The following is a 57,671-nucleotide window of genomic DNA, read 5'->3' as shown; positions in this document are numbered from 1 at the left end:
TGCCTTTGGACTTGCTTTGTTGGTTGGACTAGTGATTTACTTTACTTATGGCTATCGTCATTCTACACTTTCTGAACAAAAATAAAAGCTGGGATTTCCCAGCTTTTTTGTTTTATTCTTTTATGTAGGTAAATCCTTCCCCAAGGATTTCATGAGCCTCAGTGATGGTGATAAAGGCTTGAGGGTCGATTTTGTGAATCATATCCTTCATTTTAACGATTTCATTTCGACCGACGATACAATAAATGATTTTCAAATCTTTCTTACTGTAATAGCCTTGACCAGAGATATAGGTCACGCCACGTCCTAGTTCTTCATTGATTTTATCAGCCAATTGCTCAGGATACTGAGTGATAATCATAAATCCTTTACCAGCATAGCCTCCTTCACCGATCAAGTCGATAACACGAGCGATGATAAAGTCAAACAAGAGAGTATAGGTAACGAGACGAAGATCTTGGAAGATAATTAAAATCAACATTAGGATAAAAAAGTCAATCCCAAAGAGCAATTTACCAATTGAGATATTGGTGTATTTATTGAGAATACGGGCAACAATATCTGAACCACCAGTCGTCCCACCAGCATTAAAAATAACTCCTAAACCGACTCCCAGTAAAACACCAGAAACTAGCGAAACGATAATGAGATCCCCTTGCAAGTCGATGTGCAAAGGAATACGCTCAAAAATTGCTAGCCAAATAGAGAGAGAAATAGAACCCAGAAGGCTGGAGTAGAGGGTCTTAGGTCCAAATATTTTCCAAGCTAGGATAAATAAAGGGATATTAATCAAGAGATTCATCAATGAGACAGGGATTTTAAAAAGATAGTAGGTAATCAAGGTGATACCTGTCGCCCCTCCCTCAAATAGATGATAAGGAACAACAAAGTAGGTGAGACCAAAGGCATAGATAGCTGCTCCAAATATAATTGTAATAATCGGTTGAACTTTTCGAATCATAGCTGTTCCTCGCTTTTCTATAGATAGATTATACCAAAAATTCAGTTTTTTTAATTGGATTACTTATGATTTTTTATCATTTTTTTGATATAATAAGAGTGAAAAATCCCAATCCTATTGAGAAGAATAGAAAGATTGAACTTATGACACAAGTAAAAATTGTAACGGACTCTTCTGTTACTATCGAACCAGAAGTAGTTAAAGAATTAAATATCACTATTGTCCCCTTATCAGTTATGATTGATGGCGTACTCTACTCAGATGCTGATCTAAAAGAGGGGGAATTCCTTCATCTCATGCAACAAAGCAAGAATCTCCCTAAAACGAGTCAACCTCCAGTGGGAGTTTTTGCTGAGGTTTTTGAAGAACTAGGTAAAGACGGTAGTCAGATTCTCGCGATTCACATGTCCCATGCCTTGTCAGGAACTGTTGAAGCTGCTCGTCAAGGAGCGAGTCTCTCAACTGCTGATGTGACGGTTATTGATAGTTCTTTTACAGACCAAGCTATGAAGTTTCAAGTAGTTGAAGCAGCTAAACTTGCCCAAGAAGGGAAAGATTTAGAAACCATCCTAGCTCATGTAGAAGACGTTAAGAATCATACGGAACTCTATATCGGTGTTTCAACATTAGAAAATCTAGTTAAGGGCGGACGTATCGGACGAGTGACAGGATTATTAAGCTCTCTTTTGAACATCCGAGTTGTGATGCAGATGAAGAATCATGAACTCCAGCCTATCGTTAAGGGACGAGGTGCTAAGACATTCAAAAAATGGCTTGATGAATTGACTGAGACGCTCTCGCATCAATCAGTGGCTGAGATTGGAATTTCATATGCAGGTACAAATGAATGGGCAAATGAGATGAAGAACTTGTTGCAAACTTATGTAGAAAAACCAATCTCTGTATTGGAAACAGGGTCTATTATTCAAACACATACGGGAGAAAATGCCTGGGCTATTCTAATTCGTTACAATTCCTAAAAAAATAGAGAAAAATCGTTAGAAATAGTGTTTTTGACTTGACCTATAGCCAATTTTAGGATATGATTATATTTGTTAATTAGAAATTATTTGGAGGATTTATTAACATGGCAAACAAACAAGATTTGATCGCTAAAGTAGCAGAAGCTACAGAATTGACTAAGAAAGATTCAGCAGCAGCAGTTGATGCTGTATTCGCAGCAGTAACTGAATATCTTGCAGCTGGTGAAAAAGTTCAATTGATCGGTTTTGGTAACTTTGAAGTTCGTGAGCGTGCTGCACGTAAAGGTCGTAACCCACAAACTGGTAAAGAAATCAAAATCGCAGCTTCTAAAGTTCCAGCATTTAAAGCTGGTAAAGCTCTTAAAGACGCTGTTAAATAATGACACTTTAAAAAGCCTATTGTATCAAGCTTTCTAGCTTGGTCAATAGGCTTTTTTCTTGTTAGGAATCGATGATTTTAGTATGTATTATAAAAGAAAAAGGTTCCCATGGATGAGAACCTTCTTTTCATTAGTTTTTAGAAGCTGCTTGGAATTCAGGGTTTTTCCATGCTTCATTAATAATTGCTTGCAATTCTTTTGCAGATGCTTGCATTTTTTGTGTTTCAGCGTCGTTCAATGGGATGTTTACTGGACGAACGATACCGTGTGCACCAACGATAGCTGGTTGACCGATAAAGACGTTCTCAACACCGTATTGTCCTTCTTGGAATACTGAAAGTGGAAGTACTGCATTTTCATCGTCAAGGATAGCACGAGTGATACGAGCAAGGGCAACTGCGATACCGTAGTATGTAGCGCCTTTCTTGTTGATGATTGAGTAGGCAGCATCACGAACTGAGATGAAAAGTTCAACAAGGTCAGCTTCATTCAAGTCACGGTTAGCTTGCAACCAGTGTTCCAATTTAACACCGGCAACGTTAGCGTGAGACCAAACAGCGAATTCTGAGTCACCGTGTTCACCCATGATGTAGGCATGGACTGAACGAGCGTCAACACCGATTGTTTCAGCAAGTGCTTGACGGAAACGAGCTGAGTCAAGAGAAGTACCAGAACCGATAACGCGTTCTTTAGGGAATCCAGAGAATTTCCAAGTTGAGTAAGTCAAAACGTCAACTGGGTTAGCTGCTACAAGGAAGATACCATCGAAACCAGAAGCAACAACTTGCTCAACGATTGATTTGTTGATTGCAAGGTTTTTACCTACAAGGTCAAGACGAGTTTCACCTGGTTTTTGAGGAGCACCAGCAGTGATAACTACAAGGTCAGCATCAGCACAGTCTTCGTATTTTGCAGCGTAGATTTTTTTAGGTGAAGTGAAGGCAAGGGCATGGCTAAGGTCTTCTGCGTCACCAACCGCTTTTTCAAACAATTGAGGAATTTCAATGATTCCAAGCTCTTGTGCAATTCCTTGGGTAACAAGCGCGAAAGCATAAGATGAACCTACGGCACCGTCACCGACAAGGATCACTTTTTTGTGTTGTTTAGTAGAAGTCATTTTCTAAACATCTCCTTCAATTTTTTTAGGGAATTCCCCAGATATTTTCATTCTATCACTTTTAAAAAGCTTTGTCACGGAAATGCCTTCTTGTTCTTGATGTAAACGTTTTAGTGATTTCCAAAGACTGAAATGATCTACACTTTATGGTATAATATATCTAGTTACTAATTGTGAAATGAGGCATTTATTAATGCAGGATAAAAACTTAGTGAATGTTAATCTGACAAAGGAGATGAAGACCAGCTTTATCGACTACGCCATGAGTGTTATCGTAGCGCGTGCTCTTCCTGATGTTCGAGATGGCTTAAAACCAGTTCACCGTCGTATTCTTTATGGAATGAATGAACTAGGTGTTACTCCAGACAAACCCCATAAAAAATCAGCCCGTATTACAGGGGATGTCATGGGTAAATACCACCCCCACGGAGACTCCTCTATTTATGAAGCTATGGTTCGTATGGCCCAGTGGTGGAGCTATCGTTACATGCTCGTTGATGGGCATGGAAACTTTGGTTCTATGGACGGGGACGGTGCTGCCGCCCAGCGTTATACTGAGGCACGTATGAGCAAGATTGCTCTGGAAATGCTTCGCGATATCAATAAAAACACGGTTGATTTCGTAGACAACTACGACGCCAATGAGCGTGAACCCTTGGTCTTGCCAGCTCGTTTTCCAAACCTTTTGGTCAATGGGGCAACTGGGATTGCTGTAGGGATGGCTACCAACATTCCTCCTCACAACCTAGGTGAAACCATTGATGCAGTGAAGTTGGTTATGGATAATCCTGAAGTGACGACTAAGGACTTGATGGAAGTCTTGCCTGGTCCAGATTTTCCGACTGGCGCTCTTGTTATGGGGAAATCAGGGATTCATAAGGCTTATGAGACTGGTAAAGGTTCCATTGTCCTTCGTTCTCGTACAGAGATTGAAACCACTAAGACGGGGCGTGAGCGCATCGTTGTAACAGAATTCCCTTATATGGTTAATAAAACCAAGGTACATGAGCATATTGTTCGCTTGGTTCAGGAAAAACGAATTGAGGGCATTACAGCAGTCCGTGATGAATCCAACCGCGAAGGGGTTCGTTTTGTGATCGAAGTGAAACGCGATGCCTCTGCAAATGTTATCCTCAACAATCTCTTCAAAATGACCCAGATGCAAACCAACTTTGGTTTCAATATGCTGGCGATTCAAAATGGCGTACCAAAAATCTTGTCCCTTCGTCAAATTTTGGATGCTTATATCGAGCACCAAAAAGAAGTGGTTGTTCGCCGTACTCGTTTTGACAAGGAAAAAGCAGAAGCGCGTGCGCACATCTTAGAAGGTCTTTTAATCGCGCTAGATCATATCGACGAAGTGATTCGTATTATCCGTGCAAGTGAAACAGATGCCGAGGCACAAGCTGAGTTGATGAGCAAGTTTAAGCTTTCAGAGCGTCAAAGTCAGGCAATCCTTGATATGCGTCTCCGTCGTTTGACAGGATTGGAACGTGATAAGATTCAGTCTGAATATGATGAATTGATTGCCTTAATTGCTGATTTGGCAGATATTCTTGCCAAACCAGAACGTGTGGCGCAAATCATCAAAGACGAGTTGGATGAAGTCAAACGCAAGTTTGGTGACAAACGTCGTACCGAATTGATGGTCGGAGAAGTCTTGACACTTGAGGACGAAGACTTGATTGAGGAGACGGATGTCTTGATTACCCTTTCGAACAAGGGCTACATCAAACGCCTGGACCAAGGTGAGTTCACGGCCCAAAAACGTGGTGGCCGTGGGGTACAAGGTACTGGGGTTAAGGATGATGACTTTGTGCGTGAGTTGGTTTCAACTAGCACCCATGATCATCTGCTCTTCTTTACTAATAAAGGACGTGTCTATCGCCTTAAAGGTTATGAAATCCCAGAATATGGTCGTACAGCCAAGGGCTTGCCAGTTGTCAATCTTTTGAAGTTGGACGAAGGCGAAAGCATTCAGACCATCATCAATGTTGATTCTGAACGTAGTGATGATGCTTATCTCTTCTTCACAACTCGTCACGGTGTTGTGAAGAGAACCAGTGTCAAAGAATTTGCAAATATTCGTCAAAATGGACTTAAGGCCTTGAATCTCAAGGATGAGGATGAGTTGATCAATGTCTTGCTGACAGAAGAAGATACGGATATTATCATTGGTACCAAGTATGGTTATGCTGTTCGCTTTAATCAATCAGCTGTTCGTGGCATGAGTCGTATCGCGACAGGTGTTCGAGGAGTCAATCTTCGTGATGGAGACACAGTAGTTGGTGCTAGCGTGATTACAAATCAAGACGAAGTTCTTATCATCACTGAAAAAGGATATGGTAAACGTACACTTGCTACGGAATATCCTACCAAAGGCCGTGGTGGTAAAGGGATGAAGACAGCCAATGTTGCTGAGAAGAATGGTCCTCTGGCAGGTCTCCTCACTGTTAAGGGGGATGAAGACCTGATGATTATCACAGATACAGGTGTCATGATCCGTACAAATGTTGCCAATATTTCACAAACTGGACGCTCAACTATGGGAGTTAAGGTGATGCGTCTAGATCAGGATGCTAAGATTGTGACCTTTACAACGGTTGCTGCGGCAGAAAAAGAAGAAGTTGGGACTGAAATTGAAACAGAAGGTGAAGCATAATGTCTCATAAAAAAACGAAAAATAAGAAGAATAAGCGTAGAAATCTATTTATCAATATTTTAGCAGGTTTCTTAATTCTTTTATCGCTAGCTTTAATTTTTAATTCAAAGATTCGAGATCTCTTTTTAGTTTGGAATACCAATAAATACCAAGTCAATCAAGTCACTAAGGAAAATATAGATGAAAATCTAAAAACCGAAGGGAATTTTGATTTTGACTCTGTTAAGTCTATTTCATCTGAAGCTGTATTGGCTTCACAATGGGATGCTCAGAAACTTCCCGTTATTGGAGGTATTGCTATTCCTGAAGTAGAAATCAACCTGCCTATTTTTAAAGGATTGGATAATGTAAACTTGTTCTACGGAGCAGGGACCATGAAACGCGATCAAAAAATGGGAGAAGGCAACTATTCTCTAGCCAGTCACCATGTCTTTACTGCTGAAAATGCGAGCCAGATGCTCTTCTCGCCATTGGTCAATGCCAAAGCAGGTATGAAGATTTATCTGACGGATAAGGACAAGGTTTATACCTACGAGATTACGGAAGTTAAACGTGTCACACCAGACCGAGTGGATGAAGTCGAAGACCGTGATGGAGTGAAAGAAATCACCTTGGTAACCTGTGTAGACTACGATGAAACCGAACGAATTATTGTGAAAGGTATTTTTAAAGAATCAAAAGCTTATTCGGATACATCTGAAGATATTTTGAAAGCCTTCAATAAACCATATAAACAACGTTATTAACAAATACAAGAACCAGTGAAGAAGAAAGTCACTGGTTCTTTATTATTGTCCGGAAGGTGTTGGAAGAAGTAAGCTCGAATTTTACTAAAGGATGTTCAAACTTGCATCACAAATCTTTGAAAAACAAAAATAAAATTGTTTAACAAGTGAAAATTATGTTATAATACTAATATCTAAAATACTAGGAGTTTTTTATGAGTTCTTCAGAATTTATTTCGAAGATAGATTATTATTGCCACAAGAAAGAAAGTCTTTTCAACCAAAGTAAGTTCAAGTATGCGATTCGTTCTATGTTTGCAGGTGCTTTTTTTAACTTTTAGTACGGCTGCAGGTGCAGTTGGGGCTGACTTGATTAATAAGATCGCTCCAGGTAGTGGACGTTTCCTCTTCCCATTCGTTTTTGCTTGGGGATTGGCCTACATTGTTTTCTTGAATGCTGAGCTGGTAACTTCAAATATGATGTTTTTAACAGCTGGTAGTTTCTTGAAGAAAATCTCTTGGAGAAAAACAGCTGAGATTTTACTTTACTGTACCTTGTTCAACCTCATCGGAGCTTTGATAGCAGGTTGGGGCTTTGCCCACTCAGCAGCCTATGCAAATCTAACACATGATAGCTTCATTTCAGGGGTTGTAGAGATGAAGTTAGGCCGTTCAAATGAATTAGTCTTACTTGAAGGTATTTTAGCCAATATCTTTGTAAACATTGCCATTCTTTCATTTGTTTTGGTGAAAGATGGTGGAGCCAAACTTTGGCTTGTTTTGTCAGCAATTTACATGTTTGTATTCTTAACAAACGAACACATTGCTGCGAACTTTGCTTCTTTTGCGATTGTTAAGTTCAGTGTTGCAGCAGATTCAATTGCTAACTTTGACATACCTAATATTCTTCGTCACTGGGGTGTAACCTTTGTCGGAAACTTTATCGGAGGAGGTCTCTTGATGGGCTTACCATACGCCTTCCTCAATAAAAATGAAGATACTTATGTCGATTAAAGAAATGAGCACGAGTTAAACGTGCTTTTTTGTTTGATGTGTAGGACTAGTCATAGTTGTTCCTTATATCAAAATATAGAAAAACGGTATTGGAAAAGACTAGCTCAAGATGATACAATATCCCTAATGAAGCTATTTGGAGGTCGTCTTATGACTCGTGATTTTAAATTTGAAACTCTACAATTACATGCTGGGCAAGTAGTTGATCCAGCAACTAAGTCTCGTGCAGTACCTATTTATCAAACAACATCCTTCGTTTTTGATGACACGCAGGAAGGTGCTGATTTGTTTGCCTTGAGAAAACCAGGCAATATCTATACTCGTATCACAAATCCTACAACAGCAGCATTTGAAGAAAGAATCGCTGCTCTTGAAGGTGGTGTTGGAGCACTAGCAACAGCATCAGGAATGGCTGCTGTAACCTACACTATTTTGGCGCTTGCTCACGCAGGTGACCATGTGGTAGCGGCGTCAACTATTTACGGCGGGACCTTTAACCTCTTGAAGGAAACCCTTCCTCGTTATGGGATCACAACTACCTTTGTGGATGTGGATAATTTGGAGGAAGTTGAAGCAGCTATCGGTGACAATACCAAACTTGTCTTGATTGAAACCTTGGGGAATCCCTTGATTAACATTCCTGACTTGGAAAAATTGGCTGAGATTGCGCATAAACACCAGATTCCTCTCGTTTCTGACAATACTTTTGCCACACCATATTTGATTAACGTTTTCTCTCACGGTGTAGATATTTCCATTCACTCAGCAACTAAGTTTATCGGTGGACATGGTACGACTATTGGCGGTGTCATCGTGGACAGTGGTCGTTTTGATTGGGAAGCATCAGGGAAATTCCCTCAATTTGTTGAGGAAGATCCTAGCTACCATAATTTGAGCTATACTCGGGATGTTGGTGCAGCAGCCTTTATTATCGCTGTTCGTGTTCAATTGCTTCGTGATACAGGCGCAGCCTTGTCGCCATTTAATGCCTTTCTCTTGCTCCAAGGACTTGAAACTCTTTCACTTCGTGTGGAACGTCATGTGCAAAATGCAGAGAAAATTGTTGATTTCCTTGTCAACCATCCTAAGGTTGAAAAAGTTAACTATCCAAAGCTTGCTGACAGTCCATATCATGCCTTGGCTGAGAAATATTTGCCAAAAGGCGTGGGTTCAATCTTTACCTTCCATGTTAAAGGTGGAGAGGCAGAAGCTCGCAAGGTCATTGATAATTTGGAAATCTTCTCTGACCTTGCAAACGTAGCAGATGCCAAATCGCTTGTTGTCCATCCAGCGACAACCACTCACGGTCAGTTGTCAGAAAAAGATCTAGAAGCAGCAGGTGTCACACCAAACCAAATCCGCTTGTCTATCGGTCTTGAAAATGTAGAGGATTTGATTGAAGATTTGCGTTTGGCCTTGGAAAAAATTTAAAGTAACAGATATAAACAGTGGGTTTCGACTCGCTGTTTTTGATTTTCCCTCAGGCATGATATAATGGTTACAGAAGTCTAGAAAGAGGAAAGATATGAACGAAATCAAATGTCCCAACTGTGGGGAAGTTTTTACGGTAAATGAGAGTCAGTATGCTGAACTTTTGTCCCAAGTGAGAACGACAGAGTTTGATAAGGAACTACACAATCGCATGAAGCAGGAGCTTGCTCTAGCTGAGCAAAAGGCTATGAATGAGCAACAGTCTATACTAGCTCAAAAAGACCAAGAAATTGCGCAATTACAGAGTCAAATCCAAAACTTTGATACAGAAAAAGAATTGGCTAAGAAAGAGGTTGAACAGACAAGTCATGAGGCCTTATTGGCAAAGGATAAGGAAGTACAGACCTTGGAAAACCAATTGGCTACCTTGCGTTTAGAACATGAAAATCAACTGCAAAAGACCCTTTCTGACTTAGAAAAAGAACGGGATCAAATTAAAAATCAGCTCCTATTGCAAGAAAAGGAAAATGAGTTATCTTTGGCTTCTGTTAAGCAAAATTACGAAGCCCAGCTCAAGGCTGCTAGTGAACAAGTCGAATTTTACAAGAATTTCAAAGCTCAACAATCCACAAAAGCTATCGGGGAAAGTCTGGAACAGTATGCGGAAAGTGAGTTTAACAAGGTCCGTAGTTTTGCCTTTCCAAATGCCTACTTTGAGAAGGATAATAAGGTTTCTGCGCGAGGGTCTAAGGGGGACTTTATCTTCCGTGAATGTGATGAAAATGGAGTGGAAATTATTTCCATCATGTTTGAAATGAAAAATGAAGCGGACGGAACAGAGAGGAAGCACAAGAATTCGGACTTCTACAAGGAGTTGGATAAAGACCGTCGGGAAAAGAACTGCGAGTATGCGGTTTTAGTGACTATGCTTGAGGCGGATAATGACTACTTCAACACCGGTATCGTGGATGTCAGCCACGAATATGAAAAGATGTATGTGGTTCGTCCCCAGTTCTTTATCCAGTTGATTGGTCTCTTACGAAATGCGGCTCTTAATTCTTTGAAATACAAGCAAGAGTTAGCGCTTGTTCGTGAGCAGAATATCGATATCACCCATTTTGAAGAAGACTTGGATGCCTTTAAAGTAGCCTTTGCTAAGAACTATAATTCAGCTTCGACCAACTTTGGCAAAGCTATTGATGAAATCGACAAGGCCATCAAACGCATGGAAGAAGTTAAGAAATTCCTGACCACATCCGAAAACCAACTCCGCTTAGCTAACAACAAGCTTGAAGATGTTTCCGTTAAAAAATTGACTCGTAAAAATCCAACCATGAAAGCAAAGTTTGAAGCCTTGAAGGGGGAGTGAGAAAGCAACACATGAACGGTATTATCAACTTAAAAAAAGAAGCGGGCATGACTTCGCATGATGCGGTTTTTAAGCTGCGTAAGATTTTGGGAACCAAGAAAATTGGTCATGGTGGGACCTTGGATCCAGATGTGGTGGGTGTTTTGCCCATTGCGGTTGGCAAGGCGACCCGCATGGTCGAATTTATGCAGGATGAGGGCAAGGTCTACGAGGGAGAGATTACTCTGGGCTATTCAACGACGACCGAGGATGCTAGTGGAGAAGTGGTCGCAGAAACCCCTGTTTTGTCACCCTTGGATGAAAAGCTTGTCGATGAAGCGATTGCCAGTCTGACTGGGCCTATTACTCAGATTCCGCCTATGTACTCGGCTGTCAAGGTCAATGGTCGCAAGCTCTATGAGTATGCGCGTGCAGGTCAGGAAGTGGAGCGTCCAGAACGTCAGGTAACCATTTATCATTTTGAGCGGACAAGTCCCATTTCTTATGATGGGTATCTTGCTCGCTTCACTTTTCGTGTAAAATGCAGTAAAGGGACTTACATCCGTACCTTATCTGTTGACTTGGGAGGAAAGCTTGGTTATGCGGCTCATATGTCTCAGTTAACACGGACTAGTGCTGCAGGTTTACAACTTGAAGATGCTCTTACCTTGGACGAAATTGCTGCAAAAGTGGAGGCTGGCCAACTGGACTTTCTCCATCCTCTTGAAATTGGAATAGGTGACCTTGTCAAAGTTTTCCTAACTCCAGAAGAGGCTACAGAAGTGCGCTTTGGTCGTTTTATCGAGCTAGACCAAACGGACCAAGAACTGGCTGCCTTTGAAGGAAATACATTGCTAGCCATTCTAGAAAAAAGGGGCAATCTCTACAAGCCAAGAAAGTTTTTTGGCTAGTCTAACTGGAGTGTGGGGATGGATTTGTTTCCCCTAGACTATCCAAATCAGACTATAAATTTTGCAAAAAATGTGATAGAATAGACGACGGATAAAAAAACGGAGGATAGCATGCAAAATAGACCAATCATTATCGGAGTGACAGGTGGTTCTGGTGGTGGTAAGACCAGTGTTTCAAGAGCCATTTTATCGCATTTTCCTGATGAAAAGATTTCCATGATTGAGCATGATTCATACTATAAGGATCAGTCTCACTTGACCTTTGAAGAGCGTGTCAAAACTAACTATGACCATCCTTTTGCCTTTGATACAGACTTGATGATCGAGCAGATTAAGGAATTGTTGGCAGGGCGCCCTGTGGACATTCCGACTTACGATTATACTGAACATACACGAAGCAGCAAGACCTATCGTCAGGAGCCTCAGGATGTCTTTATCGTTGAGGGGATTCTGGTCTTGGAGGACAAGCGTCTGCGCGATTTGATGGATATCAAGATTTTTGTGGATACAGATGATGATGTGCGCATTATTCGTCGTATCAAGCGTGATATGGAAGAGCGTGGCCGTAGTCTAGATAGCGTTATTGACCAGTACTTGGGTGTGGTCAAACCCATGTACCACCAGTTTATCGAGCCGACCAAGCGTTATGCCGATATCGTCATTCCTGAAGGGGTCAGCAATACCGTTGCTATAGACCTTTTGACGACAAAAATTGCAAAGATTTTGGAAGAAGCACGAAACAGTAAATAATTAGATGAGGAGGCCTTGCCTCCTTTTTCTATTTTTCCTTTAGTTTCAGTAGGAAAAAGGTGATTTTTAAGCATGTTTTTGGTATAATAATACCCATGGAAAAGCAAGAAAATGAATAGTAGGTGGATATGGAAAAGTATTTATCGGTAACAACTTTGACCAAGTATCTGAAAATGAAATTCGATAAAGACCCTTACTTGGAACGGGTCTATTTAACTGGTCAAGTTTCCAACTTTCGTAAACGACCTACTCACCAATATTTCTCCTTAAAAGATGATCATGCAGTCATTCAAGCGACCATCTGGTCTGGGATTTATCAAAAATTAGGTTTCGACCTGGAAGAAGGGATGAAAATCAATGTGATTGGGCGTGTTCAGGTTTATGAACCCAGTGGGAGCTACTCTATCATCATTGAAAAAGCAGAGCCTGATGGGGTTGGGGCGCTTGCGATTCAGTTTGAGCAACTCAAGAAAAAACTAACGGAGGAAGGCCTTTTTCAAGAACGTTTCAAGCAACCTCTTCCCCAGTTTGCTAAGCGTATCGGCGTAGTAACTAGTCGCAGTGGCGCCGTTATTCAGGATATTATCACAACCGTGACTAGACGATTCCCCGGTGTCGATATTCTTCTCTATCCGACCAAGGTACAAGGTGATGGAGCCGCGGAGGAAATTGCTCGAAATATTGCGCGTGCCAATCAACTTGACGATTTGGACTTGCTGATTATTGGTCGTGGTGGTGGTTCGATCGAGGATCTCTGGGCGTTTAACGAAGAGATTGTGGTACGGGCTATTTTTGAATCCCGTTTGCCAATTATTTCTAGTGTTGGACATGAGACGGATGTGACCTTGGCAGATTTTGTAGCGGATCGTCGGGCGGCGACACCAACAGCTGCAGCTGAACTGGCAACACCTGTCACTAAGTTGGATCTCTTGACCCATTTGCAAAATCAAGAAAAACGGATGACAACGGCTGTTCAGAATGTTCTGTCAAGAAAAAAAGATGCTTTGAAAAAGTGCAGTCAGTCTGTTATCTTTAGGCAACCAGAGCGCTTGTATGATGGCTATTTACAACGGTTGGATCAACTGCAACTGCGCTTAAAACAAAGTTTGCGAACACGGATTTCTGATAGCAAACAGATAGTTCAAGCAAGGACGCACCAACTGGTGCAATTATCACCTGTTACCAAAATCCAACGCTATCAGGACCGGCTTGGTCAATTAGACAAACTCTTACGTAGCCAAATGGCTCTGGTTTATGATGCCAAGGTTGCTGAAGTGAAGCGACTTTCAGAAGCCTTGCTGATGTTGGATACCAGTCGAATAGTGGCGCGTGGCTATGCTATTGTCAAAAAAGAAGAGACAGTTGTGGATTCGGTTGAGAAGTTGAAGAAAAAGGACCAAGTGACGCTTTTGATGCGAGATGGTCAAGTAGAATTAGAGGTTAAAGATGTCAAAACAAAAGAAATTTGAGGAAAATCTAGCAGAACTGGAGACCATTGTCCAAAGTTTGGAAAATGGTGAAATTGCTCTGGAAGATGCAATTGCTGCTTTTCAAAAGGGTATGGTCTTGTCAAAAGAGCTCCAAGCGACGCTGGACAAGGCTGAAAAGACCTTGGTCAAGGTCATGCAAGAAGACGGAACAGAAAGTGATTTTGAATGAAGAAGCAAGAAAAATTAGCTCTTGTGGAGTCGGCTTTGGAAGACTTTTATGGAGATCAGCAGTTTGCTTCTAGTTTACGAGAGTCTGTTCTCTACTCCATTCATGCTGGCGGCAAGTGTATTCGTCCTTTTCTCTTGTTAGAAGTTCTGGAATCCTTGCAAGTAGTTATCCAACCAGCACATGCTCAAGTGGCAGCGGCTTTGGAAATGATTCATACTGGAAGTTTGATTCACGATGACCTTCCAGCTATGGATGACGACGATTATCGTCGGGGACGCTTGACCAATCATAAGAAATTCGGCGAAGCAATGGCAATTTTGGCAGGAGATGCTTTGTTCTTAGATCCCTATGCCTTGATAGCGCAGGCAGATTTACCAAGTCAGAACAAGGTGGACTTGATAGCCAACTTATCCCTTGCGTCAGGTAGTTTGGGCATGGTGGCAGGGCAGGTTCTGGACATGGAGGGTGAACGTCAGCACTTGTCTTTGGAAGAACTCCAAACCATTCATGCCAATAAAACAGGGAAATTACTAGCCTATCCTTTCCAAGCAGCAGCTATCATAGCAGAATTAGCACCAGAAATCCAAGTAAAATTGAAAACGGTTGGTGAATTGATTGGCCTTGCCTTTCAAGTCAGGGACGATGTGTTAGATGTGACCGCTAGTTTTGAGGAAATCGGCAAGACACCACAAAAGGATTTGCAGGCAGAAAAGTCAACCTATCCAGCCTTGTTGGGCTTGGAAGAGGCCATTGCATTTTGTAACCAAACCTTGGATCAAGCTAATGCCAAGTTAGAAGAAATTGCCCAGCAAGTCAGCTTTGAAACAGAGCCGATTGTGAAAGTAGTAGAAAGTTTGAGAATCAATGGCTAAGGAAAGAGTGGATGTACTAGCTTATAAACAGGGTTTGTTTGAGACACGAGAACAAGCCAAGCGGGGTGTCATGGCTGGTCTTGTAGTTGCTGTCCTCAATGGAGAGCGCTTTGACAAGCCAGGAGAGAAAATCCCAGATGATACTGAGCTAAAACTCAAAGGTGAAAAACTCAAGTATGTCAGCCGTGGTGGCTTGAAACTGGAAAAGGCCTTGCAGGTCTTTGATTTGTCAGTGGATGGGGCGACCACGATTGATATTGGAGCTTCTACTGGAGGATTTACCGATGTTATGCTACAGAATGGAGCCGTACTTGTCTATGCGGTGGATGTTGGGACCAATCAGTTGGCTTGGAAATTGCGCCAGGATCCTAGGGTTGTCAGTATGGAGCAGTTTAATTTCCGTTATGCTGAAAAGACTGACTTTGAGGAGGAACCAAGTTTTGCCAGTATTGATGTAAGTTTCATTTCCCTTAGTCTGATCCTACCTGCCTTGCACCGTGTCTTGGCTAATCAAGGTCAGGTGGTAGCACTTGTCAAACCTCAGTTTGAGGCAGGCCGGGAGCAAATAGGGAAAAATGGGATCATTCGTGATGCCAAGGTTCACCAACATGTCCTTGAATCAGTCACTGCTATGGCGGTTGAGCAAGGTTTTTCTGTGCTTGGATTAGACTATTCACCAATCCAAGGAGGACATGGAAACATCGAATTTCTGGCATATTTGAAAAAGGAAGATGGAGCAAGTAACCAAGTTGCCCCTGAAATAGAAAAAGTTGTAGAGAGAGCACATAGAGAATTTAAAGATGAATAAAAAAGAAAGACTTGAAAAAATTAGAAGATTTGTAACAGATTACCAAATCGGAACACAGGAAGAAATCGTTGAGCACTTAAAGGAAGCAGGTATCTCTGCCACTCAAGCTACTGTATCGAGAGACATCAAAGAGCTTGGTATTGTTAAAATTCCTTTGAAAAACAACACTTATATCTATGAATTGCCAAAATCAATTGTGAAGAGTTTGCAGTTGGCTGAGAATAACATCGAAGGTTCTCAAGTAATGGGTAACATGCTTAACCTCAATGTCATTCCGGGAAATACAGTATTTGTGAAAGGTCAGCTGGTTGCAGCATTTTCTGATAAGATTTTTAGCTGTATCGCGGATGATAATTCAATCTTGATTGTGGCAAAAACAGAGGAAGCAGCTAAGGAAATATCTGAACAAGTAAAAAATTGGTAGGTTTATATGTTACTTGAAATTTCGATAAAAAACTTTGCCATTATAGAGGCGATTTCGCTCAATTTTGAAAAAGGCATGACAGTCTTAACTGGTGAAACAGGTGCTGGGAAATCGATCATCATCGATGCCATGAATCTCATGTTGGGGGCTCGTGCAACGACAGATGTTATTCGTCATGGCGCACCAAAGGCAGAGATTGAGGGGCTTTTCTCGGTTGAAAACAGCCGTGTTTTACAAGAACTCTTTGAAGAGCAAGGCTTGGAATTGGGGGATGAGATTATCATCCGTCGTGAAATTCTTCAAAATGGACGAAGTGTTAGTCGCGTGAATGGCCAGATGGTCAATCTTTCTGTCTTGCGTGCAATTGGCCAGCATCTTGTCGATATTCATGGTCAACATGACCAAGAAGAGTTAATGCGTCCGCAACTGCACATCCAGATGTTGGATGAATTTGGTGATGCAGCATTTTTGGAACTTAAACAAGCCTATCAGACAAGCTTTGACACCTATCGCAAAATGCGTAAACAAGTTCTGGAAGTCAAGAAAAACCAGCAGGAACACAAGTCTCGCATTGAGATGTTGGAATTTCAAATGGCAGAGATTGAAGCAGCAAACTTGCAGGCTGGTGAAGACTTGGCTCTCAACCAAGAAAGAGATAAACTTCTCAATCATAAAAATATTGCGGATACGCTAACCAATGCTTATAGTATGTTGGACAATGAGGAATTCTCCAGTCTTGCTAATGTCCGTTCGGCCATGAATGACATGGAAAGTGTCGAAGAATATGACCCTGAATACCGTGAAATTTCAAGTTCTCTATCAGAGACCTACTATGTTTTAGAAGATATTACAAAGCGTTTGGGAGATATTATTGAGGACTTGGATTTTGATGGCAATCGCCTCATGCAGGTTGAAAATCGCTTAGACCTTCTGAATACTATTACCCGTAAATACGGTGGGACTGTGGACGATGTCCTGCTTTATTTTGCCAAGATTACGGATGAGTACAATCTCTTGACGGGGAATAACCTTTCTTCCGAAGACATGGAAGCAGAGCTCAAAAAATTGGAAGTTAAGCTTGTCGACTTGGCAGGTCAGCTTGCATCTGCTCGCTATGACTTGGCCCAGCAGCTTGAGGCAGAGATTAAACAGGAACTGCAAGACCTCTATATGGAAAAGGCACAGTTCCAGGTTCGCTTTGGCAAGGGCAAATTCAGTCGTGAAGGGAATGAAATGGTCGAATTTTACATTTCAACCAACCCAGGTGAGGACTTTAAGCCTTTGGTCAAAGTTGCATCTGGTGGGGAATTATCCCGCCTCATGTTGGCTATCAAGTCTGCCTTTTCTCGCAAGGAAGGTAAGACCAGTATTGTCTTTGATGAGGTGGATACGGGAGTTTCAGGTCGTGTAGCCCAAGCTATCGCACAGAAGATCCATAAGATTGGCCAACATGGTCAGGTTTTAGCAATCTCTCACCTACCACAAGTAATTGCCATCGCGGATTATCAATTCTTTATTGAGAAGATTAGCGATGAGCACTCAACGGTGTCGACAGTTCGTCTCTTGACTTTAGAAGAACGAGTAGAGGAAGTTGCTAAGATGTTAGCAGGAGAGAATGTAACCGAAGCAGCCCTTACCCAAGCCAGAGAATTATTGCAAACGAGGGAGAAATAAATGACAGACTATTATGTAATTGGAGATGTCCATGGAAAAGCAGGTATGCTGGAAGACCTTCTCAAAACCTGGGATGGTCACACCCAGTTGCTCTTTCTAGGGGATTTGATTGACCGTGGTGAGGATAGTCGCCGTGTTCTAGAAATGGTAAAAGACTTGGTCGACAATCATGGAGCTATCTGTCTATCAGGAAACCACGAGTATATGTTTTTGACTTGGCTTGATGACCCAGAAGAAAGCTATGACCATTATCGTCGCAATGGTGGTGATACAACCATTAACTCTATTTTAGGTCGTCCCTTGGATGCACCAGTTGATGGCGTAGAAGATGCCAAACGGGTTGCGACAGAAGCAGCAGACTTGGTCGAATTTATTCGTCAAATGCCATTTGTGGTAGAGACAGACAAGTATATCTTTGTTCATGCGGGTATTGACTTGACCTTGGATGATTGGCATGAAACTACAGATTATAAAAAAGTCTGGCTCAGAAAGCCATTCCATGAAGCTGAAAATCATACTGGAAAAACCATTGTCTTTGGGCATACACCAGTTTATGGTTTGCTGAAGCAAGACCGAGGTACTGCTGAGCTTTGGATAACAGAAGATGGCAAGATTGGCATGGATGGAGGAGCTGTCTATGGTGGTGTCCTTCATGGGATTGTCTTTACTGACCAAGGAATGACAGAACACCACTTTATCGAAAATGATGGTTTTGTTGCCGAAGATTAGTACTCCTAGCAGGGTATGGTCTTGTCAAAATGTTAAAAACAATTTATAATTAATAGATACCCTGAAAGGAAGAGCATCATGAACTTAGAAGAATTAAAGAAACGACAGGAGAAGATCCGCAACTTCTCTATTATCGCCCATATTGACCACGGAAAGTCAACGCTTGCAGACCGCATTTTGGAAAAGACAGAGACGGTTTCAAGTCGTGAAATGCAAGCCCAGCTTTTGGATAGTATGGATCTTGAGCGTGAACGTGGAATTACCATTAAACTCAATGCCATTGAGCTCAATTACACTGCAAAAGATGGCGAGACCTATATTTTCCACTTGATTGACACACCTGGGCACGTGGACTTTACCTATGAAGTGTCGCGTTCGCTCGCTGCCTGTGAAGGAGCGATTTTGGTGGTAGATGCTGCCCAAGGAATTGAGGCACAAACTCTTGCCAACGTTTATCTAGCCTTGGACAATGATTTGGAAATTCTGCCAGTCATTAACAAGATTGACCTACCAGCAGCCGATCCAGAACGTGTGCGTACAGAGATTGAGGATGTCATCGGACTAGATGCCAGCGAAGCGGTCTTAGCATCAGCCAAAGCTGGTATTGGTATCGAAGAGATTCTTGAGCAAATTGTTGAAAAAGTACCAGCTCCAACTGGTGATGTTTCAGCTCCATTAAAAGCCTTAATTTTTGACTCAGTTTATGATGCTTACCGCGGGGTTATTCTCCAAGTTCGTGTTATGGACGGAGTGGTTAAACCTGGCGATAAGATTCAGCTCATGAGCAATAGCAAGACCTTTGATGTCACTGAGGTCGGAATTTTCACACCGAAAGCAGTCGGGCGTGATTTCCTAGCGACTGGTGACGTTGGTTATATTGCGGCTTCCATCAAGACGGTTCAAGATACGCGTGTTGGTGATACAGTGACCCTAGCAAGCAATCCAGCAGCAGAACCGCTAGATGGGTACAAGCAGATGAACCCTATGGTCTTTGCAGGACTTTACCCAATCGAGTCAAACAAGTACAATGACCTTCGTGAAGCCCTTGAAAAATTGCAACTCAACGATGCTAGCTTGCAGTTTGAACCAGAAACATCGCAGGCACTCGGATTTGGTTTCCGTTGTGGATTCCTTGGGCTTCTCCATATGGATGTTATCCAAGAGCGTTTAGAACGTGAGTTCAACATTGACCTCATCATGACAGCTCCATCTGTTATCTATAAGGTTAACCAAACTGACGGTGAGTCTATGGATGTGTCTAACCCGTCTGAGTTTCCTGATCCAACTAAGATCGCGACTATTGAAGAACCTTATGTCAAGGCTCAAATCATGGTACCGCAGGAGTTTGTCGGAGCAGTTATGGAATTGGCTCAACGTAAACGTGGAGACTTTGTGACCATGGATTATATTGATGACAATCGTGTCAATGTCATCTATCAAATTCCACTTGCTGAAATCGTCTTTGACTTCTTTGATAAGCTCAAGTCTTCAACACGTGGTTATGCAAGTTTTGACTATGAATTGTCAGAGTACCGCCCATCTAAGCTGGTCAAAATGGATATCCTTCTCAATGGTGATAAGGTGGATGCCCTCAGTTTTATCGTTCATAAGGACTTTGCCTACGAACGTGGGAAACTCATCGTTGATAAGCTCAAAAAAATCATCCCTCGTCAACAATTTGAAGTGCCGATTCAAGCAGCTATTGGGCACAAGATCGTGGCCCGTACTGATATCAAGGCCCTTCGTAAGAATGTACTTGCCAAGTGTTACGGAGGTGACGTTTCTCGTAAACGCAAACTCCTTGAAAAACAAAAAGCTGGTAAGAAACGCATGAAAGCTATCGGATCAGTAGAAGTCCCACAAGAAGCCTTCCTTAGCGTCTTGAGCATGGATGAAGAATAGAAAGTTGAAACAAAACTCTTGAAGATTTCTCAAGAGTTTTTGCTTTAAATGAGAGCGGGCAAAATTATCAAGTGACAGAAAAGATCAAGTTAGAATTTGACAGAAGTCCTTATTTTTCTTATAATGCAGATGGAAAGGTGATAGGATGAAAAAATTATTAATTTTAGGAACTGTTGTTACTGCTAGTGTTTTTTTAGCTTCATGCTCTAATAAATCACAAACAGCAACCGAAGAAAGTTCGTCTGCAGTTGTTAGTTCTTCTAGTAGTCAGGAAACGAGTAGCTCTAGTTCTACTGTTTCTGAAGCGAAAAAGGAAGAGACGCAAATCATCGGTTCGAATGAATATGGTTTTGTCAAGGTACCCAAATCATGGGTTCAATTCCATGAAGTAGAAGGTGGAAATGATATACAGTATAGTGATGGAACAGATATCAACATTGTTACGCTGAATACCTTCAAGGCTGAGCAGTTCAATATCAGCGAAGAAGAATATGCTAAACTGGATGTTGTGACTGTCTCATCTAGTATTTTAACTTCCAAAGAACAAAGCTCTGATTTCAGTAAGGTTTGGGGCTCCAAATCGACCATTGGAGGCTATGAAGCCTATGTTGTCAACGCAATTGCTAAGTCAGGGAAATACCTTGTTACCTGGGTTTTCCGATCAAATGATGGTAAAATCCGCTATGTTTCACTTGAAGGAGATGGGGAAACTTTAAAAACAATCTTACCGATGGTTGAAAGTAGCTGGTCAACTACTAAAGCTGAATAAATGAAAAAAAGAAGATTCTTGGTCTTCTTTTTATTTTTTTACGAATAGATAGGTAAGTAGAAAAGAAGAAATGGAGTTGCTCATGAAGATTACAAACTATGAGATTTACAAATTGAGAAAAGCTGGGCTGACCAATCAACAAATTTTAACTGTTCTTGAATACGATGAGACTGTAGATCAGGAGCTCTTGCTAGGTGATATTGCAGAAATATCGGGGTGCCGTAATCCTGCTGTCTTTATGGAACGCTATTTCCAGATAGATGATGCACAGTTGGAGAAGGAGTTTCAGAAATTTCCATCCTTTTCTATTCTTGATGACTGTTATCCTTGGGATCTGAGTGAGATTTACGATGCTCCAGCACTCTTGTTTTATAAGGGAAATCTAGACTTGCTGAAGTTTCCAAAGGTTGCTGTTGTAGGGAGTCGTTCATGTTCTAGTCAGGGTGCAAAGTCGGTTCAGAGAGTCATTCAAGGTTTGGAAAACGAGTTAATCGTAGTCAGTGGTTTGGCCAAAGGGATTGATACGGCTGCCCATATGGCTGCACTCCAAAATGGTGGAAAAACGATTGCTGTGATTGGAACAGGATTGGATGTGTTTTATCCTAAAGCCAATAAACGTTTGCAGGAGTACATTGGCAATGACCATCTGGTTCTCAGTGAATATGGACCTGGCGAGCAACCTCTGAAATTTCATTTTCCAGCTCGAAATCGTATCATAGCAGGACTGTGTCGTGGGGTTATTGTAGCAGAGGCAAGGATGCGTTCGGGCAGTCTCATCACCTGTGAGCGTGCTATGGAGGAAGGGCGCGATGTCTTTGCCATTCCAGGGAACATTTTAGATGGCCATTCAGATGGCTGTCACCACCTGATCCAAGAGGGAGCAAAACTGGTCACCAGCGGTCAAGATGTGCTGGCTGAGTTTGAATTTTAAGGAGAAATTTGTTCACTCAGATAAACTTTTCTTCTATAAATATAGGAGTTAAGTCTTGACAGGTCTTTAAAAATGGTTTACACTTTATAAAGTTTATTACTTTGAAAAGGTGTGATAGTGTGGCTACGGCAACAAAGAAGAAAAAATCAACAGTTAAAAAAAATCTAGTCATCGTGGAGTCGCCTGCCAAGGCGAAAACGATTGAGAAATACCTAGGTAGAAATTACAAGGTTTTAGCCAGTGTCGGGCATATCCGTGATTTGAAAAAATCCAGTATGTCAGTCGACATTGAAAATAACTATGAACCGCAGTATATCAATATCCGAGGCAAGGGTCCTCTCATCAATGATCTGAAAAAAGAAGCCAAAAAGGCTAATAAAGTCTTTCTGGCGAGTGACCCGGACCGTGAAGGAGAAGCAATTTCCTGGCATTTGGCTCACATTCTCAACTTGGATGAGAATGATGCCAACCGTGTAGTCTTTAATGAAATCACCAAAGACGCAGTAAAAAATGCCTTTAAAGAACCTCGTAAGATTGATATGGACTTGGTCGACGCCCAACAAGCTCGTCGAGTCTTAGACCGCTTGGTAGGGTATTCGATTTCGCCAATTTTGTGGAAGAAGGTCAAGAAGGGCTTATCAGCAGGACGCGTGCAGTCGGTTGCCCTTAAGCTCATCATTGACCGTGAAAATGAAATCAATGCCTTCCAACCGGAAGAATACTGGACAATTGATGGTGTCTTTAAGAAGGGAACCAAGCAATTTCAGGCTTCTTTCTATGGTATGAATGGCAAAAAGATGAAATTGACCACCAACGAAGAAGTCAAAGAAGTCTTGTCCCATTTGACTAGTAAAGATTTCACAGTAGACCAGGTAGATAAGAAAGAACGCAAACGCAATGCGCCCCTACCTTATACGACTTCAACCATGCAGATGGATGCGGCTAACAAAATTAATTTCCGTACTCGAAAGACCATGATGGTGGCTCAACAGCTCTATGAAGGGATCAATATCGGATCGGGTGTGCAAGGTTTGATTACCTATATGCGTACAGACTCGACTCGTATCAGTCCTGTGGCTCAGAACGAAGCGGCAAGCTACATTAACGACCGTTTTGGTAGCAAGTATTCCAAGCATGGTAGCAAGGTCAAGAATGCCTCAGGTGCTCAGGATGCTCACGAAGCCATTCGTCCATCTAGCGTCTTTAATACACCAGAAAGCATCGCTAAGTACTTGGACAAAGACCAGCTTAAGCTTTATACCCTTATCTGGAACCGTTTTGTAGCGAGCCAGATGACGGGAGCTATCTTTGATACCATGGCTGTCAAGCTCTCTCAAAATGGAGTTCAGTTCGCAGCAAATGGAAGCCAAGTTAAGTTTGATGGTTATCTTGCTATTTATAATGACTCTGATAAGAACAAGATGTTGCCAGATATGGTAGTAGGAGATGTGGTCAAGCAGGTCAATAGCAAGCCAGAACAACATTTCACCCAACCGCCAGCTCGCTATTCGGAAGCGACCCTTATCAAGACCTTGGAAGAAAATGGTGTTGGACGTCCTTCAACTTATGCTCCGACCATTGAAACCATCCAAAAACGTTACTACGTTCGTCTGGCTGCTAAACGTTTTGAACCAACAGAATTAGGAGAAATTGTTAACAAGCTCATCGTTGAATATTTCCCAGACATCGTAAACGTGACCTTTACAGCTGAAATGGAAGGAAAACTGGATGATGTCGAAGTTGGAAAAGAGCAGTGGCAACGTGTTATTGACGAATTTTATAAACCATTCTCCAAAGAAGTGGCCAAGGCTGAAGCTGAAATGGAAAAAATCCAGATCAAGGATGAGCCAGCTGGATTTGACTGTGAAGTTTGTGGCAGCCCGATGGTGATTAAGCTCGGTCGTTTTGGTAAATTCTATGCTTGTAGCAATTTCCCAGACTGCCGTCACACACAAGCGATTGTTAAGGAGATTGGTGTCGAGTGTCCAAGCTGTCATCAAGGACAAATCATCGAACGCAAAACCAAGCGTAATCGTATCTTCTATGGTTGCAATCGTTACCCAGAATGCGAATTTACTTCCTGGGATAAACCAATTGGACGTGATTGTCCAAAATGCGGACACTTCCTTGTGGAGAAAAAGGTCCGTGGTGGTGGTAAGCAGGTTGTATGTAGTAATGGCGACTACGAAGAGGAAAAAATTAAATAGAATGCAGAGTCCTGAAAATGAATTTCAGGCTCTTTTTTTGTTGAGGCTTGACAAATTTCCTCCTTGTATGCGAAACTAGAGGAAGAGTAATTTATCTAGGAGAAATCATGCGTATCATTTACCTCAGTATTGGCTTTATTTCACTGGCTTTAGCTGTTATTGGAGTTGTCCTACCACTTTTACCAACAACTCCCTTTCTTTTGTTAGCTATCGCTTGCTTTTCAAAATCTTCTAAGCGTTTTGAAGACTGGCTTTATCATACAAAGATTTATCAGACCTATGTAGCTGACTTTCGGGAAACCAAGTCAATAGCGCGAGAACGAAAGAAAAAAATCATCGTATCTATCTATATCTTGATGGGGATTTCTATTTATTTTGCCCCTCTTTTGCCAGTCAAAATCGGTCTGGGAGCCTTGACTATCTTTATCACCTACTATCTCTTTAAAGTCATTCCTGACAAAGAATAGATAAAAATAGTAGTTATTTGCCTTGATAAAAATGAAAGCATATTTAAAATAATATGATATAATAAATTTAAAGAAAACATCAAGGAGAATCAAATGATTTACGAATTTTGTGCTGAAAATGTGACCTTGCTTGAAAAAGCGATGCAGGCTGGAGCTCGTCGAATCGAACTTTGTGACAATCTAGCAGTAGGAGGAACAACACCTAGCTATGGAGTGACCAAGGCAGCGGTTGAACTGGCATCTAACTACGATACGACCATTATGACTATGATTCGTCCCCGTGGTGGCGATTTTGTCTATACTGATTTTGAAATAGCAATTATGCTGGAAGACATCCGTTTGACTGCGCAGGCTGGAAGTCAAGGAGTCGTTTTTGGGGCATTAACTGCTGATAAGAAGTTGGATAAAGCTAATCTGGAGAAGCTGATTGCCGCATCTAAAGGAATGGAAATTGTCTTCCATATGGCCTTTGATGAATTGAGTGATGAAGAGCAATTGGAGGCCATTGACTGGCTCAGCCAAGCTGGTGTCACTCGTATCTTAACTCGTGCTGGTGTGTCTGGGGACTCGCTAGAGAAACGTTTTGAACACTATCACAGAATTTTGGAACATGCAAAAGGTAAAATTGAAATCTTACCAGGTGGCGGGATTGACTTGGACAACCGCCAAACCTTTATCGACCAGCTAGGCGTGACACAATTGCATGGAACTAAGGTTGTCTTTTAAAAAATAGAAAGGAACTGCTAGCTTTTGGTAGCAGTTTTCACTTATGTTTGAAATTTTTAAATCCTATCAGTTTAATAAAGAAAAAGCTCATGCCTATGGTTTTGTAGAAAATGGAGAAGTCTGGACCTATAGTTGCCAGATTTTGCAGGGTGACTTTTTCATGACAGTCTCTATCACTCCTGATAATGTGAGCTTTCAGGTTTTTGACCAGGAAACGGGTGACCTCTATCCTCAAGTACATATGGAAAGCATGCGGGGAAGTTTTGTTGCAAGTATCCGTGAGGCTTGTTTGGAGATTCTTTACCAGATTCGGAAGGCTTGCTTTGATATGCAGGATGTTATCTGCCCTCAGACTAAGCGTATCATGGCTCAAGTTCAGAAAAAATATGGTAATCAATTGGAGTATCTTTGGGAGAAATCGCCTGATACAGCAGTGTTAAGACATGAAGGCAATAAAAAGTGGTATGCTGTTTTGATGAGAATCCCATGGGATAAGCTGGAAAAGGGGAGAGAAGGGCTAGTCGAAGCAGTCAACCTCAAACACGACCAAGTAGCTGATTTGCTTTCAAAAAAAGGCATTTATCCAGCCTTTCATATGAACAAACGCTACTGGATTAGTCTTACTCTTGATGATAGTTTATCTGATGATGACGTTCTAGATTTGCTAGAAATCAGTTGGAATTTGACTTTGAAAAAGTAAGGAAATTCCCTTGTGTTTTCAAATACTTTCAATTAGCAAAATATTCTTTACTGAAGAAATTTTCAGAAAATATTGGATTTTTTCTTGACAAGAGATTTTTCCTATGCTAAAATACTAAACAAGACATCAAACGAAGGAGAAAGTCAAACATGAAAACAGCTAAGTTTAATCAATTTGCTTTGTTGTTGAGGTACTCGGGCTAGTGCAAAAGCATTAGTCCTGTTTGGCTTACCAAGCGGGAGTAAATCAACATCTCGCTTGGGCCTCTAAGCGAGATGTTTTTTTACAACCACATTTGGAAAAGGGGAAATCTTATGCGAACAGTTGAATTTCTAGATACCAGCCTTCGGGATGGAGAGCAGACACCAGGTGTTAACTTTTCAATCAAGGAAAAGATTGCCATAGCGAGACAGCTGGAGAAATGGGGCATTTCAGCCATCGAAGCTGGTTTTCCAGCTGCTAGCCCAGACTCATTTACAGCAGTTCAGGAGATTGCTAAGGTCTTGAAGAAAACAGCCGTGACTGGTTTAGCACGTTCGGTCAAGTCAGATATTGATGCTTGTTACGAGGCGCTCAAGGATGCTAAGTATCCACAGGTTCACGTCTTTATCGCTACTAGTCCTATTCATCGTAAGTATAAGCTCAATAAGAGCAAGGAAGAGATTTTAGAAGCTATTAAGGAGCATGTTTCTTACGCACGTTCTAAGTTTGAAATCGTCGAATTCTCTCCTGAAGATGCGACTAGAACAGAGTTGGATTTCCTCTTGCAAGTCGTTCAAACAGCGGTGGATGCTGGTGCGTCTTATATCAATATCCCTGACACGGTTGGATTCATCACGCCAGAAGAGTACGGAGCTATCTTCAAATACTTGATTGAGAATATCAAGACGGATCGTCAGATTATCTATTCACCTCACTGTCATGATGACCTCGGAATGGCAGTGGCTAACAGCCTTGCTGCTGTCAAGAACGGTGCAAGACGTGTTGAAGGGACTATCAATGGTATTGGGGAGCGAGCTGGGAATGCTGCTTTGGAAGAAATAGCAGTGGCCCTCAATATTCGCCAAGATTACTATCGGGCAGAGACAAGTATTGTCCTAAATGAAACCATTAATACGTCAGAAATGGTTTCTCGCTTCTCTGGTATTCCAGTTCCTAAAAACAAGGCTGTCGTTGGTGGTAATGCCTTCTCTCACGAGTCTGGTATTCACCAAGATGGAGTTCTTAAAAATCCTCTTACCTATGAAATCATTACACCTGAATTGGTCGGTGTCAAGAGTAACAGTCTTCCGCTTGGAAAATTGTCAGGTCGCCATGCCTTTGTTGAAAAACTAAGAGAATTGGCCCTAGATTTTACAGAAGAGGATATCAAACCACTCTTTGCTAAGTTCAAGGCACTAGCGGACAAGAAACAAGAAATCACAGATGCAGATATTCGTGCGCTGATCGCTGGAACCATGGTTGAAAATCCAGAAGGCTTCCACTTTGATGATTTACAACTTCAAGCTCATGCAGACAATGATATTGAAGCGCTTGTTAGCCTGGCTAATATGGATGGTGAGAAAGTTGAATTTAATGCGACAGGGCAAGGTTCCGTTGAAGCAATCTTTAACGCTATCGATAAGTTCTTTAATCAATCCGTCCGTTTGGTGTCCTATACCATTGATGCTGTGACAGATGGAATTGATGCTCAAGCTCGTGTCTTGGTTACTGTTGAAAACAGAGATACAGAGACCATCTTTAACGCGACAGGTCTTGACTTCGATGTATTGAAGGCTTCGGCGATTGCTTATATCAATGCCAATACCTTTGTTCAAAAAGAGAATGCTGGTGAGATGGGGCGCAGCGTTTCCTACCGAGACATGCCTAGTGTGTAAAGGAGAAGGCTATGACAAAGAAAATAGTAGCTCTAGCAGGGGATGGAATTGGTCCAGAAATCATGGAAGCTGGTTTAGCAGTTCTGGAAGCTCTAGCTTCAAAAACAGGTTTTGACTATGAAATAGATAGACGCACCTTTGGAGGTGCAGGTATTGATGCTACGGGGCATCCCTTACCTGATGAAACCCTCAAGGCAAGTAGAGAAGCAGATGCTATTCTCCTTGCGGCTATCGGTAGTCCCCAGTATGATGGGGCAGCGATTCGCCCTGAACAAGGCTTGCTGGCTCTTCGTAAGGAACTCAATCTCTATGCCAATATTAGACCTGTTAAGATTTTTGACAGTCTCAAGCATTTGTCACCTCTCAAATCGGAACGAATTGCTGGTGTAGACTTTGTCGTGGTGCGTGAGTTGACAGGTGGGATTTACTTTGGAGATCATATCCTAGAAGAGCGCAAAGCGCGTGATATCAACGACTATAGCTATGAGGAAGTGGAGCGGATTATTCGCAAGGCTTTTGAAATTGCAAGAAGTCGCAGAAAAATCGTTACTAGTATCGATAAGCAAAATGTTCTAGCGACATCAAAACTCTGGCGGAGAGTAGCTGAGGAGGTTGCGCAGGATTTCCCAGATGTAACCTTGGAACACCAGTTAGTGGACTCAGCTGCCATGCTTATGATTACAAATCCTGCTAAATTTGATGTCATCGTGACAGAAAATCTTTTCGGAGATATTCTATCAGATGAATCAAGCGTTCTATCTGGCACGCTTGGAGTCATGCCATCAGCTAGTCATTCTGAAAAAGGTCCAAGTCTTTATGAACCTATTCATGGTTCGGCACCTGATATTGCAGGTCAAGGAATTGCCAATCCTATTTCCATGATTTTATCAGTTGCCATGATGCTGAGAGATAGTTTTGGGCGTTCTGAGGATGCAGGGCGTATCGAACAAGCTATAGAAGCCAGTTTGGCAGCAGGCATTTTAACAAGAGATATAGGAGGTCAGGCTTCGACCAAGGAAATGACGGAAGCTATTATTGCAAGGTTATGAAGTTAGATGAAAAAATTACTCTAGTTCTTTTGATTTGGAATGTCATGGTTTTCTTGATTTATGGCATTGACAAATCCAAGGCAAGGAGAGGTGCTTGGCGCATCCCAGAGAAAATTCTCTTGACTATAGCACTTGTCTGTGGTGGATTTGGCGCTTGGTTAGCAGGAATGACCTTTCACCACAAGACTAGAAAATGGTATTTTAAAACGGTTTGGTTCCTTGGGATGGTAACCACACTTGTAGCCTTATATTTCATTTGGAGGTAATAGATGGCAGGAAAATCGATTTTTGATAAATTATGGGACCGTCATGTCATCACAGGAGAAGAGGGGCAGCCCCAACTCATGTATGTAGATCAACACTATATTCACGAGGTGACCAGTCCCCAAGCCTTTCAAGGATTACGAGATGCGGGGCGCAGATTGAGACGGCCAGACTTGACATTTGGAACTTTTGATCATAATGTACCAACGGTCAATATCTACGATATTCGAGATGTGATTTCTAAGGCTCAAATTGATAAGCTTGCTGAAAATGTTGAGGAGTTTGGGATTGAACATGCAGCCCACGGTTCTGAGAAGCAAGGGATTGTTCACATGGTTGGTCCAGAAACAGGACGGACCCAACCAGGAAAATTCATCGTCTGTGGAGACAGCCATACAGCCACCCACGGGGCTTTCGGAGCTATCGCCTTTGGGATTGGGACTAGTGAGGTCGAGCATGTCTTTGCCACCCAGACCCTCTGGCAGGTCAAACCCAAGAAAATGCTGGTAGAATTCACTGGTGTTCCTCAAAAAGGAGTTTATTCTAAGGATTACATTCTCGCCTTGATTGCCAAGTATGGCGTTGCCTGCGGTGTTGGCTATGTGGTGGAATATCGTGGGGAAGCGATTGATGCTCTGACCATGGAAGAGCGAATGACCATCTGCAATATGTCCATCGAGTTTGGCTCTAAGATGGGCATCATGAATCCAGATCAAACTACCTATGATTATCTCAAGGGACGAGAATGTGTTCCAGAGGATTTCGAAGAGGCTGTGGCGGATTGGAAAACAATTGTCAGTGATGATGATGCTGTCTATGATAAGGTTATCCAGATGGATGTCTCTGACTTGGCACCCATGGTGACCTGGGGAACTAATCCTGCTATGGGCGTTGACTTTGACAGTAGCTTCCCAGAAATTAAGGATATGAACGATGAACGTGCTTATCATTACATGGACTTGGAGCCAGGTCAAAAGCCGGCAGATATTGAACTGGGCTATATCTTTATTGGTTCGTGCACCAATGCTCGTCTCAGCGATTTACAACTGGCTGCGCGATTTGTCAAAGGAAAGAAAATAGCTCCCAATCTAACAGCAATCGTAGTACCAGGCTCTCGTCCTGTGAAACGAGCTGCTGAGAAGTTGGGCTTGGACAAGGTTTTCCTTGATGCTGGCTTTGAGTGGAGAGATCCAGGTTGCTCTATGTGTCTAGGGATGAATCCCGACAAGGTTCCTGATGGCGTCCACTGTGCCTCAACCAGCAACCGTAACTTTGAAGACAGACAGGGATTTGGTGCTAAGACCCATCTCTGCAGTCCAGCCATGGCAGCTGCAGCGGCTATCGCAGGGCGCTTCGTAGATGTTCGGCAAATGCCAGAGGCCCAGTAAGGAGAGGATATGGAGAAATTTACAGTTTATACGGGAACGACCGTTCCTCTCATGAATGATAATATCGACACAGACCAAATCCTCCCCAAGCAGTTTCTCAAGTTGATTGATAAGAAAGGCTTTGGTAAGTACCTCATGTATGCTTGGCGTTATCTGGACGATAAGTATACTGAGGATCCAGACTTTGTCTTTAACCGACCTGAATACCGAAAAGCCAGTATCCTCATCTCAGGTGATAACTTTGGGGCAGGTTCTTCGAGAGAACACGCAGCTTGGGCTCTAGCCGACTATGGTTTTAAGGTCGTGATTGCAGGATCTTTCGGGGACATTCATTATAATAATGAACTCAATAATGGCATGTTGCCCATTGTTCAGCCTAGGGAGGTTAGAGAAAAGTTAGCCCAACTCAAACCGACCGATCAGGTAACTGTGGACTTGGAACAACAGAAAATCATCTCACCAGTTGGAGAATTCACTTTTGAAATCGATAGTGAATGGAAACACAAGCTCTTAAATGGTTTGGATGATATCGGTATTACCTTGCAGTACGAAGATTTGATTGCTGCTTATGAAAAACAACGCCCAGCCTATTGGCAGGATTAGAATAAAAATAGAAAAGGAAATAGAACTATGACAAAACACATTCAATGGAACGGAACACTTTCACAGGAAGGCTATGACATTTTAAAAGGTGAGGGCGGATGTATCGTTTGCCCTACAAAAGTTGGTTACATCATCATGACTAGTGATAAGGAAGGACTTGAGCGTAAGTTTGAAGCTAAAGAGCGTAACCGTAACAAACCAGGTGTTGTACTTTGTGGAAGCATGGATGAGCTTCGCGCTTTAGCACAACTCAATCCAGAAATTGAAGCCTTCTACCAAAAACATTGGGACGAAGACATTCTTCTAGGTTGTATCCTTCCATGGAAACCAGAAGCCTTTGAGAAATTGAAAGCATACGGTGATGGTCGTGAAGAACTCATGACAGACGTTCGTGGTACTAGCTGTTTTGTCATCAAGTTTGGTAAAGCTGGTGAACAGTTGGCTGCTAAACTTTGGGAAGAAGGTAAAATGGTTTATGCCTCATCTGCAAACCCTTCTGGAAAAGGAAATCGTGGTAAGGTTGAAGGAATTGGGGAACGTATCGAAGGAGCAGTGGATCTTGTTATCGAAGCAGACGACTACGTTGCCTCAATCCAACCTGACAAAACCATTGAAACCCGCTACGAGCAAGGTGTGATGGTGTCTATGGTTGATAAAGACGGCAAGCTTATCCCAGAACAAGGCGGAGCACGATCAACATCTCCAGCTCCTGTTGTGATTCGTAAAGGGCTTGACATTGATAAAATCATGATGCATTTGTCAGATACCTTTAACTCATGGGACTACCGTCAGGGTGAGTATTATTAAGATTGAAAAGAAGTCTAGTGTTAAGAGACATTGAAGCTCCTAACACTGGGCTTTTTCTTTAGAATTTCTTTTCTTTTTTAAATAGATATGATATTCTATATGTGAAATAGGGTTTTGAAATATTAAATACTAACTAGCCTATAATATGAAAATGGAGCTACAAAATGGAAGAAAAATTAAATTATTGGATGATAGTTGCAGGAGGAGGTGGAAAAGTTTGGTCTTTGTTTAAAGAAGAGAATATAGCTTGTATAGATTTTGATTCTAATTTATCTAATATTTTAGATTACAATAATCCTGAAGAATTGAAGCAAGGAAAGCAGAGAAATTTATTTATTTGGAAGTTTGCACATGACATAAAAATAAATGATTATATAATAGCTACCTCAGGATTTAACAAAATTTTAGGTATTGGACAATGTGTGAAAACATATTACTTTGATGAAACAAAAACAGAGTTTAAACATTGTATTGGTGTTAATTGGTTGAAAGTAGATGGTGGATGGGAATACCAAGGTAAAAAAGGTACAAGACAAACCATCAACTGGGATAGAAATTCAGAACGTATCAATTTATATAAATCTATTCTAAATGGTACATACAGAAAAAATGTAGAGAAAGTTGTTATGAATAAAAATATTAACGATTATTTAGATATATTAAAAAAATCCAAAAACCTCATCCTCCGTGGTGCACCTGGCACAGGAAAAACTTATCTTGCTAAAGAAATTGCTATGGAGTTAACGGGTGACAACGAAGACCAAATCGGCTTTGTACAATTTCACCCTTCCTATGATTATACAGATTTTGTAGAGGGTTTAAGACCGGATTCAAATGAGGATGGCAGTATATTTTTTAAATTAAAAGAAGGTATTTTTAAGAAGTTTTGTCAGAATGCTATAGATGCTCAGAAAACTGGAGGACAAGATAATTTTGAGGAAGCGTGGAGGAAGCTAACGGATGCTATCAATGAAAAGCAAGGACAATACTTCTTTCCTCGTAGTTCTGTTCCAGCCAGTTTAAATAGTCAAGGGAATGTGAAGTTTGATTCTCCTGTTGCTACCAAAGAAAAAGTGTATCTTTTGTACAAGGGTGAAGATACTAATTTAAAGTACGAAACTTATCAAAAAATTGTTTTGGATCACATGAAAGAAAGTTATGGTTTATGTGATTATGTATCCCCAATGATTAACACAGACAAGAATTTCGTCTTCATCATCGATGAGATTAATCGTGGTGAGATTTCTAAGATTTTTGGTGAACTCTTTTTCTCTATTGACCCTGGCTACCGTGGTGAAAAGGGAAGTGTTTCTACCCAATATGCAAATCTACACGAAACTGATGAAAAGTTTTATATCCCCGAAAATGTTTACATCATCGGAACAATGAATGATATTGACCGTTCGGTAGATACCTTTGATTTTGCTATGCGTCGTCGTTTCCGCTTTGTTGAAGTTACTGCTGAAAGTCAAGTTGCTATGTTGGATAAAGAACTGGGTATCCATGCAGAAGAAGCAAAACTTCGTCTTAGAAATTTGAACGCTGCTATCGAAAACGTTCAGGAGCTAAATAGCCATTATCATATCGGACCAAGTTATTTCCTTAAACTGGAAGAAGTAGATTTTGACTATGAATTACTCTGGTCTGATTATCTTAAACCGCTTTTGGAAGATTACTTACGAGGTTCTTATGAAGAGGCTGAAACTCTGACAACATTGAAAAAAGCATTTGATCTGACAAATAACGACCAAACAGAACCCCAAGATACTGGTGATAATGATGCGGATAACTGATAATCAGCATAGAATTGCTAAAGAAGACTTTGTTGCAGAATATCCCAAACTAAGTCAAGCTCTTCTTGATAGAACACTGGATAACCTTTCTAGAGAGGACCGTATCTTTATATTTCCAAATGACCTGCAATATTCTCCTGACTTAGATAAGGACCAAAAGATTTTTGAAACAGTCAATCAGGAAATTAAGACTGGGAATGTGATTGGTTTTCTGGGGTGTGATCAGGAAAGATTGACGATTTCCTCTCGTTTTTCTGATGAAAGTAACGACCATTTTTTGCATTATCTTTTACAAAAGGTTCTCAATATCAATCTGACTAGTTTAGATGTCGGTCTATCTCCTGAAGATAAGCTCTATCAACTCTTGGTTTACCTCCTTCCCAAGTATCTTCAAGCTGCTCTCCGAAAAGGTCTTTATAAGGAATACCAGCGATTTTTCCATAACGATAGTCATGTGAAGGGCGTACTAGATGTTGGAAATCATCTGAAAAAAAATCTCCCTTTTATGGGAAATATTGCCTATACAACTAGAGAGTTTACTTATGATAATCCACTCATGCAGTTGATACGACATACGATTGAGTACATAAAGAATCAGAAAAGTTTCGGAGTTCTGCTCGATAGTAATCGTGAAAATATGACGGAAATTACTCGTGTAACTCCAGCTTATAAACTAGCTGATCGTGCTAAGATTATAAGACTAAATCAAACAAAACCTCTTCGTCATGCCTACTTTCGAGAGTACAGAAAATTGCAAGATCTTTGCCTGATGATCCTAAATGGAGGAGTGCATGGTTTAGGATACCAAGAGCAAAAAATCCATGGTATTCTTTTTGATGTTGCCTGGCTTTGGGAAGAGTATGTTTACACCTTATTGCCGAAAGGTTTCATCCATCCACGAAATAAGGATAAGACGGATGGAATTTCAGTATTTTCTGGTGGGAAACGAAAAGTATATCCAGATTTTTATGACAGAGAACGAAAGATTGTTCTAGATGCAAAATATAAAAAACTGGAGTTCACTGAAAAAGGAATTAACCGCGAGGACTTGTTCCAGCTGATTTCCTATTCTTATATTTTAAAAGCTGAGAAAGCTGGACTGATTTTTCCTAGTATGGAGCAGTCAGTAAATAGTGAAATAGGAAAAGTAGCTGGTTATGGAGCTCAATTGAAGAAGTGGTCTATTCGAATACCTCAGAATGCCTCATCCTATAGTGCATTTTGTGAAATGATGGAAAATTCAGAAGAAAATTTTAAAGCGATTATTGATGAAGAAGTGGGGAGAAGGTAATCTCTTCACTTTTTTGCTATTTATATAAGTAATTTCCGAACGATATAATGTGATTATTACAAATATTTGACAAAAACTGTACTTTGGTTTATAATAAATCAAGGAAACGTCGGGAAAAGGCGTAGGGATGCGTAAGCATAGGTAGGTCATTATAAAAGAAATGAGACATCGATATGTTAAATGAATTTCCAATTTTTGATTACGAAGATATTCAGTTGATCCCTAATAAATGTGTGATTAAAAGCCGTTCAGAAGCGGATACAAGTATTACGTTTGGAAAACACACTTTTAAACTACCTGTTGTGCCAGCAAATATGCAGACGATTTTGGATGAGAACGTAGCAGAGCAACTTGCTAAAGGCGGTTACTTCTACATTATGCACCGTTTTGATGAAGCGGGACGCATTACTTTTATCAAACGTATGCACGATCAAGGGCTCATTGCTTCCATTTCTGTAGGTGTCAAGGATTACGAGTATGGCTTTGTTAGCCAGCTCAAGGCTGATGCTCCTGAGTATATCACGATTGATATTGCTCATGGACATGCGGATAGTGTGATCTCAATGATTCAGCACATCAAGAAAGAATTACCTGATACTTTTGTAATCGCTGGTAACGTCGGAACTCCAGAAGCTGTGCGTGAATTGGAAAATGCCGGTGCGGATGCTACTAAGGTTGGAATCGGTCCTGGTAAGGTTTGTATCACCAAGGTGAAAACAGGTTTTGGCACTGGCGGTTGGCAGTTGGCTGCCCTTCGCTGGTGTGCTAAGGCGGCTCGCAAACCGATTATCGCTGATGGTGGGATTCGTACACACGGTGACATTGCCAAGTCTATCCGTTTCGGTGCTAGCATGGTCATGATTGGTTCCCTTTTTGCAGGACACATCGAAAGCCCAGGGAAAACGATTGAAGTCGATGGCGAACAGTTCAAAGAATACTATGGTTCAGCTTCTCAATACCAAAAAGGAGCTTATAAAAACGTGGAAGGAAAACGCATCTTACTTCCTGCCAAAGGACATTTGCAAGATACCCTCACTGAGATGGAGCAGGATCTGCAAAGTGCCATTTCCTACGCAGGTGGACGCAAGGTTGCTGACCTCAAGCACGTTGATTATGTTATCGTGAAAAACTCTATCTGGAATGGTGATGCATCCCACTAAGACGGGCTATACGGCTAGAAAAAAACTTGTTATTAGAGCAAATTTTTGTTATAATGGAACAAGTTTCCACCCTTAGTGTAATGGATATCACGTAAGATTCCGGTTCTTGAGATGGGGGTTCGATTCCCTCAGGGTGGATGTAAACAGTCTAAGAAAGCCTTAAATAAGGCTTTTTTCTTTATATTGCCTCCAAAATTGGAAATTTTTTTCAAAAACTACCCAAATCTTTCCTAGTCCCGTTTTAAAGTGACTCAGGGGGCTTTTTTTGATATAATAAAAAAGACTGTTATCAGTTAGAAAGAGGTTGGTATGAAAGAATTACAAACTGTACTAAAGAAGCGTTTTGCAATCGAATTTGCAGACAAGAATTTATTGGAAACGGCTTTTACTCATACGAGTTATGCCAATGAGCACCGCCTCTTAAAAATTTCACACAATGAGCGCTTGGAATTTTTAGGAGACGCTGTTCTGCAATTATTGATTTCAGAATATCTGTATAAAAAATATCCTAAGAAACCAGAGGGAGATTTGTCCAAACTCCGTGCTATGATTGTCCGTGAGGAGAGTTTGGCTGGTTTTGCGCGTGATTGCCAGTTTGATCAGTTTATCAAGCTAGGAAAAGGGGAAGAAAAGTCTGGTGGTCGCAATCGTGACACCATTCTTGGAGATGCCTTTGAAGCCTTTTTGGGAGCGTTGCTTTTAGACAAGGATGTTGCTAGGGTAAAAGAGTTTATCTATCAGGTCATGATTCCCAAGGTTGAAGCAGGTGACTTTGAAATGATTAAGGATTACAAGACGCACTTGCAAGAACTGCTCCAAGTCAATGGAGATGTGGATATTCGCTACCAGGTGACCTCTGAGATGGGGCCTGCCCATGATAAGGTTTTTGATGTAGAAGTTCTGGTTGAGGGCAAGAGTATCGGAAAAGGCCAAGGCCGTTCTAAAAAATTAGCAGAGCAAGAGGCCGCAAAAAATGCCGTTGAGAAAGGGCTGGGTTCATGTATTTAAAGGAGATTGAGATCCAGGGATTCAAGTCTTTTGCTGACAAGACCAAGGTCGTTTTTGATCAAGGTGTGACAGCTGTCGTTGGGCCAAATGGATCTGGAAAGTCAAATATCACAGAAAGTCTGCGATGGGCCTTGGGAGAGTCCAGTATCAAGAGCCTTCGTGGTGGTAAGATGCCTGACGTTATCTTTGCTGGAACAGAAAGTCGCAAACCACTCAATTATGCCTCTGTTATCGTGACCTTGGACAATGAAGATGGCTTTATCAAGGATGCAGGGCAAGTCATTAAGGTAGAACGCCATATCTACCGTAGTGGAGATAGCGAGTATCGAATTGATGGAAAGAAAGTGCGCTTGCGTGATATTCATGACCTCTTCTTGGATACCGGTTTGGGACGGGATTCCTTCTCCATCATCTCTCAAGGGAAGGTTGAGGAGATTTTTAATTCCAAGCCTGAAGAACGCCGAGCCATTTTTGAAGAAGCTGCTGGAGTTTTAAAGTACAAAAATCGTCGAAAAGAAACAGAAAGCAAACTGCAACAAACTCAAGACAATCTCGACCGCTTAGAGGATATTATCTATGAGTTGGACAATCAAATCAAGCCCCTTGCAAAACAAGCCGAGAATGCTCGTAAGTTTCTCGACTTGGATGGTCAACGTAAGGCAATTTACTTGGATGTACTGGTTGCCCAAATCAAGGAAAACAAGGCTGAACTAGAGCTAACAGAAGAAGAACTAACGCAAGTTCAGGAACTTTTGACTAGCTATTACCAAAAGCGTGAAGAGTTAGAAGAAGAAAATCAAACTCTTAAAAAGAAACGCCAAGATCTCCAAGCTCAAATGTCCAAAGACCAAGGAAGTTTGATGGATCTGACGAATCTGATAAGTGATTTAGAACGAAAATTAGCCCTATCAAAACTGGAGTCCGAGCAGGTAGCCCTCAATCAGCAAGAAGCACAAGCCCGTTTGACTGCTTTGGAAGATAAGAGAAAGACTCTAAGTACAGAGAAGGCTGAAAAAGAAGCAAATCTGGCTCAGTTAGAGGAAAGTCTAGCTGAAAACAACAAGGAACTCAATCGTTTAGAAGCAGAATTGCTAGCTTTTTCAGATGATCCTGACCAGATGATCGAGCTCTTGCGCGAACGCTTTGTCGCTCTTTTACAAGAAGAAGCGGATGTCTCAAACCAACTGACCCGCATCGAGAATGAACTGGAGAACAGCCGTCAACTATCTCAAAAACAAGCAGACCAACTTGAGAAATTGAAAGAACAACTGGCTACAGCTAAAGAGAAGGCCAGTCAACAACAGGCTGAGCTTGAATCTGCCAAGGAGCAGGTTCAGAAATTATTGGCTGACTACCAAGCTAGTGCCAAGGAACAAGAGGAGAAGAAAGTTTCTTACCAAGCCCAGCAGAGTCAACTCTTTGACCGTCTGGATAGTCTCAAAAACAAGCAGGCTAGAGCCCAGAGTTTGGAAAACATCCTAAGAAATCATAGTAATTTTTATGCGGGTGTTAAGAGTGTTCTTCAAGAAAAAGACCGTCTTGGTGGGATTATTGGTGCAGTCAGTGAACATTTGACTTTTGATGTTCATTATCAAATTGCCCTAGAAATTGCGCTTGGTGCAAGCAGTCAGCACATCATCGTAGAAGATGAGAACGCGGCGACTAAGGCGATTGATTTACTCAAACGCAACAGAGCTGGTCGTGCAACCTTTCTTCCACTGACGACTATCAAGGCTCGTACGATTTCTAGTCAGAATCAAGATGCTATTGCAGCAAGTCCAGGATTTCTGGGTATGGCAGATGAGTTGGTGTCGTTTGACAAGAGATTAGAAGCCATTTTCAAGAACTTGCTAGCTACGACGGCTATCTTTGATACTGTAGAACATGCGCGTGCCGCAGCTCGCCAAGTTCGTTACCAAGTTCGTATGGTGACACTGGATGGGACAGAGTTGCGTACAGGTGGTTCCTACGCGGGTGGTGCTAATCGCCAGAATAACAGTATTTTCATCAAGCCAGAGCTGGAGCAATTACAAAAAGAAATTGTTGAAGAAGAAGCTAGTCTTCGTTCAGAAGAAGAGACTTTGAAGACCTTGCAAGATGAGATGGCAGTATTAACAGACAGGTTAGAAGCCATCAAATCTCAGGGAGAACAGGCTCGTATCCATGAGCAAGGTTTGTATCTTGCTTATCAACAAACCAATCAGCAGGTCGAAGAACTGGAAACTCTTTGGAAACTTCAAGAAGAGGAATTAAATCGCCTTACTGAAGGAGATTGGCAAGCGGACAAGGAAAAATGCCAAGAGCGCCTTGCTACTATCGCCAGTGAAAAGCAAAATCTGGAAACTGAGATTGAAGAAATTAAGTCTAACAAAAACGCAATTCAAGAACGTTATCAAAACTTGCAGGAACAAGTAGCGCAAGCACGCTTGCTTAAGTCAGAACTGCAAGGACAAAAGCGGTACGGAGTTACTGATATTGAACGCTTAGGTAAGGAACTGGATAATCTGGATATCGAGCAAGAGGAAATCCAGCGTCTCCTCCAAGAAAAGGTTGATAATCTTGAGAAAGTGGATACGGCTTTACTAAGCCAGCAGGAGGAAGAGGCCAAAACTCAGAAAACAAACCTCCAACAAGGTTTGATTCGCAAGCAGTTTGAGTTGGATGATATCGAAGGTCAGCTGGATGATATTGCCAGCCATTTGGATAATGCTCGTCATCAGAATGAAGAGTGGATTCGCAAACAAACACGTGCTGAAGCCAAGAAAGAAAAGGTCAGCGAACGCTTGCGCTATTTACAAGGTCAATTAACAGACCAGTACCAAATCAGCTACACAGAGGCTCTAGAAAAGGCTCATGAACTGGAAAATCTCAATCTGGCAGAACAAGAGGTTAAGGATTTGGAGAATGCTATTCGCTCACTGGGTCCAGTCAATTTGGATGCCATTGAACAGTACGAAGAAGTCCACAATCGTTTGGATTTCCTCAATAGCCAACGAGATGATATTTTGTCTGCGAAAAACCTACTCCTTGAGACCATCACAGAGATGAATGATGAGGTCAAGGAACGATTCAAATCAACCTTTGAGGCTATCCGTGAGTCCTTTAAAGTGACCTTTAGACAGATGTTTGGTGGAGGTCAGGCAGACTTGATATTAACTGAGGGCGATCTTTTAACAGCTGGTGTGGAGATTTCTGTTCAACCACCAGGTAAGAAAATCCAATCTCTCAACCTCATGAGTGGTGGTGAAAAAGCCCTATCGGCTCTGGCCTTGTTATTTTCTATCATTCGAGTCAAGACTATTCCTTTTGTTATCTTGGACGAGGTAGAGGCGGCGCTGGACGAAGCCAATGTTAAACGTTTTGGGGATTACCTCAATCGATTTGACAAGGATAGTCAGTTTATCGTCGTGACCCACCGTAAGGGAACGATGGCGGCAGCGGATTCTATCTATGGAGTTACCATGCAAGAATCAGGTGTGTCTAAGATTGTTTCGGTTAAGTTAAAAGATTTAGAAGAAACTGTAAACTAGTTACTAAATGATAGCATCTCTTAGGAGGTGCTATTTTTTAAAACTCATAGCTTGAATTGTCTATAAAGGTCAGTTCAGGCGCAAAAAACGACATTTGGGATTTCCTCTTAGCGAAAAGACTTTCTCTATGATATAATAGTTTCATGATTACAACAGTACCTATTAAGAACGAAAAAGATATTGCAGTACCGGGTAAAACAGTCCTTGTACTAGGTTATTTTGATGGCATCCACAAGGGGCATCAGAAACTTTTTGAGGTGGCCAGCAAGGCTTCAATGAAGGATTATCTGCCAGTTGTCGTGATGACCTTTACAGAGTCGCCAAAACTTGCCTTACAACCTTACCAACCTGAGCTCATGCTTCATATTGTCAACCATGAGGAACGGGAGCACAAGATGAAGTGGCATGGGGTAGAGGCTCTTTTCTTACTTGACTTTAGTAGCAAATTTGCTAGTTTAACGGGTCAAGAATTCTTTGATACTTATGTTAGAGCTTTAAAACCAGCGATTATCGTAGCGGGATTTGATTACACGTTTGGTTCAGATAAGAAAACTGCGGATGACCTGAAGGATTATTTTGATGGAGAGATTATCATTGTTCCTCCGGTTGAAGACGAAAAGGGCAAGATCAGTTCTACACGGATTCGTCAAGCTATTCTTGATGGAGATGTCAGGGAAGTCAATCAACTGCTCGGCACACCGCTTCCAACCCGTGGGATGGTCGTTCATGGAAATGCTCGTGGGCGTACGATCGGTTATCCAACAGCCAATCTAGTTCTAAGAGATCGAACTTATATGCCAGCAGACGGTGTTTACGTAGTTGATGTAGAAGTACAACGTCAGAGATTTCGTGGCATGGCAAGTGTTGGGAAAAATGTTACTTTCGATGGTGAAGAACCACGTTTTGAAGTCAATATTTTTGACTTTTCAGATGACATTTACGGAGAGACGGTCATGGTCTACTGGCTGGACCGTGTCCGCGATATGGTCAAATTTGACTCCATAGAAGAACTCGTAGACCAACTCCAGAAAGACGAAGAGATTGCTCGAAACTGGAAGGATGAGGAGCAAAAGAGTTAAAAAAGTGAACCATATTTAGTGTTCGCTTTTTTTATTTTTGAAAGAAATTTTAATAGAAAGAAACATAATTGAAGCTTGATTGAAAATCTGTTAAAATAGTGATATTCATAACTTTAAAAACCAAAGAAAAGAGACTAGAGGAAACAAGAATCCTCTAATAAATACTGAACCTATGATAGAATGAGCAAAATCACAATTTGCAATTCAAAAACCTCTGGAAGAATTAGAAACTTTGAAAAAATCACTTATGCAGGAATATTTGGATAAGCTTTGAGAGGAGATAGCAGTTTTACACTATCATTGTAATTACGGTAATTATTTGTTATAATACTTCAAAGGAGGAAATCAGATGGTCGTAAAAACAAGAAAACAAGGAAATTCAATCACCATTACCATTCCTAGTGAATTCAATATTCCAAGTGGTGTAAAATACGAAGCGAAATTGTTACCAAGTGGCGAAATTATCTTTACTCCTGAAGAATTGGATCATCAGGTTTCTTATGTTTCTGATGATTCCTTTGACTTAAAATTGGATACAATTTTTGATGAATACGACGATGTTTTCAAAGCTTTGGTGGAAAAATGACGGTCTATCTATCAGAAAAGCAAATTGAAAAAATCAATTCTTTAGCAATTCAACGGTATTCTCCAAATGAGCAAATTCAAACAGTTAGTCCTTCAGCGTTAAATATGATTGTGAACTTACCAGAACAATTTGTTTTTGGCAAACCTCTTTATCCAACAATTTTTGATAAAGCAACAATATTATTTGTCCAATTGATAAAGAAGCATGTTTTTGCAAACGCCAATAAACGAACAGCCTTCTTTGTTTTGGTGAAGTTTTTACAATTAAATGGTTATCACCTTTCTGTTTCCGTGGAAGAAGCGGTTGATATGTGCGTGACTATAGCGGTAGAAGCTTTAACTGATGAAAAAATGATAAGCTATTCTAAATGGGTTTCTGAACATTCTGTCAGAGAAAAGGTCAAAAAGTAAGATAGTATGCTGGATTGAAAGAGCATAAGAAAAAATGAAAAGACAATATTAGAATTCTGTAATGCAGAAACTCTAATATTGTCTCTTTTTATTAAAACACACGATAGACATAAGGATTTTCTGGTTTGTCTACTTTGGTGAAACTCTCAACTTCCAGTGTTGGGAGTTTTTGTTTGAGCTCTTTATGGTAGTGGAGGCTCAGGGTTCCCTTGGCGGTAATCCAGGTATTGTCAGGATACTGGCGTGAGTTTCCCTTGGTCAAGAGTCCATATACACCAGAGTCTGCGATACAGTGGATGATCCCAAAGCGAAAGAGGAACTGGCTACCTGGATGACTAGGATCGTTATAAACAAAGCCTGTAAACTCTATTTTCCTTCCTTCAAACTCTTGAGGATAGTCATAGAGAACTTCCATGACTTCCATATAGTTTTCGTCTGTAACCTGAATGATTGTTTGGGCAAGATATTTATCAGCTGTTGTCCGCATTTCCTTTTCATAAGCAGATTTGGAAAAATAGGTACTGGTATCGGGTTTAAGGTATTGACTGGATGTGCCTTCACTTGCTTGAATGGCTGTGTCGATTCCCTCAGCGAGTGGGAAATGATAGCCTTTGGCAGATACGGTTCTCGAATCTAAACTTACTGTCGGAAAGGCAATTCCAATCAAGAGAGGTAGTGACAGTAACAGGATGCTGATTTGTCTAGCTTGACGACTTTCCATATGGCTGCGAGAGTTGATTTTCTTAATCCAAATGTAGAATTGGACCAGAGCCAACAGAAGAGAAAGGACCATTGAGATATAGACTAGATAGGAATAGTGGAGGTTGATGTAGTGGCTGAGCTTGCCAGATAGCTGTAGATACAGAGTTAGGACAAAATAGCCCAGTAAAATGATAAATCGAATCATAGCATCACCCCTATCATGTAAGAATAAAGCAAGACAAAAACTGTCACAATGCCCATGAATTGCCAGATGAAGTGGGGTTTGAGATAGTGTTTCATCATGAGGAGATTTTTGATATCAAGCATGGGGCCGATGACTAGAAAGGCAAGGACAGGAGCGAGTCCAAAGCTCGAGAGGAGAGAAGCACCGATAAAGGCGTCTGCCTCGCTACAAAGTGAAAGGAGAAAAGCAAGAAACATGAGCAAGAGAATCGCAAGGACTGGACTAGCACTGATAGAGGTGAGGATCCGAGTCGGGACATAGACTTGCACGATAGCTGCAAAGAGACAGCCAAATATCAAGTAACGCCCCATATCGAAAAACTCGTCAATAGCCTGTATAAGGACCTGAAAGACTTTTCTAGCAGGAGTCAAGTGTGAAAAATCATGTTCATGGCAAGCAATAGGATTCTCTTTTTGAATTGGTTCCTTCCAGAAAAATCCTAGAAAAATCCCCAGAACCAAAGCAACTACAATGGCTCCCAGAGCTCGCAAGAAGGTAATTTTTAAGGAATTGCCAAAGGCAGAATAAGTAGCGAAAAGAACGATGGGATTAATGATAGGAGCAGTCACCAGAAAGGGAACGGCCGTGTAGCTGGGGACTTTCTTTTCCAAAAAACGATTGATAATCGGGACGATTCCACACTCACAAGAGGGGAAGAGAAAGCCAATGAAGGTACCAAAAAAGATTCTCCCCCAACGATTGCGAGGGAGAAACTCAGTGACTTTATCTGGTGTGATATAGACTTCAATCCAGCCGGAAATAATACTACCAATCAAAACAAAAGGAAGGGCCTCGATGATAATGGATAGAAAAATCGCACCCGTTTGAAGAACACTAGGAGGAAGAGATTGGAAACTCGTCATCTATTTTTTCTTCTCAATTTTTTCTTTTTTATCATCGTCATCTGGAAAAGTGACCTGTGTTAAGTCAGGAAGTTTGGCAAACTCTTCAAACATCTTGTCCAAGTCATCCGTTTTTGTAAATTTAACAGCCATGGGCTTACCTCGTTTCTAAATGTTACCTCTATTATACTATTATTTTGCGGAAAAGGGATTATTTTTATTTTGATAATCAAAGAGGCAAAAACAGGTAATGTGAAACAAGCCTTGTCCCTTATGGTATAATAGGTACATGGATAAAAAATATGAAAAAATCTCCCAAGACTTGGGTGTAACCTTAAAGCAAATCGATACTGTTCTAAGTTTAACGGCTGAAGGGGCGACAATTCCCTTCATCGCGCGTTATCGGAAGGACATGACTGGTAGTCTGGATGAAGTGGCGATTAAGGCTATTATCGACTTGGATAAAAGCCTGACTAATCTCAACGACCGTAAAGAAGCTGTCTTGGCTAAGATTCAAGAACAAGGCAAACTAACAAAGGAATTGGAAGAAGCTATTTTGGCAGCTGAGAAATTAGCAGACGTAGAAGAACTCTACCTTCCTTATAAGGAGAAACGTCGTACCAAGGCAACCATTGCCCGTGAAGCTGGACTCTTTCCTCTCGCACGCTTGATTTTGCAAAACGTAGCTGACTTAGAGAAAGAGGCCGAGAAGTTTGTCTGTGAAGGATTTGCGACTGGTCATGAAACTTTAGCTGGAGCGGTTGATATTTTGGTAGAAGCCCTATCCGAAGATGTCAATCTACGTGCTATGACCTATCAGGAAGTCCTGAGGCACTCTAAAATCACCTCGCAGGTCAAGGATGAGAGTCTTGATGAAAAACAAGTCTTTCAGATATATTACGATTTCTCAGAGACAGTTGGCAACATGCAGGGCTATCGAACCTTAGCCCTTAACCGTGGGGAAAAATTAGGAATCTTGAAAGTCGGTTTTGAACATGCGACGGATCGTATCCTAGCTTTCTTTGCTGCTCGTTTCAAGGTGAGAAACGCCTATATTGATGAAGTTATCCAGCAATCTGTTAAGAAAAAAGTCTTGCCTGCTATCGAGCGCCGTATTCGGACAGAATTAACCGAAAAGGCAGAAGAAGGGGCTATCCAACTCTTTTCTGACAACTTGCGAAATCTCCTCTTGGTTGCTCCACTGAAAGGGCGCGTGGTTTTAGGCTTTGACCCTGCCTTTCGTACAGGTGCCAAGCTGGCAGTCGTTGATGCGACAGGAAAAATGCTGACGACCCAAGTCATCTATCCTGTTAAACCAGTTTCAGCTCGTCAAATCGAAGAAGCCAAGAAAGATTTGGCAGACCTGATTGGTCAATACAGCGTGGAAATCATTGCCATCGGAAATGGAACGGCCAGTCGGGAAAGTGAAGCCTTTGTGGCGGAAGTTCTGAAAGATTTTCCTGAGGTCAGCTATGTTATCGTCAATGAAAGTGGCGCTTCTGTCTACTCTGCTAGTGAACTTGCTCGTCAGGAGTTTCCAGAATTAACTGTTGAAAAACGTTCGGCTATTTCAATCGCCCGTCGTTTGCAAGATCCGCTTGCCGAATTGGTAAAAATCGATCCCAAGTCAATCGGTGTCGGGCAATACCAGCACGATGTCAGTCAGAAGAAACTGTCTGAAAGTCTGGACTTTGTCGTTGATACGGTGGTTAACCAGGTCGGTGTCAATGTCAATACAGCCAGCCCAGCACTTCTTTCCCACGTAGCTGGACTCAATAAAACCATTTCTGAAAATATCGTCAAATACCGTGAGGAAGAGGGAAAAATCACTTCACGCGATCAGATTAAGAAGGTTCCTCGTCTGGGTGCCAAAGCCTTTGAGCAAGCCGCTGGTTTCCTCCGTATTCCTGAAAGTAGCAATATTCTTGATAATACTGGAGTTCACCCAGAAAACTATGCTGCGGTTAAGGAACTCTTCAAACGCTTGGATATCAAGGACTTGAATGAAGAAGCTCAAAGCAAACTCAAGTCCCTTTCAGTCAAAGAAATGGCGCAAGAACTAGACCTCGGTCCAGAAACCCTTAAAGATATCATTGCTGATCTTCTCAAACCGGGTCGAGATTTCCGTGATTCTTTTGATGCACCTGTGCTTCGTCAAGATGTTCTGGATATCAAGGATCTTGTTGTCGGACAGAAGCTGGAAGGTGTGGTGCGTAATGTCGTTGACTTCGGTGCCTTCGTTGATATCGGAATTCACGAGGACGGTCTCATTCATATTTCCCATATGAGTCGTAAATTTATCAAACATCCCAGCCAAGTGGTGTCAGTCGGAGATTTGGTAACGATTTGGGTTAAGAAAATCGATACTGAACGTGAAAAAGTCAATCTGTCGCTCCTCGCTCCAGATGAATCTAACTGAGTACGTTCAGTCTGTTTCACTAGAAGACTTTGGTAGACCTTTCACCCACCAAGCCCAGTGGAATTCTCGTCTGCGAACGACAGGTGGACGATTTTTCCCCAAGGATGGGCATTTGGATTTTAATCCCAAGGTTTATCAGGAACTAGGTTTGGAAGTCTTTCGCAAAATCGTGCGCCATGAACTATGTCACTATCACCTTTATTTTCAGAAAAAGGGTTATCGCCATAAGGACCGAGATTTTAAGGAACTGTTGAAAGAAGTGGATGGACTGCGCTTTGTACCACCTTTGAAAACACAAACTCAAATTCTCTACCTAGTCTATCAGTGCCAAACCTGCCAGCAAAGTTATCAGCGCAAGCGAATGATTGATACCAAACGCTATCGCTGTGGCGTCTGCCGTGGCAAACTCGTCATCATAAATCGGCCTAAGGACTGATGATGGTAGTTCTGATTCATGCTATACTACTTGTAAGAATACCGAAAGAGGAAACAATCATGAATACAAAATTTTATAAAATGAGACGAAATCGTATGGTGTCAGGAGTTTTAGCTGGTCTATCAGACAAGTGGAATTTTGATGTAACCCTAGTCCGCTTTCTCTTCGCCATTTTTACCGTGGCAAATTTTGGAATTGGTGTGATAATCTATATCATTCTTGCCTCCATCCTTCCAACTAAGGAAGAAATCGAAGCCGAAATGTACGGAACAGGACCACGCAAGCGCAAGGAAGCCCAAGCCATTGAAGACAATGATGGTTGGTTTTGGTGATAATAATAGAAGCAGGAACTTCGTCCAATAGGACGAAGTTTTTTAAACTTGTCAAATCAAATCCTGAAATGGTATAATAAGCGTATAAAATGATTTTGATTATTATTGTGAAACATGCCAAAGCATTGAAAGCAATACATAGCAATAAGAAATCATAATAATAAATTCAGTAAAATATGGGGGAACTTTATGTTTGGGCAAAATATTAGAAAGTTGATTATTGTTTGCGATGATCAAACTCACGGTTACGGAAATTATTTACGCCAACTAGTAAGTACAAATGATGATGATAATAATATTGTTGGTACAAAAGATGGTTCTATTGGAGTTGCTGTATGGCTTGAAAAAGATTATCTAGCTAACATGGCAACTATAACATCCGATCAACATGTCCTTTTTATTGGTGAAAATCAGGCAAGTAAGAATGAAATATCCAGTATGAATGTAAAATTTGATAGTTTTGGGATGAAATATGGTTGGTTAGGAAAGCGTGGGATGATGATTGTTTCAAAAACTATAGATAATCCAGAAGAATATAATGAATTTATTGAGTTATGTAGAAATTATAAAACCGAATTTGAACCTATAGAATTTAAAAAATCTCTACCAGAGCAAGCTATAGATGCTGCGGTAGGTGCCATGGGGGATATTCCAAATGTTATTTCGAATGTGGGAAATACAGTATTTTCTTTCCTGGTAGGTTCTGCGCCAGCTATTGTAGCGGATACAGTCAATGCGGTTGCAGAAGCTACAAAATGGATTACAACAACAGATGATCAGAGAAAAATTACTGACCAACAATTCCGAGCTTTAACTTTGATATTATATATGGATGGATTATCTGAGTTCTTGGAGGGATAAAGAATGTATGGCTTTAAAGAGGGATATGAATTCTTTGAGAAGCACGCAGGTAATTTTGCAGGACATTCTGCCGGAGTACATTTTGTAGATGCTGTAGAATCAGAGATAAAGAAGCTGGTGAATAATCTAAATGAATTCAAATCAAGTGGCGCGCTTATAGGTACATTAAAGGGAGATGCTGCTGAGTTTTGGCATGCTGGGACTTTTAATATTAATGCAGCTATTAATGCTTCAAAAAACAGAGTACAAGTTGATCGTAGCCATGATTTTGGGTCTGCAGATATTACGGGAGTAAACTTCGATGCTAAATTTGGTTTAAAATATTATAAGGACGGAGAGTCAAGCGCATTCCAGCAATCGAAAAGTATTTTAAATCGTTTCAATGAATATAAAGCCCGGGGTAAGAATGACAACCTTGAGTTATATTTAGAAGAACGGGGATTGTCAGCTGAAACAGATTTAAATTCTCCAGTTTACTCAGGACAGTATAGAGTAATTCCATCAGATCAGTTAAAAGAAGCGACTATGTTTTTAGAACGCAAAATAAGAGAAGAAGCTGTAAAGCGACCGGAGCAAGTTCATCGCTATGAAGAAACTCTAAAATTATTGAGAGATAAAGTTAAAGATAACGAGGGAAATGAATCAATTCCTTTGTCTGAACAGGAAGCACGTGAACTTGCAAGATTGTCTAAAGAGGGTGGAGTAAATTCTGAGGACTTACATTTAACAACTGAAGAACTTATTGAATACACTAATATATTAAAACAATCATACAAAGCAGGATTGACAGCTGCCACAATATCAATGGTTTTGCAAGTTGCACCTGAAATATGGAATGCAATAGCTTATCTAATTAAAAATGGATATGTCGATGAAAGACATTTTAAAAAAATAGGTTTTACAGCACTTACAGGAGCAGGCGAAGGATTTGTAAGAGGTACAGTTTCAGCAGCAATTACAGCGAGTTGTCTGTCTGGGGTTTTTGGAAAGGATCTTAAAAAAGTTAACCCATCTGTAGTAGGTGTAGTGACAGTATTAGTAATGAACTCGATGAAGAGCTCGTATAAAGTATTTACTGGCGAGATGAATAGAAGTGAGATGGTGAACGAGTTAATTAAAGAAATGTTTATTACAACCTGTGCATTTTCAATGGGATTATTAGGAAGTGCATATATCAAAATTCCGTTACCTCATTTTCTTTCTAAACTTAATAATGTTGTCTCTTTAGGATACATGATTGGTAGTTTTGTAGGATCGATAGCTGGATCTGTAATTTACTCCTCAATATATAATCCAGTACTATCGTTTTGTGTTGATTCAGGATTTACTCTATTTGGTCTAGTAGATCAAGATTACGAGTTACCTGAAGAAGTGGCTAAAGAAATCGGAATAGAAATTTTTGAATATGAGAAGTTTGAATACGAATCGTTTGAACATGAAAAATTTGATTACGAACGCTTTGACTATGAACAACTTAACTACGATAAGATTAAAACCATTTTCTTAAGAAGAGGAGTTATTGGTGTTAATTGTGTAGGATATTTATAGCTATGAAATAGAATATATTGTAACAAAGAGATTACTCTATTTTTTAGCAATTTATACCATACTAATAATCTTTATCATTGTTTTCATACATCTTGATAAAATAATAAAGACCGACTTTTCTTTAGAATAAAACAGTTCTGGTAACATAGAAATATAATTAATTGAAAGAATGTCTTATCAAATTGTAGCTACATTTCTTACTGATTGATGCAGACTGAATAGTGAATTTTAACCCTTGCATCCGCAAGGGTTTTCTTCTTGTATTTCATTTATGGTAAAATATTGATAGCGAAATTGCTTGATATTCTTCAATCTTACAAAAATGTAAGATTAAAGTCTCTTTTGTAAGGTTAGGTTATGGCAGGCTACCTTTTTTTGCGATAAACTAGACTCATAAAGAACAAAGGAGCAAAACCATGAAAAGAATTTTACAAAAGAAAACAAGAAAACCAAGTCAAAAAGATATCGAGCGTGTTCAACTGGGATGCGCTATGATGCAAGCACAGTTTCAAATGATGGGATATTAAGAAGGAGAAAATCATGACACTTTTAGATGTAAAACACGTTCAAAAAATCTATAAAACTCGTTTTCAAGGCAACCAAGTAGAAGCCCTCAAAGATATTCACTTTACCGTAGAGAAGGGTGACTATGTTGCCATCATGGGGGAGTCTGGTTCAGGAAAGTCAACTCTGCTCAACATCCTAGCTATGCTGGATAAACCAACTCGTGGTCAAGTTTACTTGAACGGAGTAGATACAGCAACTATTAAAAACTCACGGGCTTCCAGCTTCCGTCGTGAGAAGTTAGGATTTGTCTTCCAAGACTTTAACTTGCTAGATACCCTGTCTGTTAAGGACAATATCTTGCTTCCGCTAGTTTTATCAAGAAGACCCATCACAGAGATGATGAAGAAATTGGTGGTAACAGCTGAAAATTTAGGCATCAACCAATTGCAAGAGAAGTACCCTTACGAGATCTCTGGTGGTCAAAAACAGCGGGTTGCAGTAGCGCGCGCCATCATCACAGAACCTGAAATTCTCCTTGCCGATGAACCAACAGGAGCCCTTGACTCCAAGTCATCTGCAGCTCTTTTGGATGTTTTTGATGAAATCAATGAGTGTGGCCAAACTATTCTGATGGTAACCCACTCAACCGCAGCAGCCAGCAGGGCCAAGCGCGTTCTCTTTATCAAGGACGGGATCCTCTACAACCAAATCTATCGTGGAGACAAGACAGAGCGTCAGATGTTCCAAGAAATCTCTGATACTTTGACTGTTATGGCAAGCGAGGTGAATTAGTATGTTCCGATTAACCAATAAGTTAGCGGTATCTAACTTGATTAAAAACCGCAAACTCTACTATCCCTTTGCCCTTGCTGTTCTCTTAGCAGTGACCATCACCTATCTTTTTTACTCTTTGTCACTTAATCCTAACATTGGCAAGATCCGAGGGGGAGAAACTATCTCTATGACCCTGGCTCTCGGTATGGTGGTTGTTACCATCGCTTCTGGAATTATTGTCCTTTATGCCAATAGTTTCGTCATGAAGAACCGCTCCAAAGAGCTGGGTATATATGGTATGCTGGGTCTTGAAAAGCGCCATTTGATCAGTATGGTTTTTAAGGAGCTTCTTATTTTTGGTTCCTTAACGCTGACAGCTGGTCTCGGCCTAGGAGCTCTCTTTGATAAGCTAATCTTTGCCCTTCTACTGAAGTTGATGAAAATGAAGGTGGAGCTCGTTTCAACCTTCCAACCAATAGTCTTTATCCTAGTTCTTATCGTTTTTGGCGCTATTTTCCTAGGCTTGATTTTTATCAATGCCTTTCGTATTGCACGCATGAATGCCCTTCAGCTCTCCCGTGAAAAAGCCAGTGGTGAGAAAAAAGGACGTTTCTTAGGTCTTCAAACCATTCTAGGTCTAATCAGTTTGGGAGCTGGTTATTACCTAGCAGTTACAGTTGAAAATCCACTTTCTGCTGTTCTGATTTTCTTTGTAGCAGTCTTGTTGGTAATTTTGGGAACTTATCTTCTCTTCAATGCAGGAATCACAGTTTTCCTACAAATTTTGAAGAAAAACAAGCGTTACTATTACCAACCTAACAACATGATTTCCGTATCCAATCTCATTTTTCGTATGAAGAAAAATGCTGTTGGTCTAGCGACGATTGCTATTCTCTCAACCATGGTCTTGGTGACTATGTCTGCTGCAACGAGTATCTTTAAAGGCTCTGAAACTTTCAAGAAAGTCATGAATCCACATGATTTTGGAATTACAGGACAGAATGTTGAAAAAGAAGACATAAATAAACTCCTAGACCAGTATGCTAGCGATAAAGGATTGACTGTCACAAAGAAAGAAGTTCTTGCATATAGTAGCTTTGGTGTAGCAAACCAAGAAGGTACGAAATTGACCATTTTTGAGAAAGGTCAAAATCGTGTTCAACCGAAAACCGTTTTTATGGTCTTTGACCAAAAAGACTACGAGAATATGACGGGTCAAAAACTCGCACTTTCAGGAAAGGAAGTTGGATTGTTTACTAAAAACAAAGAACTTCAAGGACAGAAAGAACTGACTCTAAATGACCAGACCTACACAATCAAGGAAGAAATCAAAAAAGATTTTATTCTTGAGCATGTTCCAAACCAGTACAATATTCTAACTTCGGACTATAATTATCTGGTTGTTCCTGACTTGAAAGCCTTTCTTGATCAGTATCCTAATTCTTCTATCTTTAATCAATACTACGGTGGTATGAATGTAACAGATAGTGAGGAAGAGCAACTCAAACTCGCCAACGACTATTCAAAATTCCTTGATGATTTTAATAGAGAATTAAGCAAAGAAGGAAGCTATGTTTACGGAAGTAATCTGGCTGATAGCAGTGCGCAGGTGAGTGCTCTCTTTGGTGGAGTTTTCTTTATCGGTATTTTCCTCTCTATCATCTTTATGGTGGGAACTGTTCTTGTCATCTACTACAAACAAATCTCTGAAGGTTATGAAGACCGTGAACGCTTCATCATTTTGCAAAAAGTCGGTCTCGATCAAAAGCAAATCAAGCAAACCATAAATAAACAGGTCCTAACTGTTTTCTTCCTCCCATTGCTCTTTGCTTTCCTACATCTTGCCTTTGCCTATCATATGCTTAGCCTCATCCTAAAAGTCATTGGGGTACTAGATGCGACCATGATGTTGACTGTCACTCTGTCTATCTGTGCCATCTTCCTCATCGTCTATGTTTTAATCTTTATGATTACCTCAAGAAGCTATCGCAAGATTGTGCAAATGTAAAAAAAGATACCTCGATATTTATCGAGGTATTTCTTTTATCTTAGATACTAAAGAGTTGTCCTAAGAGGAAGGTTACTCCCATGGTGAGAAGTCCGATACAGAGGTTGCGGATCATAGCTGTTTTCGTAGGAGCCTTGCCTAGTTTAGCACTGGTATAGCCAGTAACGAGAAGGGAAAGGGCCACGATAAGAACAGTTGCTGGAATACGATAGTCACTTGGAAAGACGGTGATGGAAAGCATAGGAGGAAGACTTCCCAGTACAAAGGCGATAAAGCTAGAGATAGCAGCATGCCAAGGGTTGGTAAACTCTTCGTACTCGATTCCATACTTTTCTTCGACCAAGGCTTTGAGGGGATTTTTTAAAAAGGCCTTGTTGGTCAAGAGTTGGGCGGACGTTTCACACTCACCATTTTGTAGGTAAGCTGCGTAGAGGGATTGTTTTGCAGATTCGATGTCTTTGTCCAAGAGTAATTGTTCTCTAGCGACAGCGGCTTCTTCCGTGTCTTTCTGAGTGGATACAGAGACATATTCGCCACCTGCCATAGAAAAAGCACCAGCGAGGATAGCGGCTAGTCCAGATAAAAAGATTATCCAGATATTGCTTGTCGCACTGGCAACTCCGATAACCACCCCAGCGATGGAAATAATTCCATCATTGGCACCGAGAACACCCGCGCGCAGAATATTGAGACGGCCTGCAAAGTTTGCATCAATTTCATGTTTTATTTCTGTCATAGTCATCTCCTTTCTCTCCATTATAGAGAAAAGAGTAGGGGAATACAAACTTTTTAAACTATCTGAAAAAAGTTCTACGATTCTAATTTTTATGCCCTTTGAAGTTTCTCCGAAAAAGTAGTGCTATCCTACTGTACTGGACCTTTTTAAACTTATCTATGGTATAATAGAAGATAGATTTATCAATTGGAGAATGAAGGATTTTATGATTAAACTTGTAGCAACCGATATGGATGGAACCTTTCTAGATGGAGAGGGTCGGTTTGATATGGAACGCCTCAAAAACGTACTTGTTTCCTACAAGGAAAAGGGGATTTATTTTGCAGTGGCTTCAGGTCGCGGTATCTTGTCCCTTAAAAAGCTATTTGCGGATGTGCGTGATGAAGTAATTTTTATAGCTGAAAATGGGAGCTATGTTGAGTTTCATGGTGAGGATATGTATGAGGCTACTATGTCTCGGGATTTTTACTTGAGCACTTTTGAAGCTTTAAAGAAATCACCCTATTTTGATGAAAGTAAAATGCTCTTGACTGGGAAAAAAGCTTGTTATGTATTGGATACAGTGGATGAGACTTATCTCATGATTAGTCGTCATTACAATGAGAATATTCAAAAAGTAGCGAGTCTGGAAGATATCACAGATGAGATTTTTAAATTCACTACGAACTTCACAGAAGATACGATAGAAGCTGGTGAAGCCTGGGTCAACGAAAATGTTTCTGGTGTGAAAGCCATGACAACTGGTTTTGAATCCATTGATATTGTCTTGGACTACGTTGATAAGGGTGTGGCTATTGTTGAGCTAGCCAAAAAACTGGGGCTTAGCATGGATCAGGTCATAGCGTTTGGCGATAATCTCAATGACCTTCACATGATGCAGGTTGTCGGTCACCCCATCGCTCCTGAAAATGCGCGACCAGAGATTTTAGAATTAGCAGAAGCAGTGATTGGCCATCATAAGGACCAGTCAGTGATGGCTTATATGGAGGGTTTGTAATGGCAGATATTAAATTGATTGCACTCGATTTGGATGGTACCTTACTGACAACGGATAAAAAGCTGACAGATCGTACCAAGGCGGTCCTCAAAGCTTCGCGTGATCGTGGCATCAAGGTCGTACTGACAACAGGTCGTCCTTTGAAGGCTATGGATTTCTTTCTCCATGAGCTAGGGACTGACGGCCAGGAGGACGAGTACACCATCACCTTTAATGGGGGGCTTGTTCAGAAAAATACGGGGGAGATTCTCGATAAAACAGTCTTTTCAATCGACGATTTGGCAAGATTGTACGAGGAAACTGAAAAACTCGGATTACCGTTAGATGCCATTTCTGAAGGAACAGTATATCAAATCCAGTCGGATCAAGAAAGTCTCTATGCTAAGTTCAACCCAGCCCTGACTTTCGTACCTGTCGCTTTTGAAGAACTATCTAGTCAGATGACATATAATAAATGTGTGACTGCCTTTGCCCAAGAACCTTTGGATGCAGCGATTCAACAGATTTCTCCAGAATTATTTGACCAATATGAAATCTTTAAATCGCGTGAACTCTTATTGGAATGGTCACCGAAAAACGTCCACAAGGCAACAGGTTTAGCGAAATTAATTAAACACTTAGGAATCGACCAAAGTCAAGTCATGGCTTGTGGTGACGAGGCCAATGACCTTTCCATGATTGAATGGGCAGGTCTGGGAGTTGCTATGCAAAATGCTGTTCCAGCAGTTAAGGAAGTTGCCAATGTGATTACCCCAATGACCAACGACGAGGAAGCCGTTGCCTGGGCTATCGAAGAATACGTGCTAAAGGAGAACTAAAATATGGGATTATTTGACCGTCTATTCGGAAAAAAAGAAGAGCCGAAAATCGAAGATATTGTAAAAGAAGCTCTGGAAAATCTTGATTTGTCAGAAGAGGTTGAAGAAAACCAAACGGCAGTCGAAGAAACTTCTCAGGAAGAGACAGCAAGAGACAAAGTGGAAGAAACACTTGCTCAAGGAGAAATTTCACAGGTCTCGACAGATGAGGCCATTGAACCAGAAGCAGTCGAGAAAACAGACCAAGAGGAACCTGAGCTAGAATCTGATGAATTGGAACAATTCCAAGAAACGGAAGAAGATCTAGAAGAAGAGAACCAAGAAACTGTAGCGTTCGAAGAAGGGTTAGCTACTGAAGTAGTAGAAGAAGAACTTCCTCAGGTTGAAGAAACCGTACAGGAAAAATATGACCGCAGTCTCAAGAAAACCCGTACAGGATTCGGTGCTCGTTTGAATGCCTTCTTTGCCAACTTCCGTTCTGTCGATGAAGAATTCTTCGAGGAATTGGAAGAACTGCTCATCATGAGCGACGTCGGTGTGCAAGTCGCTTCAAACTTAACAGAAGAACTACGCTATGAAGCTAAACTCGAAAACGCTAAGAAGCCTGACGCACTTCGTCGTGTTATTATCGAGAAATTGGTTGAACTTTATGAGAAGGATGGCAACTACGATGAACAAATCCACTTCCAAGATGGTTTGACAGTTATGCTCTTTGTTGGAGTTAATGGTGTTGGGAAGACAACTTCTATCGGGAAATTGGCTCATCGCTACAAACAAGCTGGCAAGAAAGTCATGCTGGTTGCGGCAGATACCTTCCGTGCGGGTGCAGTGGCCCAGCTAGCTGAATGGGGTCGACGTGTGGATGTTCCTGTTGTGACGGGACCAGAAAAGGCTGACCCTGCTAGTGTGGTCTTTGATGGGATGGAACGCGCCGTAGCCGAAGGGATTGATATTCTCATGATTGATACAGCAGGTCGTTTGCAAAACAAGGACAACCTTATGGCCGAGTTGGAAAAGATTGGTCGCATCATCAAGCGTGTGCTTCCAGAGGCGCCACATGAAACCTTCCTGGCACTTGATGCTTCAACTGGACAAAATGCTCTGGTACAAGCTAAAGAATTTTCGAAAATTACCCCTGTTACCGGTATTGTATTGACCAAGATTGACGGAACTGCCCGTGGTGGTGTCGTTCTGGCAATTCGTGAAGAACTTAATATCCCTGTAAAATTGATTGGTTTCGGTGAGAAAATCGATGATATCGGAGAATTTAACTCTGAAAACTTTATGAAGGGTCTCTTAGAGGGCTTGATTTAATAGAAAGTAAATAATCCTGCAAGATTAACTTGCAGGATATTTTTGTTATTCTAAACGACCTTCTTTACGATAGGCGATATCTGGTTGCCAAGTCCATTTGGCTCCAAACTTCTCAAGTAAGTCAAAGCTAGCTTGTGG

53 protein-coding genes, 1 tRNA gene and 1 pseudogene (1 of these 55 running past the window's edge) are annotated in these 57,671 nt (G+C 41.1%); 49 read left to right on the top strand and 6 right to left on the bottom strand.

Annotated elements, in window-relative coordinates:
* Positions 1–85 carry the 3' end of an APC family permease gene (locus ADI74_RS01500; RefSeq protein ID WP_049536594.1) on the top strand. 1,313 nt of this gene lie to the left of the window's left edge, so 85 of the gene's 1,398 nt are visible here — the last part of the coding sequence; its start codon lies beyond the left edge, outside the window; the stop codon is at positions 83–85.
* Between the two features lie 27 nt (positions 86–112).
* Here the strand turns inward: ADI74_RS01500 and ADI74_RS01495 are convergent, their stop codons facing one another.
* On the bottom strand, positions 113–961 hold the full coding sequence (locus ADI74_RS01495) for a YitT family protein (RefSeq protein ID WP_049536593.1): 849 nt from the start codon (positions 959–961) through the stop codon (positions 113–115).
* A gap of 143 nt (positions 962–1,104) precedes the next feature.
* On the opposite strand from ADI74_RS01495, the gene ADI74_RS01490 reads away from it, so the two are divergent.
* Positions 1,105–1,941: a DegV family protein gene (locus ADI74_RS01490; RefSeq protein ID WP_049536592.1), complete on the top strand. Its 837-nt coding sequence runs from the start codon at positions 1,105–1,107 to the stop codon at positions 1,939–1,941.
* A gap of 107 nt (positions 1,942–2,048) precedes the next feature.
* Positions 2,049–2,324 carry an HU family DNA-binding protein gene (locus ADI74_RS01485; RefSeq protein WP_001284636.1) on the top strand — a complete coding sequence of 92 codons (276 nt, stop codon included), beginning with the start codon at positions 2,049–2,051 and terminating at the stop codon, positions 2,322–2,324.
* Positions 2,325–2,454: 130 nt separating this feature from the next.
* On the opposite strand, the gene ADI74_RS01480 is transcribed toward ADI74_RS01485, so the two are convergent.
* Positions 2,455–3,441, bottom strand: a complete 987-nt coding sequence (locus tag ADI74_RS01480; RefSeq protein WP_000204734.1) for an L-lactate dehydrogenase — start codon at positions 3,439–3,441, stop codon at positions 2,455–2,457.
* Positions 3,442–3,634: 193 nt separating this feature from the next.
* On the opposite strand from ADI74_RS01480, the gene gyrA reads away from it, so the two are divergent.
* From gyrA to ADI74_RS01300, 36 genes and pseudogenes are all read left to right on the top strand, one after another.
* A complete protein-coding gene (gyrA, locus tag ADI74_RS01475; RefSeq protein ID WP_049536591.1) occupies positions 3,635–6,103 on the top strand; it encodes a DNA gyrase subunit A in 2,469 nt (822 codons plus the stop codon).
* On the top strand, positions 6,103–6,849 hold the full coding sequence (locus tag ADI74_RS01470) for a class A sortase (protein ID WP_049536589.1): 747 nt from the start codon (positions 6,103–6,105) through the stop codon (positions 6,847–6,849). The genes gyrA and ADI74_RS01470 overlap by 1 nt, the downstream gene beginning before the upstream one ends.
* 194 nt (positions 6,850–7,043) lie before the next feature.
* Positions 7,044–7,842, top strand: a pseudogene (locus ADI74_RS01465) (formate/nitrite transporter family protein).
* A gap of 150 nt (positions 7,843–7,992) precedes the next feature.
* Positions 7,993–9,273, top strand: coding sequence for an O-acetylhomoserine aminocarboxypropyltransferase/cysteine synthase family protein (locus ADI74_RS01460; protein ID WP_049536587.1), 1,281 nt, complete (start codon positions 7,993–7,995; stop codon positions 9,271–9,273).
* Positions 9,274–9,367: 94 nt separating this feature from the next.
* Positions 9,368–10,642 (top strand): DUF2130 domain-containing protein, encoded by a 1,275-nt coding sequence (locus ADI74_RS01455; RefSeq protein ID WP_049536585.1) that lies wholly within the window; start codon positions 9,368–9,370, stop codon positions 10,640–10,642.
* A gap of 11 nt (positions 10,643–10,653) precedes the next feature.
* Positions 10,654–11,532, top strand: a complete 879-nt coding sequence (gene truB, locus ADI74_RS01450) for a tRNA pseudouridine(55) synthase TruB (RefSeq protein WP_049536583.1) — start codon at positions 10,654–10,656, stop codon at positions 11,530–11,532.
* Positions 11,533–11,643: 111 nt separating this feature from the next.
* Complete coding sequence (gene udk / locus ADI74_RS01445; protein ID WP_001181376.1) at positions 11,644–12,282, top strand: uridine kinase; 639 nt, start codon at positions 11,644–11,646, stop codon at positions 12,280–12,282.
* 128 nt (positions 12,283–12,410) lie between these two features.
* Positions 12,411–13,751, top strand: a complete 1,341-nt coding sequence (gene xseA, locus ADI74_RS01440) for an exodeoxyribonuclease VII large subunit (protein WP_049536582.1) — start codon at positions 12,411–12,413, stop codon at positions 13,749–13,751.
* Positions 13,729–13,941, top strand: a complete 213-nt coding sequence (locus ADI74_RS01435) for an exodeoxyribonuclease VII small subunit (protein ID WP_000043226.1) — start codon at positions 13,729–13,731, stop codon at positions 13,939–13,941. The genes xseA and ADI74_RS01435 overlap by 23 nt, the downstream gene beginning before the upstream one ends.
* Positions 13,938–14,813 (top strand): polyprenyl synthetase family protein, encoded by an 876-nt coding sequence (locus tag ADI74_RS01430; RefSeq protein WP_049536580.1) that lies wholly within the window; start codon positions 13,938–13,940, stop codon positions 14,811–14,813. Before ADI74_RS01435 ends, ADI74_RS01430 begins: the two co-directional genes overlap by 4 nt.
* Positions 14,806–15,621: a TlyA family RNA methyltransferase gene (locus ADI74_RS01425; RefSeq protein ID WP_049536578.1), complete on the top strand. Its 816-nt coding sequence runs from the start codon at positions 14,806–14,808 to the stop codon at positions 15,619–15,621. The genes ADI74_RS01430 and ADI74_RS01425 overlap by 8 nt, the downstream gene beginning before the upstream one ends.
* Positions 15,614–16,045 carry an arginine repressor gene (locus ADI74_RS01420; protein WP_049536576.1) on the top strand — a complete coding sequence of 144 codons (432 nt, stop codon included), beginning with the start codon at positions 15,614–15,616 and terminating at the stop codon, positions 16,043–16,045. The genes ADI74_RS01425 and ADI74_RS01420 overlap by 8 nt, the downstream gene beginning before the upstream one ends.
* A gap of 6 nt (positions 16,046–16,051) precedes the next feature.
* Positions 16,052–17,719, top strand: coding sequence for a DNA repair protein RecN (gene recN / locus ADI74_RS01415; RefSeq protein ID WP_049536575.1), 1,668 nt, complete (start codon positions 16,052–16,054; stop codon positions 17,717–17,719).
* Positions 17,720–18,448, top strand: coding sequence for a metallophosphoesterase family protein (locus ADI74_RS01410; protein ID WP_049536574.1), 729 nt, complete (start codon positions 17,720–17,722; stop codon positions 18,446–18,448). It begins immediately after the preceding gene.
* Between the two features lie 78 nt (positions 18,449–18,526).
* Positions 18,527–20,350 (top strand): translation elongation factor 4, encoded by a 1,824-nt coding sequence (gene lepA, locus ADI74_RS01405; RefSeq protein WP_049536573.1) that lies wholly within the window; start codon positions 18,527–18,529, stop codon positions 20,348–20,350.
* A gap of 145 nt (positions 20,351–20,495) precedes the next feature.
* Positions 20,496–21,119, top strand: coding sequence for a hypothetical protein (locus ADI74_RS01400; RefSeq protein WP_049536572.1), 624 nt, complete (start codon positions 20,496–20,498; stop codon positions 21,117–21,119).
* A gap of 82 nt (positions 21,120–21,201) precedes the next feature.
* Complete coding sequence (gene dprA, locus ADI74_RS01395) at positions 21,202–22,050, top strand: DNA-processing protein DprA (protein WP_049536571.1); 849 nt, start codon at positions 21,202–21,204, stop codon at positions 22,048–22,050.
* A gap of 119 nt (positions 22,051–22,169) precedes the next feature.
* Positions 22,170–24,257: a type I DNA topoisomerase gene (gene topA / locus ADI74_RS01390; RefSeq protein WP_049536570.1), complete on the top strand. Its 2,088-nt coding sequence runs from the start codon at positions 22,170–22,172 to the stop codon at positions 24,255–24,257.
* Between the two features lie 107 nt (positions 24,258–24,364).
* Positions 24,365–24,724 (top strand): YbaN family protein, encoded by a 360-nt coding sequence (locus ADI74_RS01385; protein WP_049536569.1) that lies wholly within the window; start codon positions 24,365–24,367, stop codon positions 24,722–24,724.
* Between the two features lie 93 nt (positions 24,725–24,817).
* Positions 24,818–25,450, top strand: a complete 633-nt coding sequence (locus ADI74_RS01380) for a copper homeostasis protein CutC (protein WP_049536568.1) — start codon at positions 24,818–24,820, stop codon at positions 25,448–25,450.
* A gap of 43 nt (positions 25,451–25,493) precedes the next feature.
* Positions 25,494–26,150: an MmcQ/YjbR family DNA-binding protein gene (locus tag ADI74_RS01375; protein ID WP_049536567.1), complete on the top strand. Its 657-nt coding sequence runs from the start codon at positions 25,494–25,496 to the stop codon at positions 26,148–26,150.
* 314 nt (positions 26,151–26,464) lie between these two features.
* Positions 26,465–28,027, top strand: a complete 1,563-nt coding sequence (locus ADI74_RS01370) for a 2-isopropylmalate synthase (protein ID WP_049536566.1) — start codon at positions 26,465–26,467, stop codon at positions 28,025–28,027.
* Between the two features lie 11 nt (positions 28,028–28,038).
* Entirely contained in the window at positions 28,039–29,076 is a 1,038-nt protein-coding gene (gene leuB, locus ADI74_RS01365) for a 3-isopropylmalate dehydrogenase (RefSeq protein WP_049536565.1), read from the top strand.
* Positions 29,073–29,342 (top strand): DUF1294 domain-containing protein, encoded by a 270-nt coding sequence (locus tag ADI74_RS01360; RefSeq protein WP_049536564.1) that lies wholly within the window; start codon positions 29,073–29,075, stop codon positions 29,340–29,342. Before leuB ends, ADI74_RS01360 begins: the two co-directional genes overlap by 4 nt.
* 3 nt (positions 29,343–29,345) lie before the next feature.
* Complete coding sequence (gene leuC, locus ADI74_RS01355) at positions 29,346–30,728, top strand: 3-isopropylmalate dehydratase large subunit (RefSeq protein ID WP_049536563.1); 1,383 nt, start codon at positions 29,346–29,348, stop codon at positions 30,726–30,728.
* 9 nt (positions 30,729–30,737) lie between these two features.
* A complete protein-coding gene (leuD, locus tag ADI74_RS01350; protein WP_049536560.1) occupies positions 30,738–31,331 on the top strand; it encodes a 3-isopropylmalate dehydratase small subunit in 594 nt (197 codons plus the stop codon).
* Positions 31,332–31,358: 27 nt separating this feature from the next.
* A complete protein-coding gene (locus tag ADI74_RS01345; protein WP_049536559.1) occupies positions 31,359–32,138 on the top strand; it encodes an L-threonylcarbamoyladenylate synthase in 780 nt (259 codons plus the stop codon).
* Positions 32,139–32,302: 164 nt separating this feature from the next.
* Entirely contained in the window at positions 32,303–33,931 is a 1,629-nt protein-coding gene (locus ADI74_RS01340; protein WP_049536557.1) for an AAA family ATPase, read from the top strand.
* Positions 33,918–35,222 carry an McrC family protein gene (locus ADI74_RS01335; RefSeq protein ID WP_049536555.1) on the top strand — a complete coding sequence of 435 codons (1,305 nt, stop codon included), beginning with the start codon at positions 33,918–33,920 and terminating at the stop codon, positions 35,220–35,222. The genes ADI74_RS01340 and ADI74_RS01335 overlap by 14 nt, the downstream gene beginning before the upstream one ends.
* A gap of 173 nt (positions 35,223–35,395) precedes the next feature.
* Positions 35,396–36,382 (top strand): GMP reductase, encoded by a 987-nt coding sequence (locus ADI74_RS01330; protein WP_049536554.1) that lies wholly within the window; start codon positions 35,396–35,398, stop codon positions 36,380–36,382.
* Between the two features lie 66 nt (positions 36,383–36,448).
* Positions 36,449–36,520, top strand: a tRNA-Arg gene (locus ADI74_RS01325).
* A 171-nt stretch (positions 36,521–36,691) separates the two neighbouring features.
* Positions 36,692–37,390, top strand: a complete 699-nt coding sequence (gene rnc, locus ADI74_RS01320) for a ribonuclease III (protein ID WP_049536552.1) — start codon at positions 36,692–36,694, stop codon at positions 37,388–37,390.
* Positions 37,381–40,920 (top strand): chromosome segregation protein SMC, encoded by a 3,540-nt coding sequence (gene smc, locus ADI74_RS01315; RefSeq protein WP_049536550.1) that lies wholly within the window; start codon positions 37,381–37,383, stop codon positions 40,918–40,920. The genes rnc and smc overlap by 10 nt, the downstream gene beginning before the upstream one ends.
* Positions 40,921–41,063: 143 nt before the next feature.
* Positions 41,064–41,999: a bifunctional riboflavin kinase/FAD synthetase gene (locus ADI74_RS01310; protein WP_049536548.1), complete on the top strand. Its 936-nt coding sequence runs from the start codon at positions 41,064–41,066 to the stop codon at positions 41,997–41,999.
* Between the two features lie 349 nt (positions 42,000–42,348).
* Entirely contained in the window at positions 42,349–42,585 is a 237-nt protein-coding gene (locus ADI74_RS01305; RefSeq protein ID WP_049536547.1) for an AbrB family transcriptional regulator, read from the top strand.
* Positions 42,582–42,995 carry a type II toxin-antitoxin system death-on-curing family toxin gene (locus ADI74_RS01300; protein ID WP_000219494.1) on the top strand — a complete coding sequence of 138 codons (414 nt, stop codon included), beginning with the start codon at positions 42,582–42,584 and terminating at the stop codon, positions 42,993–42,995. Before ADI74_RS01305 ends, ADI74_RS01300 begins: the two co-directional genes overlap by 4 nt.
* Before the next feature lie 91 nt (positions 42,996–43,086).
* Here ADI74_RS01300 and ADI74_RS01295 read toward each other — a convergent pair whose 3' ends face one another.
* From ADI74_RS01295 to ADI74_RS11385, 3 genes are read right to left on the bottom strand one after another with little or no spacing between them, the layout of a single operon-like run.
* Positions 43,087–43,902 (bottom strand): TIGR03943 family putative permease subunit, encoded by an 816-nt coding sequence (locus ADI74_RS01295; RefSeq protein ID WP_049536545.1) that lies wholly within the window; start codon positions 43,900–43,902, stop codon positions 43,087–43,089.
* Complete coding sequence (locus tag ADI74_RS01290) at positions 43,899–44,804, bottom strand: permease (RefSeq protein WP_049536543.1); 906 nt, start codon at positions 44,802–44,804, stop codon at positions 43,899–43,901. Before ADI74_RS01290 ends, ADI74_RS01295 begins: the two co-directional genes overlap by 4 nt.
* On the bottom strand, positions 44,805–44,936 hold the full coding sequence (locus ADI74_RS11385; RefSeq protein WP_049536542.1) for an SPJ_0845 family protein: 132 nt from the start codon (positions 44,934–44,936) through the stop codon (positions 44,805–44,807).
* A gap of 136 nt (positions 44,937–45,072) precedes the next feature.
* Between ADI74_RS11385 and ADI74_RS01280 the strand changes: the two genes are divergently transcribed.
* The 7 genes from ADI74_RS01280 to ADI74_RS01250 all read left to right on the top strand — a co-directional run bounded on the left by ADI74_RS01280 (position 45,073) and on the right by ADI74_RS01250 (position 53,668).
* Entirely contained in the window at positions 45,073–47,202 is a 2,130-nt protein-coding gene (locus tag ADI74_RS01280; RefSeq protein WP_049536540.1) for a Tex family protein, read from the top strand.
* Entirely contained in the window at positions 47,189–47,638 is a 450-nt protein-coding gene (locus ADI74_RS01275; protein WP_049536539.1) for a SprT family protein, read from the top strand. Before ADI74_RS01280 ends, ADI74_RS01275 begins: the two co-directional genes overlap by 14 nt.
* 59 nt (positions 47,639–47,697) lie before the next feature.
* Positions 47,698–47,970: a PspC domain-containing protein gene (locus tag ADI74_RS01270; RefSeq protein ID WP_001092797.1), complete on the top strand. Its 273-nt coding sequence runs from the start codon at positions 47,698–47,700 to the stop codon at positions 47,968–47,970.
* A gap of 189 nt (positions 47,971–48,159) precedes the next feature.
* Positions 48,160–48,831, top strand: a complete 672-nt coding sequence (locus ADI74_RS01265; protein ID WP_049536537.1) for a hypothetical protein — start codon at positions 48,160–48,162, stop codon at positions 48,829–48,831.
* Between the two features lie 3 nt (positions 48,832–48,834).
* Positions 48,835–50,379, top strand: a complete 1,545-nt coding sequence (locus ADI74_RS01260; RefSeq protein WP_049536535.1) for a hypothetical protein — start codon at positions 48,835–48,837, stop codon at positions 50,377–50,379.
* 540 nt (positions 50,380–50,919) lie between these two features.
* On the top strand, positions 50,920–51,678 hold the full coding sequence (locus tag ADI74_RS01255) for an ABC transporter ATP-binding protein (RefSeq protein WP_049536532.1): 759 nt from the start codon (positions 50,920–50,922) through the stop codon (positions 51,676–51,678).
* 1 nt (position 51,679) lies between these two features.
* On the top strand, positions 51,680–53,668 hold the full coding sequence (locus ADI74_RS01250; RefSeq protein ID WP_049536531.1) for an FtsX-like permease family protein: 1,989 nt from the start codon (positions 51,680–51,682) through the stop codon (positions 53,666–53,668).
* A gap of 40 nt (positions 53,669–53,708) precedes the next feature.
* Here the strand turns inward: ADI74_RS01250 and ADI74_RS01245 are convergent, their stop codons facing one another.
* Positions 53,709–54,404: a VIT1/CCC1 transporter family protein gene (locus ADI74_RS01245; protein WP_000136040.1), complete on the bottom strand. Its 696-nt coding sequence runs from the start codon at positions 54,402–54,404 to the stop codon at positions 53,709–53,711.
* A gap of 205 nt (positions 54,405–54,609) precedes the next feature.
* Between ADI74_RS01245 and ADI74_RS01240 the strand changes: the two genes are divergently transcribed.
* From ADI74_RS01240 to ftsY, 3 genes are read left to right on the top strand one after another with little or no spacing between them, the layout of a single operon-like run.
* Positions 54,610–55,401, top strand: coding sequence for a Cof-type HAD-IIB family hydrolase (locus ADI74_RS01240; RefSeq protein ID WP_049536608.1), 792 nt, complete (start codon positions 54,610–54,612; stop codon positions 55,399–55,401).
* Positions 55,401–56,219, top strand: a complete 819-nt coding sequence (locus tag ADI74_RS01235) for a Cof-type HAD-IIB family hydrolase (protein ID WP_049536529.1) — start codon at positions 55,401–55,403, stop codon at positions 56,217–56,219. Before ADI74_RS01240 ends, ADI74_RS01235 begins: the two co-directional genes overlap by 1 nt.
* Positions 56,220–56,222: 3 nt before the next feature.
* Positions 56,223–57,533 (top strand): signal recognition particle-docking protein FtsY, encoded by a 1,311-nt coding sequence (ftsY, locus tag ADI74_RS01230; RefSeq protein WP_049536527.1) that lies wholly within the window; start codon positions 56,223–56,225, stop codon positions 57,531–57,533.
* Positions 57,534–57,671 lie beyond the last annotated feature (138 nt).

The sequence above is a fragment of the Streptococcus pseudopneumoniae genome, from assembly GCF_001074565.1.
Taxonomy (GTDB): domain Bacteria; phylum Bacillota; class Bacilli; order Lactobacillales; family Streptococcaceae; genus Streptococcus; species Streptococcus pseudopneumoniae_J.
The sequence above is the reverse complement of the archived record's forward strand: the minus strand, read 5'-3'. Positions and strand labels throughout refer to the sequence as shown.

Coding starts and splice junctions, on each gene's coding strand:
- ADI74_RS01260 (WP_049536535.1), top strand. CDS start 48,835: ATGTATGGCTTTAAAGAGGGATATGAATTCTTTGAGAAGCACGCAGGT.
- ADI74_RS11385 (WP_049536542.1), bottom strand. CDS start 44,936: ATGGCTGTTAAATTTACAAAAACGGATGACTTGGACAAGATGTTTGAA.
- leuD (WP_049536560.1), top strand. CDS start 30,738: ATGGAGAAATTTACAGTTTATACGGGAACGACCGTTCCTCTCATGAAT.
- ADI74_RS01480 (WP_000204734.1), bottom strand. CDS start 3,441: ATGACTTCTACTAAACAACACAAAAAAGTGATCCTTGTCGGTGACGGT.
- ADI74_RS01420 (WP_049536576.1), top strand. CDS start 15,614: ATGAATAAAAAAGAAAGACTTGAAAAAATTAGAAGATTTGTAACAGAT.
- ADI74_RS01495 (WP_049536593.1), bottom strand. CDS start 961: ATGATTCGAAAAGTTCAACCGATTATTACAATTATATTTGGAGCAGCT.
- ADI74_RS01245 (WP_000136040.1), bottom strand. CDS start 54,404: ATGACAGAAATAAAACATGAAATTGATGCAAACTTTGCAGGCCGTCTC.
- ADI74_RS01400 (WP_049536572.1), top strand. CDS start 20,496: ATGAAAAAATTATTAATTTTAGGAACTGTTGTTACTGCTAGTGTTTTT.
- ADI74_RS01385 (WP_049536569.1), top strand. CDS start 24,365: ATGCGTATCATTTACCTCAGTATTGGCTTTATTTCACTGGCTTTAGCT.
- smc (WP_049536550.1), top strand. CDS start 37,381: ATGTATTTAAAGGAGATTGAGATCCAGGGATTCAAGTCTTTTGCTGAC.
- ADI74_RS01425 (WP_049536578.1), top strand. CDS start 14,806: ATGGCTAAGGAAAGAGTGGATGTACTAGCTTATAAACAGGGTTTGTTT.
- ADI74_RS01370 (WP_049536566.1), top strand. CDS start 26,465: ATGCGAACAGTTGAATTTCTAGATACCAGCCTTCGGGATGGAGAGCAG.
- ADI74_RS01295 (WP_049536545.1), bottom strand. CDS start 43,902: ATGATTCGATTTATCATTTTACTGGGCTATTTTGTCCTAACTCTGTAT.
- ADI74_RS01470 (WP_049536589.1), top strand. CDS start 6,103: ATGTCTCATAAAAAAACGAAAAATAAGAAGAATAAGCGTAGAAATCTA.
- ADI74_RS01250 (WP_049536531.1), top strand. CDS start 51,680: ATGTTCCGATTAACCAATAAGTTAGCGGTATCTAACTTGATTAAAAAC.
- ADI74_RS01455 (WP_049536585.1), top strand. CDS start 9,368: ATGAACGAAATCAAATGTCCCAACTGTGGGGAAGTTTTTACGGTAAAT.
- truB (WP_049536583.1), top strand. CDS start 10,654: ATGAACGGTATTATCAACTTAAAAAAAGAAGCGGGCATGACTTCGCAT.
- xseA (WP_049536582.1), top strand. CDS start 12,411: ATGGAAAAGTATTTATCGGTAACAACTTTGACCAAGTATCTGAAAATG.
- recN (WP_049536575.1), top strand. CDS start 16,052: ATGTTACTTGAAATTTCGATAAAAAACTTTGCCATTATAGAGGCGATT.
- ADI74_RS01360 (WP_049536564.1), top strand. CDS start 29,073: ATGAAGTTAGATGAAAAAATTACTCTAGTTCTTTTGATTTGGAATGTC.
- ADI74_RS01280 (WP_049536540.1), top strand. CDS start 45,073: ATGGATAAAAAATATGAAAAAATCTCCCAAGACTTGGGTGTAACCTTA.
- ADI74_RS01375 (WP_049536567.1), top strand. CDS start 25,494: ATGTTTGAAATTTTTAAATCCTATCAGTTTAATAAAGAAAAAGCTCAT.
- ADI74_RS01430 (WP_049536580.1), top strand. CDS start 13,938: ATGAAGAAGCAAGAAAAATTAGCTCTTGTGGAGTCGGCTTTGGAAGAC.
- ADI74_RS01380 (WP_049536568.1), top strand. CDS start 24,818: ATGATTTACGAATTTTGTGCTGAAAATGTGACCTTGCTTGAAAAAGCG.
- ADI74_RS01340 (WP_049536557.1), top strand. CDS start 32,303: ATGGAAGAAAAATTAAATTATTGGATGATAGTTGCAGGAGGAGGTGGA.
- ADI74_RS01270 (WP_001092797.1), top strand. CDS start 47,698: ATGAATACAAAATTTTATAAAATGAGACGAAATCGTATGGTGTCAGGA.
- ADI74_RS01310 (WP_049536548.1), top strand. CDS start 41,064: ATGATTACAACAGTACCTATTAAGAACGAAAAAGATATTGCAGTACCG.
- ftsY (WP_049536527.1), top strand. CDS start 56,223: ATGGGATTATTTGACCGTCTATTCGGAAAAAAAGAAGAGCCGAAAATC.
- ADI74_RS01305 (WP_049536547.1), top strand. CDS start 42,349: ATGGTCGTAAAAACAAGAAAACAAGGAAATTCAATCACCATTACCATT.
- ADI74_RS01490 (WP_049536592.1), top strand. CDS start 1,105: ATGACACAAGTAAAAATTGTAACGGACTCTTCTGTTACTATCGAACCA.
- ADI74_RS01265 (WP_049536537.1), top strand. CDS start 48,160: ATGTTTGGGCAAAATATTAGAAAGTTGATTATTGTTTGCGATGATCAA.
- ADI74_RS01290 (WP_049536543.1), bottom strand. CDS start 44,804: ATGACGAGTTTCCAATCTCTTCCTCCTAGTGTTCTTCAAACGGGTGCG.
- dprA (WP_049536571.1), top strand. CDS start 21,202: ATGAAGATTACAAACTATGAGATTTACAAATTGAGAAAAGCTGGGCTG.
- ADI74_RS01435 (WP_000043226.1), top strand. CDS start 13,729: ATGTCAAAACAAAAGAAATTTGAGGAAAATCTAGCAGAACTGGAGACC.
- ADI74_RS01275 (WP_049536539.1), top strand. CDS start 47,189: ATGAATCTAACTGAGTACGTTCAGTCTGTTTCACTAGAAGACTTTGGT.
- ADI74_RS01460 (WP_049536587.1), top strand. CDS start 7,993: ATGACTCGTGATTTTAAATTTGAAACTCTACAATTACATGCTGGGCAA.
- gyrA (WP_049536591.1), top strand. CDS start 3,635: ATGCAGGATAAAAACTTAGTGAATGTTAATCTGACAAAGGAGATGAAG.
- ADI74_RS01330 (WP_049536554.1), top strand. CDS start 35,396: ATGTTAAATGAATTTCCAATTTTTGATTACGAAGATATTCAGTTGATC.
- ADI74_RS01235 (WP_049536529.1), top strand. CDS start 55,401: ATGGCAGATATTAAATTGATTGCACTCGATTTGGATGGTACCTTACTG.
- leuB (WP_049536565.1), top strand. CDS start 28,039: ATGACAAAGAAAATAGTAGCTCTAGCAGGGGATGGAATTGGTCCAGAA.
- udk (WP_001181376.1), top strand. CDS start 11,644: ATGCAAAATAGACCAATCATTATCGGAGTGACAGGTGGTTCTGGTGGT.
- ADI74_RS01300 (WP_000219494.1), top strand. CDS start 42,582: ATGACGGTCTATCTATCAGAAAAGCAAATTGAAAAAATCAATTCTTTA.
- ADI74_RS01335 (WP_049536555.1), top strand. CDS start 33,918: ATGCGGATAACTGATAATCAGCATAGAATTGCTAAAGAAGACTTTGTT.
- rnc (WP_049536552.1), top strand. CDS start 36,692: ATGAAAGAATTACAAACTGTACTAAAGAAGCGTTTTGCAATCGAATTT.
- ADI74_RS01410 (WP_049536574.1), top strand. CDS start 17,720: ATGACAGACTATTATGTAATTGGAGATGTCCATGGAAAAGCAGGTATG.
- ADI74_RS01485 (WP_001284636.1), top strand. CDS start 2,049: ATGGCAAACAAACAAGATTTGATCGCTAAAGTAGCAGAAGCTACAGAA.
- ADI74_RS01345 (WP_049536559.1), top strand. CDS start 31,359: ATGACAAAACACATTCAATGGAACGGAACACTTTCACAGGAAGGCTAT.
- lepA (WP_049536573.1), top strand. CDS start 18,527: ATGAACTTAGAAGAATTAAAGAAACGACAGGAGAAGATCCGCAACTTC.
- ADI74_RS01255 (WP_049536532.1), top strand. CDS start 50,920: ATGACACTTTTAGATGTAAAACACGTTCAAAAAATCTATAAAACTCGT.
- ADI74_RS01240 (WP_049536608.1), top strand. CDS start 54,610: ATGATTAAACTTGTAGCAACCGATATGGATGGAACCTTTCTAGATGGA.
- leuC (WP_049536563.1), top strand. CDS start 29,346: ATGGCAGGAAAATCGATTTTTGATAAATTATGGGACCGTCATGTCATC.